Genomic DNA, 57671 nt, shown 5'->3' with positions numbered 1-57671 from the left:
CATAGTTTTTTATTTGGCATACGAAACTCCCTTTTATCAAGTTTTACTTAGAAGAAAGTAGGAACATCTAACACCTTTTATAAGGGTTTAGGCTTTCAACAATGTATGTCATTGTCTTAATTAGCTGCTTTCAACCATACTTCACGAAGTTTATCAAGGAATTGTTCTGGGGTCATTGAAGGATTAAGGAAAAATTCAGATGCTAGCGGTGCAAGATCATTAATGATAATTCCTTGTGGGAAGTAATTCAAAGCCCGAGGAATTGTATTCCCAGATTGTGCTGCTTCATAAACTTGCTGTGATAACGGATCTAAACCAGTTGGTTCAATCGTTGTAACCGCTGGAACAAACCCAAAATCATTAAGAATTGTATTTTTACCTGTCTCGCTAGTATACAACCACTCTAAGAAAGCATTAGCTGCTGTAATTTGCTCTTGAGATGCTTTATTATTGATAACCCAACCAGCTGGGATGCCTACTTCCAATTTATCGTTTCCAACGATCGGAACAGGAGCCATACTAATATTAATATCATCATAGTCAGCAAGCATACTGTAACTCCAGTTACCTTGGTGCACAATTGCAGTTTTACCTGTTGCCAGATCACCCATTTGTCTATCATAAGTTACTTCAAGTGGATTAACCGTATAAGCACGAATAGCTGCCATCAATTCGGAGAACTCCTGGAATTCTGGTATTTCTTTCAAATCAACTTCACCTTTGTTTACTTTCTTAATGAAAGCTACAGGATCTTCTTGCAATGCAAATGGCGCGTTAATAATATGTCCAATCAAGAAATACGCTGTTTGAGATAGACCCAAACCGTTGATACCATCAGCATTAAATTTTTCAAGAGCTTGTATTAATGACTTTGTGTCTTTAACAGTTGAAGGATCATATAAGTTTTTATTGTAAACGAGCCCAAACCCCTCTATTCCAATTGGAACACCTACAATCTTACCGTCAATTTCCAATTCCATATTTGGAACGATATACTTAGCATAAGATTCATTCGTCATGTCATAGAAATATGATGCAAATTTTTCAGCTTCAACACCTTGTTGCACAGAAAAAATGGTTGGACCTTCATTAGCAGCTAACTTTGTTTGTAACTGTGTAATGTAGGAATCACCTGCGGAACCCCAGACCTCAACTTCATTTCCTGTTTCTTTTTTATACTTAGATGCCAAGTTCTCAAGTGACTCAGCAATTTCAACTTTACTTTGGAATAAAGAAATTTTGGCAAGCTTCTCACCATTATTTCCGCCATCACCTGTTCCTTCATCCGTATTGTTACTACATGCTGTTAAAAAAATAAAAAGCATAGTAGTAAGTAATACAAGACCCCATCTTCTCTTCATTAATTCTTCCCCCTATCACGTATTTGGAATTTATTTCACAACACAAGCTTGATTATAACTATAAAAAATTACCGGTTACAGGTGTAATATTCGCCTAAATGAGTAAATTATGAATCTGAATTGCTTAATAAAAGTATTAATAATAAAACACATTCATTTCCAACAACTGCTGTCAATATTTTTGACAGCAGTACTCTGGAAACGAATGTGTTCTATGCTACATATTTAATTCTTTCGATAAGCGCTAGGTGTGATACCAGTATGTTTTTTAAATACTTTACTGAAATAATTTAAATTTTCAAAGCCACTTTCACTCGCAACTTCTTGAATAGATAACTCGGTATGATCTAGCAAGGAGTATGCTTTTTCTATTCTTAATTGAGTAAGATAGTTCATAATCGTTGTGCCATACTCTTCTTTAAACTTTTTCGCCAGATATTGCGGTGAAAAATGAAATATCTCTGCCAAACCCGATAATGTTACCTCTTCCTTCATATGATCATTAATGTAATTTCTTACCGTAGCGATAGACTGAACATGAGTTATTTCCAGCCTACTGTAGTTGATTGACTCTAGCATATCACTAAAAATTTGTTTGAGTTTTGAAGTCCATTCTTCCAGTTGTGATATCCAAAGCGGCATTGTCTCATGAAAGTTATCACTGTTAATTTGACTATAAATTCGCACGAGCAGAAGGTTGATTTCTACGGTATAGTGCTGAAGCTCTCTTATGCTTACAAACTCATACGAAGCCAACTCCATTTTAAAAGACTCAACCAATTCATGAAGATATTGCTTATTTTTTGCGAGAATTGCTTCTAAAATAACTCGTTCCTTATCTATAAAAAAGTTAATGACTGATGACTTTCGGCCACTCTTAATATGATCAAAAATATTGCAATTAAGAATCATCGATTTTTCCTCAAACAAAGCGAATTGAAGTCTACTAGCTGTCAGGCTCATTTTATAGAAACCAGAAAATGAAGATAGGCGCAAAGTTCTTTTCCATGCATCCTGTATTTTTTTCACTGATGCCTCTATATCTACAAGTAAATAATTTGAACTTATAAACACAATGATAAATTCTTCATGTTGAAGCACATACCAACTACCCAGCGATTCAACCAGCTCTTTAACAATATTTTTCATCGAATAATTAAACAGTTGCTCGTCTCGAGCAAAATGTTTCTTTACGATTGCATCTTTATTTCTGGGCAAAAAAGTAACAACATAAAAATAATCAGGGTTGATTCCAATGGTAGTAAGAAAGGTATTAAGCTCTTCTTTAGACACCTGTTCTTCCTCAATTAAGCGAGAAAACCGCTGCTCCATAACAAGATTATTTACTTCATTTAAACGAAAATTAGTGCTAAGTTCCTTTAGCCTTACTTCCTGCTCTTGTTTTATTTGATTGCATGCTTTTTGAATAGCTTTTTCCAGATCACGAATTTTAAATGGTTTTAGTAAGTAATCCACACCGTTAGCTAGCAGAGCTGCCCTAGTGTAATGGAACTTTTGATAACCACTTAGTACAATAACTTTGGAGCCCCAGCCTTCCTCCCGAAGCTTCTCTAAAAACTCTGTGCCATCCATAAGATACATGCTCATATCGCAAATTATTAACTCGGGAATATGCTTCCGTACAAGTTCCAATGCCTCTAATCCATTTTCGGCCATAAATATTTGATTGATTTTATAATGTTGCCAATCAATCGATAGCTCAACACCTTCACGTACATGCTCTTCATCATCTACGATTAATAACTTCATCTGCTTGTCCCTCTCTTGATGATTCAATTGGCAAGGATAATTCTACTATGGTTTTTTTATAGGGCTCACTAGAAATCGACCAAGTGAATTCGTTTCCATAATAAAGCATTAATCGCTTCAATACATTGGATAAGCCAATTCCACGCTTCTCCGATACAACAACAACTTGCTCAATGAAACCAGCTTTGACCTGTTCAATTTGCTGATCTGTAAAGCCTTTTCCGTTATCAATTACCTCTATCAACAATGAATGCTTAGTCAAAGCAATGTTTACCACAATATGAATTTGACCATTTCCTCGTTCTAGACCATGTATAATACTATTCTCAACAAGCGGCTGCAAAGTCATTTTGGGTACAAGAACACGACTCGCTTCATCTGAATATTCTAACTCAAATTGAAGCCTTTGCTTATAGCGACCTTGCTGAAGTACCATGTAATGCTGTATATGTTCGATTTCTTCTTCTAGTGAAACATCCTCGTTCTCAATATCCATAGAATAGCGAAACATAGCTGCAAAGTCAGCAAGTCGATCACTGACGTCATGAGCTTTAGATTTAATTGCTAAAGTTGCAATCGATTGCAACGTGTTATATAAGAAATGAGGATTGATTTGAGCTTGCAGCATTTTCAAGCGAGCTTGCGATAACTCAAGCTGATGACGATATTGCTTATTCCATAGCTCGTCTAACTCACCAGCCATTTCGTGCAATCTAATGTCCAACAAATCTAACTCATCCGGTATCTTCTGTACAGGCCTACTCTTTAGTTGAAAGTTACCCATTTGCAATTGCTTAATGTGCTGAAACATTATTTTAATCCTACGCAACATGTAATAAGAGATTAAAGTCGCCAAAATGGAAATAAAAATAATCGAAACTGCTTGAATTAACAAAGTTTTACCAAGTGCAGAATTACGTGCCTTATTAATAAGTGTGCGAGGTATAAACTTAACTATTGTCATGATTAAACCATTTTCATCTGTCTTGTTAAAATAGACATAACTGCCTTCAGTAGTTTGAATCTCCCCTTTATCTGTAGATAGTTGGGGTGCATGAAGCCTTTGATAAAGTTCTATCTGCCATGCTTCTCTAGTTTTTTGTGCAGTCTCCTGTTGCGTGGGTTGTTTAACTCCTTTTGAGAGTGATAGCTCGGTCGAATCCTTCTCATCTGCAGTTGTATAGAGTAGTTCGAGATTATTTCCGATAAATAAGTATACAGGTCCTTGCTCACTTGTTGTTAAGGAAGTAAGGAAATTTTTGATTTGTAATGGTTTTACATCAAAGGTAGTCAAACCGATTACTTCTCGAGTATAAATATCTATGAATGGCTTATTGACACGCAATCTTGGCTCTCTATTATTAAGTGTAACTTGAAACGGTTGCTTCAGCTCACTATGTGCATCTGACATCTCATGATCTTTAAAGTCAGGAATAATCACTATTTCATTATAATGATTTCGAATATTAAACTGCTTGTTTGTTAGCGCGCTCTTGTAAGAAACTGCACCAATCTCGCTATAATTCGCATATATTTTTTCAAGCCTATGCTCAATATAGACACTTTCAGCAGGATTTTGAGGTTTTTTTTCCGACAATAGTCTCACAAGCTCAGGATCAGAAAAGTACGTCAAGCCAAGTAGTGACAATTCATGAAAATAAGATTGCAATGCTGACATCGTAATTGACATCGAATTTTGATTCAGCTCAACTAACTGACGTTTGATTGAGTTGCCTGTAATCTGATACGACAAATAATTTGAAATAATGAATGGAACAGTTGTCGCTACGATCAAGCTAACAATAATTTTTGTTATAATACTCACTTTGACAAGCTTCATCTAGGCATCCTCCACTCATTCCCCCGTACATTGTAGCACAGCAATAAGGAAACTTGTAACATATCGGAGATCATCCCTCAGCACACCAAAGAAGCTTCTAAAGCGAAGAAACTGTTGTCTGGATTTTCTCGATAAGGCAGATTTACAGCTCATTTAGCTCTAGTAGTGCTACAATATAAATCTTTAATGCAGTGATCAGATTAGGAATAGACTGCACCTCATCTGGGCCGTGAATTTGACCATGACCAGGAGGCAAGTTAAGTGATGACACATCGGTCGGCAAACCAGGGCCAAAGCCTACCGCATTAGGCAGTTTTCTGGCATAAGTACCTCCACCCATTACAAATGGCTCCGCTTGCTCTCCTGTTACGCCCTGATATACTTGCATGAGACACTTAACCTCTGGCGTATCAGGATTATAATAACTCGGCTCACTGTCATGAACATTAGTCAGGGTAAAACCACTTTCCTGTAACTGCTGCAGCAGCATCTTGGATGAATGATGAATAGGGTAGCGAATATTTAACTCTATCTCAAGTCTTCCATTCCGTCCTTGTAATAAAGTTCCGACGCATGTTAAAGCTCCAGATAGCTTATCCTCACCATGTATCCCTAATGCCCGTCCATCATAATGCTTACAAATGTCATAAATTTTCTCAAGCTGGTAGTGTGTAGTCTCCTCAAACCATGTAGTCCGTAACAATGGCTCAAGAAGGATCGCTATCGCATTACTAGTGCCTTGAGGAAACGCGGCATGCCCGGACTTGCCAACTGCGAATAATTTAATCTCTTCATCCGTCTGACTATACTGAATATGAGATGGCAGGAGGCTTAATTTGGCAGCGGCTGCTTTATCACGTCGTATAATAAGCTCAGCATAACCAGGTACACTATTAGAAGCTACTCCCCCCTGTATGCGAAGGATTGATGAATCAGCAATATCACAGCATAAGGTAACAGAGAGCATTCCCTTCTCTCCATAACAGACCGGAAATCCGCTATCCGCCACAATATTAAAATCAGGGGCTTGATAATGCTTAAGATAATACGCAGCATCCAACATCCCTATTTCCTCACCACTACCGATAATATGCTGAAGCTGATAGTTTAGGGGGATACCCAGTTCCTGAATAAATCTAAGTGCATATAGAACAGCAATGACTGCACCTTTATTATCTTGTACTCCTCTGCCTATGAGAAAATCTCCCTTTTGTGTACAAAAAAAAGGTGGGTAGCTCCACCCCTCCCCTGCAGGAACAACATCGACATGCCCCCAAATTCCTATTGACCGCTTTGTCTCATCTCCCATACGAAATTCTGCACAATAATACTCCCGATTAAACGTCTGCAAACCATATCGTTGACCTAAATCCAATATATACTGAATAGCCTCTGCGCATTTCTCCCCAAAAGGATAAGGAGAGGATGGAGCGTAGCTTGCCACACTTGGAATACTTACTAATCCAGCAATGTCTTCTAATAGCTCTGTCTTATGCTTCTCCATCCATTGTTCAATCTGTTCTTCAATAACAAAACCTCTCATTTACTTCCCCCCGATCTTGGAGTATCTTGTTCCTTATCCTTTAATTGCACCTTCTGTTAACCCGGCGATTATGTACTTCTGGCCGGCTGCATAGACCACAATAATTGGCAACATCGCCATTAAATAAGAAGTGAAAGCCATTGTATAGTTAAAGGAATATTCAGTCTTGAAGTTGTATTGATATAAGGGCAGTGTCCAAAATTCCTTCGCTTTATTCAAAATTAGTAGTGGAAGCATAAAATCATTCCAGAACCATAATGAATCCATAATGACAAGCGTAACTAGCATCGGCATAATTAAACGTAAAGTAATAAGATAATAGATTTTAAAAGTGCTGCAGCCATCAATTCTTGCGGCCTCTTCAATTTCAGTTGGCATTCCTCCAATATAGTTGACGAGTAGGAATACTCCTCTTGTTAAGCTGAGCGCTCCATATAATAAAATGAGTCCAAAAGGATTTAATAGATTCATATTGGTCATAATTTTTGTTAAAGGAAGCATAATCACTTGAAATGGTACAAACAATCCTAACAGGATATAGAGATATAAAAATTTATAATATTTCTTATGTCGATTACGAGCAATAGCATAAGCTACGGTAGGATTAATAATAAGAACTATGATTACAGATCCAGTTGTAATCAAGGTCGTATTCCACACAACTCTCCAGTAATTCCCCTTAGAAAGTAGCTCTGCGTAATTAGAAAAATGAAGTGCTTTGGGAAAACTGAAAAAACCTTTGCTTGCCTCCTCTAATGTCTTAAAGGAATTAACTATGACAAGGTATAATGGCCCCATGATAATGATGACTCCAATAAGTAAAATGATATTTCGGAGAATACGCCAACCAAGCCCTTCTTTTCGTATCGCTAAATTCATACTTAATGGACACCACCTTTACGTGTTAATTTAATTTGGATAAAGGATAACACTGCAATGATAATAAACAATATAACTGATTCCGCATTAGCCATCGCAAACTTTAGATTCTGAAATGCATCATTGTATATCATGATCCCAATAACATTAGTAGATTTCACTGGACCTCCACCTGTCAGGGTATAGGCATAATCAAAGGAAGTGATGCCTGATTTAATCGCAAGCACCATATTTACGGTAATCGTAGGAATTAGAAATGGAAATGTGATATAACGAAAACGATTAAAAGTGGTGGCCCCATCGATTCTGCCCGCTTCATACAGCTCGGAGGGAACCGATTGTAAGCCTGCAATAAAGATAAGGGTTGGCAAGGCTACAGCCTGCCAAATGTTAACAAGCACAACTGCAATTAAAGCATACTTAGGATGGGCTAAAGGACTTTGATATAATTCCATAATATTCAAGCCCTGACCAATCGGAGGAATGACTCGAACAAACACCTGTTCCCAAATTAACGAAATGGTTACAGCACTAATGATGGCTGGTAGGAAATATATCGACTTTGTAAAGGTTTGAAGCTTCTTCAGAGAGTTTAAGCTTAAGGCTAAAATTAATGACAGACTCATTACTCCTGCTACAAGCATCACCGCATACTTTCCAGTAACTACTAATGATTGCCTAAAATTTGGGTTGTTCCATAGCTCCGTATAGTTGCTAAACCCTACATAATTATAGCTAGAACTAATCCCATTCCAATCTGTAAAGCTATATTGAATACCTACAATAACTGCATAAGCGAAAAATAGTGTATACAGAATGATAGCCGGAACCGTGAATAAGAAATAAGTTGAGCGTTCTAGAAATTTGCCTATCATACTGCACCTTCCTCATCTCAATGTAACGTAGAGCTAGTAAATAGGGAGCGACAATTTGAATTCTCAAATTGTCGCTCAGATCAAAGCTATTATATTTACTTAACAGCGTTAAGCTTAATTGTTTCATCAATGTTCTTCAGGTACTGCTCAGGCGTCTCGTTATTAATGAGATAACCTTGAGTTGTACTATATAGTTCCGTTACAATCGCACTTTCAAGCGTTGAAGACATCCAGTCATGAACTCTACCATTATCGATAAAATCAAGGATAGGCTGTAAATATTGATCGCCATAGGTTGTTCCCTTAATAATGGAAGGTTCGCCAGATAGATCAGACCACTTCTGAGCAACCTCTGGTCGAGCTATATATTTTAAGAAGGTAAGCGCAGCTTCTTTTTCCTCAGGCTTAGCTTTTGCAGAGATGGACAGAGAAGCATTGACACCTGATAAAGCTGTCGTGGTATCAACAGTATCATTCGGAAGTGGAAACGCACCGAATTTCAAATTAGGGTTAGCCACCTTAATATTCCCACGGCCGTATGAGCCAGAAATAATCATAGCGGCTTGACCATTAGCAAATGCTTCTTGCATCATTTGAGCGCTCACCCCAAAAGCATCCTTATTAGCATATTGCGTTAACTCTCTGAGCTTCTTGGCAAATTCCAAGAATTCTGGATTGCCTTCCACTTGACCTTCACCCTTAGCCACTTTAACCATTTCTTCAACACCACCAGGTGCAAAAGCAATGTTCGTAGCTTGGAAGATGTGACCTACATCCTTTAATGGAAGATAGAGCGGTGTAATACCTTTGCTTTGAAACAATTTGCATGCTTCGATAAATTCAGCATAGGTGGTTGGGATTTTCACGTTATTTTGTTCAAATAGATTGATATTATAATAGACTGCCATATAATTTCGAGCGTACGGCAAAGAGTAGTATCCACCGTCATCTGCTACAGTCATATCCAAATATTTTTCGTTAACATCTTTAATGAAGGGTTGAACGCTTAAGTTTTCGATATAACCATTTTTTACTTTTTCCTTAAATTGAAGCTGTGTAGGAAAATCAGTAAATAGGGGTGGAATATCATTTGTCGCAAACCGAGACGTTAATACTTTAACTGGGTCAGGCACGGTATTCATATTAATCTCAATATTCGGGTATTCCTTTGTAAAATCAGCAATAATTTCGTGATAGGCATTTTGAATGGCTTCCTCACCCTGCTGCTGGAAAAACTCGATTTTAACAACATCGCTCTTGCTTGAATTTCCGTTGTCTGCTACGTTTTCCTTCCCGCATGCCGTAAGAATTATGGACATTAATAACATAGCTGTAACAGATAGTTTTGCACTTCTTTTCATCTCTTTCTCTCCTAACTACTTCTTTTTAAGAGCTTATTTCCCTAATGCGCGATTAGCTAGATTCGTAATGACAACATCGTCCATTGGCGGATTATGAAGCCCTGCACGAACATCACGATACATTCGTTCAAGCGGGAAAGCCTTAGAAAGGCTTAAGCCGCCTACAATTCTCATCGCGTGATCAACAACACGTAGTGCTGCATTGGTAGCAAGATGCTTGGCAACACCTAGCTCAATCTTCAGTTTTTCGCGATTAGCCGTTTCCTTATCCCAACGATCTGCAGTATCATAAAGGAAGGTTCTTGCTGTAATTAAGTCAAGTTCAATTTCTCCAATTAGACGCTTAATATTAGGTAGCTCTGCAATTGGAACTTGTAATGAATTAGGCTGGTGCTTAGCAGCAAATGAAAGGGCGAAATCCCTGGCACCATGTGCAATTCCAAGATAACACGCAGGAATATGAAGCATGTTACCGTCTGTGGGGACAGGCTTGCTCAGCTGGTCACTTGCTTTACCACGGATGTGATATCGATCTGGAACAAATACATCATTCATGGCAACATCATGACTGCCTGTTGAACGCATTCCCATCGTATTCCATGTCTCCAGCACTTTGACGCCATCGCCAGCTTCTACGATAAATGATCCTACAGTATCGGTATCCGACATCGTAGCTGCAACAATAAACTTGTTAAGAATCGGACTTAACGTACAGTACGATTTCTGACCCGTTATCAGCCAGCCTCCCTCAACTTTGACTGCTTTCGTCTCAGGCCTTCCACCACGAGTCGGACTACCCATTGCTCGCTCACTTACCAGTTCATTCAATACTAGCCCATCCTGTACAATCTCAAGACATAGCTCACTAAAAAGTTCTTCTGGAATTGCTCCTGATAGATGAAGCTGCTTCAATAAACCAATATGCCACCCGATTGCTAGTGCAGTGGAGCCGTCTCCTCTTGCCAGTCGCTCTTGAGAAAGAACCAGTTCATAAATTGATGCTTCCTCTCCTCCATATTGCTTTGGTACGGTAAGAGCAAGGTATCCGCTACCTCTTAACTCATTAAAATTCTCAAAGGGAAATGTTCCTTCAAGATCATGCTTAGGAGCTCGCTCTGCAAAAATCCTTGCTAGCTGATCTGCTCTTGCTGCAATTTTCGCTTCCCGCTCATTTCGTATAAAACGATCTGAAGAATCAGAGTATGTCATCATTAACAACTGCCTTTCTAATAATCCTCATTGGTTTACTTTGTTTAATATTAATATTGTTCCCTTAAAAATTGAATATAAAAAATCCGAGTTTTTTATTGTAAAAAACCGTAATATTTAGTTGTCCTCCAAATACTGTTTACGATATTCATTAGGTGTAAACCCATAAAATTTCTTAAATACATTGGAAAAATACTGTGGATCTCGCTCAAACCCACACTGTTCAGCTACTTCATAAATTTTCATTGTAGGATGTGAAAGTAATAGTTCCTTCGCCTTTTTCATGCGAACAAAGGTCAAAAACTGGGTATACTTCTCTCCTGTGTCTTGTCGAAAGAGCTTACCTAAATATTCGGAGTTAAGAAATAAATAATGCTGAGCTAGCCATTGCAAAGAAAGCTGTCTATTCTGAATATGCTGGATGGTTAATTGCTTTATTTTTATAACCAGCATACCCTTCTTATCAATCTTACGATAATGAAAGCTTGTATACAGCTTGCCTAACTCCTTCTGGAACGCTTGTATATCATGACTCTCTAGAGCTGTAAGTGTTGTACTAATGCCGTATTCTGATTTCAACTGATTGCCGATATAGGATAGCACATGATTATTGTTTTCTTGAAGGGCATGTAATGATAACCCCTCACTTAATAATTGCTCGATCCATAGCCTAGATATCTTCATTAATCGGGATTCATCAGCCTCAACAATCGCCTGGAGCAAATCACTAGGTATAGAGGAAGAAATGTTACCTTGACTTGCAAGCGCATTTGAAACTTTGGACTGTGTATTTTCCGCAAAATTGCTGCGTATAGTATCTACCTCCTGCTTAGACCATTGAAGAGCTTCTGTAATCTCATGCTCATCACTTGGCTTTAATAGATACCGTCTTACACCAAAACGCATGGCCTGCGTAGCTAGCTCAAACTCTCCAAATCCTGATAGAACAATAAATACAATATGAGGCGAAATCTTCAACCCTTGTTCGATTAACTGAAGTCCATCAACGATTGGCATTTTAATATCCGTAATCACCACATCGGGCTGGAGCTCTTGAATTTTCTCCAATGCCTGCTGTCCGTTTACGGCTGTCCCTGCTAACACCATACCAAGCGTAGTCCACTCTATTGTTTCCGCAATACCTTCTCTCGCCATTCGTTCATCATCAACGATTATTACTCTATAGCTAGACATGACTATCTTCACCTTTCCATAAAGCAGGAATTCGAATTCGAATAATTGTCCCTTGATTTATACCTTCTAAAATTGCAATACCATATGGCTCTCCATATAACAATTGCAAGCGCTCATGAATGCTCCTTAGTCCAATCCCTCCTTCTGTGTTTTGCTCTAAATAATGTATATCCATCCCTGGACCTTGATCCGCAATCCAAATATCTAAATCCTCGCCAAAACATTCCCCGCTAATCGTAATTTGACATTCGCCTGTCAATTCATCGATACCATACTTAATTGCATTTTCAACAATAGGCTGTAGGATCATTGCAGGAATATAACTTTTGTTTAATTCATCCGGGATATTGATTTCACATTGCAGTCGTTCTTCAAATCGATATTTCTGAATGAGTAAATAGTTATTGACATGCTGAATTTCTTCCTGCAGCATGACCATTTCCTTTTTACTCGTTGTACTTCGCAACATATCACCCAACGCTTTGACCATGCAGGAGATGCGCTCTTGTCCCTGCCTGCGTGCTAGCCAATTAATCGAGTCTAACGTATTGTAGAGAAAATGAGGATTTAGCTTCGCTTTCAGCGCCTCATATTGAGACTCCTTTATATGAATTTGTTTTACGTAGTTATCCTTAATTAATCGATCTAACGAGGCTGTCATTTTGTCAAAGCTGATTGTTAACCATCCAATTTCATCCTTATTCTTCACCTGCTCTTCTCGGGACGTAGCAAAATCTCCTTGCTCTACCTTGCTCATCCTAAAGGCCAGTGTCTCCAAAGGACGTGTAATACTTCTTGCAAAAATTATGCCTATCCATACGAGAGATACAAGAATGAGAGTATATAAAAGGAATAGAGTTTTCTTCATCTGAATCGCTTTCTGAAACAATGATTCATAAGGTACAAGATTCACTAATGTCCAACCTGTAAAGTTCATTGTAGATAAGGTACTCAAGTACTTGTGATGATTTAACGTGATCATTTCATAGCGTTCACCTGATCGTTCATTCTGTATTAAAGAGCTTGGCATAGGCTTATCTTTCCATTCCTCATCATTCCAATAGATTGGGGTATGATCTTCATAGATGAGCAATTTATTATTGGAAGATGACTGATTAGAGCCAATAGATTCAATCAAATCATTCGCATTCACTCGAACAATTAACGTCCCTAATGATGGAAAATCCATACTATTCACTGCTCTTATTTCCCTTAGGGAAGTAAAAATCTTAGAATCTCTTTCCCCACCCTTCCACAGACTTCCTCCTTCTTTCTGAGCGGCCATTGCAATAAATTGCTTACTGTAAGCTGGTGCAGTCTCATCCTTGGTTGTGCCCAGCCAGTAATCCTTGCCCCAATAATCAATAATCGCTACAGAGCGAATCGGATAATTAAAGAAACGATAGGATAACAGCTTCTCTTCCATTTCACGAATCGCAAAATAGGTTTCGTGACTATTCTTGTTCTGCTTTATCTTCTCCAACCCATGTTGAATGTCCGTGTCACTTGCTATCGATTGTGTCATACGATCAATGGCTGCTAGCTTGTCCTCAATTCGCTCTGAATACAAATATAGCTTCTCACTAGTTTGTTCATAGACAAGCTGTTCATATAATTTATGCATATTCTGCACGTATAATAGGCTTATACTACTTGTCAAAAGAACACCGATCAATACAAACAACACTAGCTTATGTCTTATTCTTATTTTCACTCGAATTCTCCCCTTACCGCATAACTGCTCCAGCATATTAGAACCGATCCATAAAGAAGTAGTAATATAAACATTTAAGGTAATACCCTATTAAAAAATACTGTATATTCCCAAGTAAAACAATAAGAAAATAGGAATATAGCTGTTCTTTAGGTAGCTGAGTCCTAAAAAGATGACCTCATTGAAATCACATGTGGCTGCGAAGATTTGATTAACATGATCGTTGTATTTTTTTCAGAGCAGTAATTTCCGTGGAAAAGCGAAGCAGTATAGGGATTTAATTCGTGGTGTATTTATGGAGGAATTAAGCCATGTTGAACTGGTGCAACATACAATAAATCAATTGCTGACAGGAGCTGGAGCAGAGGGTGTAGGTAATGCTGGTATTGATGAGGCTCCGCTAGACGAAGCTATCAAACATGCCAATCCACATCATTACATTATGGGTGCTCAAAGTTCACTACCTGTAGATGCAGCCGATAATCCATGGCTCGGGAATTATGTGATGATCATGGCAACCTAGTAAGTAATCTACTCGATAATGTTGTACTGGAATCAACAGGTGTTCTACAAAAAACGAGAATCTATGAGATGAGTACATACAAATCATCCCGTGAAACTCTCGCATTTCTGATCGTTCGTGACAATGCTCACCAAAATGCATTTGCGAAGGCGCTCGAGACTTTAGGCGTAAACTGAGGCAATCTGTTTCCTGTTCCCAATTACGATATCAACAAATATCCAGAGTGTCAGAAATATGTTGACCTCGGCTTCCACAATGCACAATTTAACTTCCGTATGGACAACACACGCATTGCTGAAATATTCAGTGGCCAAACACCTAGTCGCCATGGTGGCGGGCTACAAGTCACGGAACCTTCACAGTGGTTCCCACTCCCGTTTATGCTGGAGCTTGCTAATGAGCACAGTCCAGGGTTGCATGATTTAAATACCTAAGATTTAAGTTACTAAGAAGTAAGGAAGCGTAACAAAAAGGAACCCTTGCTAAGGGTTCCTTTTTGTTACGCTGATTTGAACCACATCACGTAAATATAGTATTGTACGAAGCTTTCGAATAAGGAAACAAATATAGGAGATAGCCTACCTACAATGAAACGGTAGGCCTTAGGAAATGGGAGCCCCATAAGTTTATATCCAACACTCTGCTTTATATACCAGAGCAACACCATTGTCCTTCTTCTTCCTCTTGGCCTTAAGTAGCAGTAGTTTTAAGCCTCAACTGCTTCGGGTCTTTTCACTTGAAGAGGCGGTGGAATGAGCCAGCCTTTTTCTTTACTCATTTGAAGAATACGAACGCCTAAAGCAGTTTTCGTAACATGATATTTTGCAAATAAGGCACCAATATCCTCTCTGATCGATTGCCCCATAACTTGACTACAAGCAACCAATCCCATCGAAGTATCCGATGCAATTGATGCCGCTATCTCTGGATCCGTAAATCTCGCACCAACAGGAATATCCTCAAGTTTTACTGGAGGTCTTTCTGGTAAAGCTGGCGTTGGAGCAATTCCGTTATCCGTTAGCAGAGTATCACACTCTTTTATCTCAAGTTTTGCTTGATCAATCAGTGCTTCTAATGTTTTCTTTAAATCCTTATCTCCTGCATGATTTAGAAATGCTTGGTAGAAGGAAAGTGCTCCCTTCGCGACTGTTGAACATTGCCATACACTGAAGATTTCACCATAATGCATAGGTTCATTTTTGGGGTTTCCACTTAATATTCCGATCACAAACACTCCTTTAAATTTATTTTCCACCGGATATATAGTCCCAAATTCAATAACAACATATTCAACATAATCCTAAATTCATAATGGAATAATGAAATTATTTTGGGGGAAAATAATTTCATCACAATATCGAGGAGGCTAGCTTTTATGAAAAAACAATTAACTACAGCAGTGGTTTCAATATTCCTATTGGCTGCTTTAGCTGTTCCAGCATCAGCTCACGATGTAAATGAAGCTATGGTTGATGGACGAGACAACAACACTTACCATTACAACAGCACCAATAATAACCCAAACACTGTAAGAGCAAATTCAACAGCTAACGATAACCGTATGGACTGGGGATGGCTTGGCTTGCTTGGATTACTTGGTCTAGCTGGCATGCGTAAGAGAGTAACTGATCACTCTGATCGCTAATTTTAGATCTTCACATCAGTGGAAACTAAGAGCTCTGTCAGTGTGACAGAGCTCTTTTAAAGATGAAAAATTATTATATGTCGTGGGATAAGGTAGCCAAAAGTTCAAGGAGGATGGTTAATGAAACAAGAATTGAATTATGGAACAGATTATAAATTTATTCCCGTAACTTCAGTGGGAAGTGGCGTAGGGATTGAAATGCTGCCTGATCTATTTTGCCACACTATCCAAATTGTAAATATCAGTTTAGTTGGTTACCCTGACGACTTCGTTTTAATTGATGCTGGAATGCCAAAGTCAGCAAATGAAATAATCTCGGTCATCGAGGAGCGTTTTGGTCCGAACAGCCGACCCAAAGCGATCATTTTGACCCATGGACACTTTGATCATGTCGGCGGGTTAATAGAACTGGTCAAGCACTGGGAAGTTCCGGTTTATGCGCATCCATTGGAAATGCCATTCCTCACAGGGCAGAAATCATATCCGGAACCAGATCCTACGGTTGAAGGTGGTCTGGTAGCTAAAATGTCCACCTCCTTTCCAAATGAACCAATAAACCTTGGGAGCAGCGTACAAACGTTACCTTCTGATGGGACTGTCCCCCATATGCCAGGGTTTAGATGGATTCATACCCCAGGACATTCTCCTGGTCATGTTTCGTTATTTCGAGAAAGGGACGGAGCGTTAATCGCAGGCGATGCTTTTACTACTGTAAAACAAGAGTATATGTATAAAGTATTTACTCAGGAATTGGAAATAAGCGGACCCCCTCGCTATTTAACAACAGATTGGGAAGCTGCAAAGCAATCTGTTATTAAAATTGAGGCTTTAAAGCCCGAGTTTGCTGTAACGGGCCATGGATTGCCGATGTCCGGTGAGGTGCTAACAACAAGCCTGAAAAAACTTGTTAATGAATTTGACCAAATTGCCGTACCGGATTATGGAAAGTATGTTAACTAAATTTTCCTCTTGGTACATTGGTTTTGGACAACGGTACAAATTCCGTTGTCCACCATCTACTCTTGGCCATCCCACTCTATGTTCTATCCCCGATAATATAAGATCTCAAAACGACGAGAGATTCACAATTAAATACTAACCCCGACTTTTAACTGGTAATCCTTTGTATTTCACAACTCAAATACTCGATCTTAGTATCACCACAAATGTTACCCTATTAAGGTTAGGATAGACTTCATTTGTTCCTCTGAAGTCTCATCAATACTAATACCGTTTCTGTGATCGATGGCGAAATTTAACGGGACCATGTTCATGGCTATGGACATTTCTATCACTAATGGGTTCATTTACTCGTCTCTTGGCTATCACTTAATAAATTGCGATTATGTCAACCTCTTCACTGCCATGATTGGAGTTAGAACAATTTAAGCTCAAATTCAGTTTTTTAGGAATCATCTTCACGATGATCAAGGGAAAAAGCTTGATAGATGCGGTAAGTGTTCTTTTTAATGATTTCAATCTCAAAATTGAACGTAATTTAGAAAACTAAAAATTTCGGCATTCATTCTACTTGATGTAAAGTTTCAACATATTCAATAAATCTTTTTGCTGCTGGGGAAATATGATGATCTTCTCTCCACTTCAAACCGATTTCCCAGTACCAACCTTCATCAATGATTGGGATCCAGACCAATTCATCTAACATCAACCCCAACGTCTTAGGCAATACGGATACACCAAGACCCGACTTTATAAAACCGGCTACAGTGATCAGGTCCTCCGCTTCATAAGCAGAAGCAAGAACAAATCCGGTGTGTTGGAAACGGGACATAATCGTCGCCTTTAATCCGCAGTTGTTTTTCAATCCAATAAATGGTTCGCCAGACAGCTCTGCCAAACTCAGAGCGCTACAATCTGCATAACGATGTTGAGAGGGAACAACAATGTATAAAGGAACATTTTGAACAGTCATCCAATGATGATTATCCAAAGTGGATTCCCTCGATGTAATCATAATATCCGAAAATCCTTGCTCCAAGTGTTCATCAATATCCCCTAAGTTCCCTTGTGTCAATTCAAACCGCACTTTGGGATACTCCAATTGATAACTCCTTATTAGGCTAGGAATCAATTCAACACCGAGAATGTTTAGATAAGACAACGTAATCACACCAGTATCCGGATTAGACCACTCTTCGATTTCATTTAGGCCATTTTCAATATTTTGTAGGGCTCTACCAATCCATTTAGAGAACATGGTACCGTTTCGGTTCAGCTTTATATTTCGTCCATTTCGCTCAAATAAAGGAGCTCCTATTTCGTTTTCAAGCTTGGCAATTGCATGACTTAACGCTGGCTGAGTAATACCAAGTGTTTTGGAGGCTAAGGTCATATGTTCAAGCCGTGCAACGGTCATAAAGTATTCTAATTGTGTAAGTTCCATTAAATTACCTCTCATACATTAATATTATTCATCATTTTCATTATTATAATAAATTGGACGTTATAGAAGTGGCAAGTGTAGTATTAGTTTTAGCTCCTCTCGAACAACACATCAAGGCTAAGAAACAGAGCGCTTTTAAATTAATCATTGAATACCATTACTACTAGGAGGAATAGATATGCATAAAGAATTTGAGTTCTCTGCATCAGAATTTGAAGGCAAGAAGGTCCTTGTAACCGGAGGAACAAAGGGAATGGGACAAGCTGTTGTAAAAAGACTTACAAACGGAGGAGCTACAGTACTTACTACTGCCCGTTCCCGCTCTATTGACTTGCCGAATCCGGTCAAATTTGTACAAGCAGATGTTGCCACACCTGAAGGTATAGAGCAAGTAATTACAGCAGTAAAAGAGCAACTTGGAGGTATCGATATTATTGTCCATTGCGTAGGTGGATCAACCACACCACCAGGAGGAGCACTTGTATTGAGTGATGAGGATTGGCTTCATGCATTAAATTGGAATTTACTCGCAGCAGTTCGACTTGATCGCGGCTTAATTCCACTTATGTTAGAAAACAATTCAGGCGTTATCCTTCATTTCACTTCCATTCAAAGACGTTTGCCTTTATATGAAACTACACTGGCTTATGCATCGGCAAAAGCCGCTCTGGCTAATTATAGCAAGGGATTATCGAATGAATTTTCTCCTCAGGGAATTCGAATAAATACTTTGTCTCCCGGGTTTATTCAGACAGAAGCAGCTGACGCATTAATTGATCGGATCGCAACGGAAACAGGAAGTCGAGAAAGTGCACTCGAACAACTTATGGATTCACTCGGAGGTATTCCAATTGGCCGACCAGGGTTTCCAGAAGAAGTCGCTGAACTGGCTGCATTTTTGGTCTCAGACCGAGCAGCATCCATTACAGGTAGTGAATATGTCATAGATGGGGGAACTATTCCTACAGTCTAACTAACATTAATAAAAGGAGAGAACAATATGGATCTCAATCATTTACCGTCTGTAATTGGCAAATATATTACTGCATCTAATAAACCAGACCCAGCAGTATTTGTAGATTGTTTTTCCGAAAATGCCGTTGTGTTGGATGAAGGAAAAAAGCGAAATGGAAAACAGGCGATCAGAGAATGGAGTGATCAATACCATTTCGCGGCGAATGTAACGTTAGAGCCAACAACAGCAAAAAAAATGGGTGAAGAAATTGTGCTAACATGCAAGCTGGATGGTACCTACGACAAGACTGGTCTACCCGATCCACTATTACTGAATTATCATTTCGTTATTGTTGACGATCAGATCGTCAGCCTATCCATTTTTTAAAGAAACCTCAAAGGCCTTGGAAATTTCTAAGGCCACTATTTATAAATTCTAATTATAACGGGGGTAAATACTCATGATAATTAACCATTTACTTATAAGACTAAAAGACTCTTCTGATACAAAAATCGAGGAGACACAAGAAGTCCTCCTTAAAATGAAAGGAAATATTGCAACCTTACTCGATATGCAGGTCAAGGTGGACATACGTCGTGATTCATCTTCTTATGATCTCATGCTGATCACAAAATTTGCATCGATAACGGATATGGAAGCGTATCTGGTAGATCCTTTACACCAAGAAATAAGCATATTTATTGGTAGTGTATTAGACAGCTCAGCATCAGTTTGCTACGAAGCATAAAGTACTGCAACAAACAACGGGACGAATGCTATAATAATTACGCATAATAAAGTGACTGCGAATCTTTAAGTGGCAAGTCAACCAAGTGATCAGCCTTCTGTCATGTACCATGGTGTTTTTTGAGGTTTTGTCTATATTTACTTATTATTTAGATAATCATCTAATCGGTAATCAGACTATGTTCGTAACCATTTCAGCAATCGGGACAAGAACTTGTACCTGTAACATAAAAAAGCCGCTATAATAGCGACTTCAATGGACTATTTTCTTGTCCTGCGAAATTTGAATACATTTTATTGACTGCTGTTCTTGGATCATCATCTGTTAAATCATCGTTGTTAGCATTAGGATATCGGGTTGCAAATAAATGTGTTAGTCTACTTTTTTCATTCAGATGGAGCTCATAGGTCTGTTCGATATGACGTGAACCCCAGGCATGGTTTAATTATCACATGAGAAAAGCCACCATAATAAAGGTGGCAAAATTTTCATTATCTATGCGAACGATATTTACTATGCTAATTGTGTGATAACCAGATGTGCCGAAACGGGTCTTGTTCCTCCGGCGAGAGGAGTCATGGTTAGTGCAGTGGAATTACCGGCTGGATTTCGCACGGTCAGTATTGAATTAATGACAGTCGTTTGTACTAAAGCCATTCCTGGCATCTGACTTGTGCCTGTTGCTCGCCCCACTACTGAATTGGATAGGTCAGCACCATTGAGTGTTAACATAAGTTGCCCAGCTTCATTCATACTTCCCTGAAACATAACCAGATACGTCCCGATCGCAGCCAAATTAAATGTGCTTGGACCCGTACGAGTAATTGTAGTTCCGCTTGTAGGTCCATCTTGCGGAAAACTTACGTCCGTGCCCGGAGCAACCGTTGCAGCATTGTCTGGTGGCATCAACGCAAAAAAATCTGCAAATCCCAGAACACCTCCGGCTGCGCCTGTAGCCCCCGTCACTCCAGTAGCTCCTGCTGGGCCTGCCGCCCCCGCTGCACCTGTTGCTCCAGTAGTTCCCGCTGGACCTGCTGTACCTGCTGCTCCAGCCGTACCTGCTGTACCCGTTGCTCCAGTTGCTCCCGCTGGACCTGCTGGGCCTGCTGCTCCAGCCGTACCTGCTGTACCCGTTGCTCCAGTTGCTCCCGCTGGACCTGCTGGGCCTGCTGCTCCTGCTGTACCCGTTGCTCCAGTTGGTCCAACAAATCCTTGTGGTCCGATGGCTCCGGCTGGACCAGGTACACCTTGAGGGCCTTGTGGCCCCACAACGCCTTGTTCCCCTGGAACACCTTGTGCACCAATCGGACCCGCTGGACCTGCTTCACCTTGAGGACCTACTGCTCCCGCTGGACCAGGTTGCCCTTGCGGTCCTTGAGGACCTGGGGGCCCTCCAGCTGGCCCTTGTGGTCCGGGCAGTCCTTGTACGCCCTGATTTCCTTGGATCCCTTGGATCCCTTGTGTACCTTGGGGTCCTGTTGGGCCAACAACTTTAGGCGTAGTTACATTCACTTCAGGTGGAGGGCATGTTACCTGTACTATTTTTTTAATTACTTTTACTCTACGATTTTTTCTTTTTCCTTTTGGAGAATGTACAGTTGCAATTTTTTTATTACACCTTTTTTTCTCATCTGGACAACTCAATTAGGACACCTCCCTATATTCATAGCTCAGTGTACGTAGGTAGTTGGCTACAGGCATGGACTAACATCTATCTTCACCCGTGCTAAAACCTATTTTTCATAAAATAAAGGCTATTGACATATCGCTTTGGATGCTTCTCCAAGGTCGGAACCGAGACGTTGGTATCGCAGGTATCATGTACTTCACCACGACATATTTAACTCAACAAATGTACATCTTCACCTTTGTCGTCATTTTCTCCTTGCTTGCACAAGGCTTGTCCTCCATGGCAACTGTTTCAAGGCTGCTGTTCGTCAATCTTTCCGTCATCTGTCATTACATTATTTGCGAGAAAAAGCGCAGTGTGAAGGATTGGATTATAAGAATGTTTTCCCCCTTGTTAGGAACAAGAACTTGGTTTCTTGAACAAAACAAAAAGCCGCTATTTTAGCGGCTTTGAATGGTGTTTCAAAATTGTCTTATGAAGAGCGATTTCTTGGGATCCCTAAAACAACCTATTCCCACAACCCTGATTAGAGGCTTCACCTTCAATCAAGAATGACCCAAATTTGAGTAGTCAATGAGATTTGATGGATCTTCTGACTTGTGAAGTACTCTTGACCAGGGTCGTATCAACCTTCAACTTACCCTAACTGGCGTTTAAATGCTTTACTAGCGAAGAAGAAAGCGATGAACATGATGCCGACACACCAGGCAAGTGCAATCCAGATATCATTACCAATAGACCCTTCATACAAGATGGCACGAATCGCATTCACGATTGAAGTCACCGGTTGGTTCTCAGCGAACGCACGGACAATTTTAGGCATGGTTTCAGTGGGGACAAAGGCCGAACTGATAAACGGCAGGAAAATCAGCGGATATGAATAGGCTGTCGCCCCTTCCATAGACCCTGCTGTCAATCCGGGAATGACCGCCAGCCAAGTCAGGGCCAGCGTAAACAGCGCTAGTATCCCAGCTACCGCGAGCCAATCCAGAATACTAGCGCTGGAGCGGAAGCCCATCAAGAGCGCGACAAGGATAACTATCACCACAGTAAGTGTATTAGAAATAAGCGAGGTCAACACGTGAGCCCACAATACCGACGAGCGCTTGATTGGCATGGTGATGAAACGTGCCATCAATCCGCTCTTTACATCCGTAAACAGCCGCAAGGAAGTATAAGCGACGCCGGATGCAATAGCCATCAACAAGATTCCAGGCAATAAATAATTGACGTAATTGTCAGCGCCAGTCTCTATGGCGCCCCCAAATACGTAGACAAACAGAAGCATCATCATAATCGGCGTAAGCGCAACGGTGATAATTGTATCCGGACTACGCATGATGTTTCGCATTAAACGTTCTAGTAACACCCCTGTTATGTTTTTCATTTACATCTCCTCCTTTTTATTGATGATTGCGAGGAAAATTTCCTCCAATGTCGGCTGCTTCTTGATGTACTCCACTTTCGCTGGCGGGAACATCTCTTTGAGTTCAGTAAGGGTACCGGTAGTGATGATTATTCCGCCATGCAGGATAGCGATACGGTCGGCCAGTTGTTCTGCTTCCTCTAAGTACTGGGTTGTCAGCAAGATAGTCGTGCCGCCGCCGGCAAGCTCCTTGACAGTATTCCAGACTTCAATCCGCGCTTCGGGATCAAGCCCTGTCGTTGGTTCATCGAGAAAAATGACAGCTGGTGTCCCGATCAGACTCATGGCAATGTCAAGCCGGCGTTTCATCCCGCCGGAATATTTGTTTACCCGACGGTTGGCCGCATCGGTCAGGCTGAATCTTGCAAGTAGATTGTCGACGACTTGAGCTGGATTGGAGACACCCCGTATCTTGGCGATCATCATCAGGTTTTCACGTCCGGTGAGTATGCTATCTAAAGCTGCGAACTGCCCTGTCAAGCTAATGTTCTGGCGCACATGATCCGGTTGACGCTGGACGTCAAAGCCGCAAATCCCTACTTCCCCGCCATCGGGCTTTATTAGTGTAGAGAGGATGTTGACTGTCGTTGTCTTGCCGGCTCCATTGGCACCCAGAAGTGCGAAAATTTCGCCACGCCTCACTTCAAAATCCACTCCCTTTAATACTTCCTTGTCATTAAAGGATTTTTTTAACCCTTTTACAGATATCGCTGCATCACTCATGCTTCTTCCTCCTTATAAAATGCGCAGCAAGGATGCTTGAAAAACCAAAAATTATGGTCAAGCACCTTGCGGAGCTAGATTGACTACATTACTTCTTACGCTATTCAGTCTGACTGATATCATGTATGACTTAGTACCGGATAAAAATTTAACTGAATAGCGAGGCAGCAATTTACATTTGTAACCAGCTAATCAGTCAATATACTCTATTGAATTTATTTTTTTTCCAAACGGTTCTTGATACTCTGATTCAAATCTTCACGATACTTAGCCACATAAGTTTTAGCGTTTGCGACTAGTTCGTCGGCAAAAGACGCCACATCTTCCCCGGTTATTTCCAGCACTTGTCTGCCTTCCGCAGCACCAGCTTCGAACAACTCGATTAACTCATACTGAATGTGAAGCATATCCATCCCATTACCCGTCGCGAAATTCCACATGTAGTTTTGAATTTTCTTATATACGAACTGATAGTCCTCTGGCAGTGCTTCAACACGTGCCATCATCATTTTGTACTCTTTTTTATCACCAATCATTTTTTTGAATAATTCCATCATATTATTTTTCTCCTCCTTTTTATAAAGCTCAACAAGACACTCCAAAAATTATCGGTGCGGAATATCTTATGATGTCAGATTGACTTCAAGACGTTGATTTTTGATGTTACAAAACCCCATTTTTCCCAAAACAATTCAAGTTCTTGGCGGCCATCCTCATTAAGCGAGTAGAATTTGCGGGGCGGCCCCATATCTGAAGGTTTCTTCTCGATATTCACCAGTTTTTTCTTTTCTAATCGCACAAGGATGGTGTAGACTGTCCCTTCCACGACTTCGGTAAAACCTAGCTCGTTCAATCGGCGGGTAATCTCATAGCCATAGGTTTCATGGCGGCTGATAATTTCCATTACGCAACCTTCGAGCGAGCCCTTCAGCATTTCAGTTAAATTCTCCATGTTCAGATCCTCCTCTAATTTGCCCCTCCTCTAATCAGTATCACTTATATTCAGTAAAACATAGTACCGAGGGAAATTATTACTCAACCGAATTCTACTTAGTAATACTCATTACCTGTACATCGTATCACTGAGTACCAGAGAATGTCAACTACTTTTAATTTTTTTATCCCCCTCACTATTCATCTTTTCAAATACAAGTTACCATAGTTAATTATAATCATCCCTGTTCTTCCGTACTAATTATGAAAAGTTAATTATTGGAATAATTATCCAGCTTAATAAAATACGTCTTACATTTAAAGAGGAGCATCTTCTAAGAGAAAACTCCTCTATTTTTGATATAATGTTATTCTTCAATATTAAACCATGGACCTGAAGCTTGGATCACACTCCATAGTTTTTCCGGAAGCTCCAGCTCATGAACTTCGGAAGCCTTTATAGCAGTTTGAATTTCGGATTCTTTTCCATCTTGAACCTTTTCAACCCAGTCTGGATCTGTAATTAAGGCGTGTCCTATCGCAGCTAAATTAAGACCTTGCTCTAATCCTTTTGCAATATCCTCCGGCGTTACCATAGAACCCGCAGCCAAAACCGGAAGTCTGCTATTAACATGGTTAACGATCAATTCCAGATATGTTGTTTCATCTTGCCTATCCACTGGCTTTGAATAAAGAGCATCAGCTAGTGAAGCATGCATATAATCCACTCCCGCTTCAATCAGTCGGTCAATTAATACATAGGTATCCTTCATTCTTAAACCGCCTTCTTGATGTTCCTCAGGAGAGATTCGGTAACCCAAAATAAATGGTTTTGTAGCATGGTTTTCGATGACGTTTTTCATTTTATTAATTACGGCTAGTGGGAAACGAAGGCGGTTCTCCATTGATCCTCCCCATAGATCCTCACGTCTGTTGAAGAAAGGAGAGAAGAAGTTTTGAAGTAAAAATCCGTGCGCACCATGAATTTCAACTCCATCAAACCCTGCTTCAATGGCTCTTCTTGTTGTTTCTCCAAACGCATGAATCACTTCCAATATCTCATCGTGCGAAAGTTCTCTCGGCAAAATGGAAGGAGCAAATCCAGTTGCTTCCGTCTCTACAGCACTGGAACTAACCACTTCTCCATTTGGTGTAAGATTCGGGAGTGCTTTGTTACCTGCGTGGAAAATTTGTAGTACCGCAGCAGCTCCCCCGCTTTTTGCTGCATTCGCCAATTTTCGTAAACTTGGGATGAATGTATCGTCATAAGCTGCAAATTCATTTGTAAAACCTATTCCATTAGGTTGGACATGCGTACATCCTGTTATAACTAAACCTATGCCTTTCACTCTTCTTCTGTAATATTTCACTTCACCATCTGAGATCGTGTAATCGTCATTACTAGCCCAAGTAGTCATGGGTGACATTACAACCCGATTTCTAAGGGTAATTCCATTGTTAAATGTGAAGGATGCAAACAAGTTGTTATAATTTGTGTTCATTTTCTAACCTCTTTCTAATTTTTTTTAAACATTAGTCATTGTTGTTGGCTTAAGTTAAAGCGTATATTCGATTCCCAACCGAGTAAAAAAGCAATCTTCTGCTCCTTGTTGATAGCCGATTAATGATAAGCAGATTACCAGTTGATGAGCACAAACAACATTGGTAGAATGACATCATAAAGTATTCGAGTAACTCGAAGACAATAGCATGGAGGTGCGACATTTTGATTCAGACATTAAATGAACCAAAATATACGGTAAAAGATGTATCTGAAATAACTGGACTTACAAAACATACGATCCGTTATTATGATGACCAACAATTAATTCCTTTCGTTTCAAGAGACAGTAATAACAATCGCTTATTCTCAGACCATGATCTGGATTGGTTGCGAATGGTACACTCCTTTCGTATTTCAGGCTTGCCGATTTCAGAAGTTAAACATTATATTGCGATGTGTTTGCAAGGTGACGAGACGATTCCTGAAAGGGCTGAGCTTGTTACAAAGCAAGAAAAAGAACTTGAAACGAAGATCAATGAGTATAATCTTCAATTAATGCACATCAAGGAGAAGAAGGCTTACTATAAAAGTGTCTTGGCTGGTCAATTGAATGATACCTGGAACCCAGTTAACAATAACCCAGAATGCGGAGAAAAATATGATATACCTGAACATATCAAATCAGCATCAAAAGCTCATGTTTCACCTTAAAAGATAGTCTAGGGCTTCGTGTGCACACGAAGTCAATTTTTATTTAATTGTCCCTCCACACCTCTCAACTTCAGGGCGCAGATCCTCCAACGGCTTATCCAGCCACTTGTCTTCAGTGTACCGATAAAATAAAAAAGCCGCTAAAATAGCGACTTTGAATGGACAACTGCTACTACTGTACATTGACACAAAGGCTATGCTGCCCGTTAGTGAACAAAAGCAGCCGATCACATTGGTCAGCTGCTTTCTTAGTTGTATTGAGCTATCGTTACCCGCTAGCGTAATTGACTAAGTAAGGTTTAATTATCTTGAAAGTGTTTTGATCAGTCACACGTCATCGGGACACTGCTGTCTCTTCTTTAGTGAACGCTAGTTTGTTGGTTTGATGAGCCTCATTTAATCAAGTACGTTTTTCCGTGAGATACGTTCTGACAGGAGGAGCAGTATATAATGAAAATTGATTAAGTATCCCTGCCGGAGTTTGATCTATTAAGACCATATCCCGAACGTTCGGTTGCATGAAACGTTCTCGGTCCATAACATTAAACATGGATACAATGGGATCGAAGTACTGATTAACATTCAATAAACCACAAGGCTTTTGATGCAGACCAAGCTGGCCCCAAGTAAATATTTCAAAATATTCTTCTAATGTCCCCGGCCCCCCTGGGAGTGAGATAAAGCCATCTGCTAATTCAGCCATTTTGGCTTTACGTTCATGCATAGAATCGACCATAATAAGTTCAGTCAAACCTTTATGCGCAATCTCACGAGTCTGTAAAAAATGAGGAAGCACTCCAATTACATGGCCCCCTTTTTCCAACACTGCATCAGCAACTTCTCCCATGAGCCCAGTAATAGCGCCTCCGTAAATCAGGGTGATTTCGCGACTCGCTAGTTCATGACCCAGTTCTATTGCAGCTTCTTTGTATATTGCAGATTTTCCTTCTTTGGAACCACAGAATACAGCAATTGATTTCATAGATACATTTTCTCCATTTCTTTTGTTAAATGCTTCATACTTTCTATATATTACAGGTGAAACTATGACATCTTTATGTCATAATTAGATTAAAAATTTTGGGGGATCTCCGTGAAAATTGAAAGGATTTTATCGATAGTGTTACTTTTGTTAGAACGTAAAAAAGTGAGTTCCTCTGAATTCGCGAAAATGTTTGAGGTCACTCCTCGTACTATCTTTCGAGATATCGAAACCATTACCAAAGCCGGAATTCCAATCACCTCTTCCCCTGGTGTGAATGGTGGCTTCAGTATTATGGAGCGTTACAAATTTGAGAAGAAGATCTTTACGCAAGCGGAGATATTAGTTTTAATACTTGGATTAAACAGCATCCATTCAACTGTTTCTAGCGATGAAGTCCTGAATGCCATTGCTAAAGTGAAATCATTGATCTCGGAAGATGAAAATCGACTGGTAGATAAACTAATAACAATTGATCCTTCACCTTGGTTCGGAAGTACTCATGTCAAACCACCTGAATTGGGGCAAATTAGAACCGCAATTGAAGAGGACCGCTTAATTACATTTGAATATCTAGATCCTTTTGAAGGTATGACTCCTTTGGAACTTACCATTGAACCTTGCCGACTAGTATTGAAAAACTCAGTGTGGTATATGCAAGGATTTTGTACAGAGAAAGGGGGATTCCGAATGTTTAAGGTTTCCCGCATTTTTTCTCTTGTTACTCACCATGATACATTTAGGAAAAGACAAATCGAAGACGAGGTTTTAGATATAACGGAGAAAGAAATTATACATTTAACTCTGCTTTTTGACCAATCACTTATTCCTTATATGAGCGAATACTGTGGAGAGAACAATATTCGCTTCTATGAAGGTGTTAAGTGGATAGCAAAGTTCCCCTTCATTGCAAATGACCATGGATATACTCATTTACTTAGCTTTGGGGACAAATGCGAATGTCTCGAGCCTGAACATGTAAGAAGCGAGTTAACCAAACGAATTGAGGGTATTTACAAAATTTATTCCAATTAAAAAACGCATCGATTTCTTCCATCGGTACTTTTATTACATTCTTCAATATCCCCTGCCTCGTGTTAAATCGCTCTGTGAAAAAAGAAAGGCTCGCACAGGCAGGGTATTATTACTTCCCTGCCCCATACGAGCGTCTACGTCAGATTGCACTCAAACGATTGATCCGGATGTGTACTTTTAGTAATCGTTTCATTTCATGTAGCGATATTCTAGTAGATCCTTCAAATTTGAGATTTTCTGCAGCAGCTTCTCCCCGACATTGGTTTCCCTCACCAGCTTCCGCTCCAGTTCTTTGTCCACCAATCTTTTTACAGATAACACGTCCGTTCCGTTACATAACACATCTTCTTTTGAATTAAATTTCTGATGAGCGACGAGCTGCATGCCAAAGGAATTAAACAACAAGGTATATCCGGCAATGCCCGTTGTGGATTGATAGGCTTTGGAGAAACCGCCGTCAATCACGATCATTTTTCCGTTTGCTTTAACAGGGCTCTCTCCACGACTTTCTTTGACTGGCGTGTGGCCGTTAATGACATGTCCATGATCCGGATTCAAATCAAACTCCAACAAGATTTTTCGACAGATCTCTTCATTTTCACGTAAATGGTAGTAAGGATTCTTTCTCTCCTTATGTGCTTCTTTATCTTGGATAAAATAACGTTCAAAAGTGGTCATTTCTCTCTTTCCAAAGAGCGAGGAACATTCCCCTGTCCAGATGTACCATACCATATCCGTCGCCAGATCTTCTGTCTCTTCCGGATGCGCAAAGGCGTAACGCAAATAATCTTCAAAAACATCAAGCAATTGACTGCCCGCATATGTCTTGCCTTCAATCTTCATTTCTTCCATATTTCCTTCTTCATCCAAAGGAATACAGCCGTGGATTAACAAATTCCCGTTGTATTTTAAATAAAGGCTACCCTTTTTCATGAGAAAATTCATATGTCTGGCCATCTTTTCGGAATGCTGAACGGAGAACAACAGCTTTTCCATCACCAGGCGTTCTTCCTCCAGCAATTGTTCAGGCTTCTGCGGATTTACGGTTGCGAAACAGGTGTTTTCCAGCAGGTACGTTTTACCGCAGATTTTGATTTCATTTTTGTCGTAATCAATCTGCTCCAGCAAAAGTCTTTCAGACATATTAAAGTATGGGCGTCTCTTGATAATCGGGATTTCAAGTTTAAACTGGATCATAGCAATGGCTTGGTGAATTTTGGTGATCTGCAGAATTTCTTGCTCCGATACGTTATGGCCAGCCTGTATCTTAGGTCTGAAGGGCGAATTGTCTTCATAGTATTTCTCCGCCAAGTTTAGCAATGGGCGTAGATTGATTCCGTATACATCTTCAATGATGTCCAGATTGTCGTATCTGGCGCAGATCCGGATAATATTCGCAAGGCAGACCAGAGAACCCGCATAAGCACCGATCCAGAGGACATCATGGTTCCCCCACTGAATGTCTACAGAATGGTAGTTGATTAGCGTATCCATTATTTTATCGGGGTCAGGTCCCCGGTCATAGATATCTCCAACCACATGAAGATGGTCAACCACCAGGCGTTGGGTCGTATAAGCAAGGCCGATGATGAGCTTGTCCGCCTGGCCCAAGGATATAATTTGCCGATATATTTCCTCGTAATAAGGATCCTTATTGTTGGTCGAATCCGTCTTGTATAGAAGCTCTTCTACAATATATACATACTGCTCCGGCAGAGCTTTACGCAATTTCGAGCGCGTATACTTCGAAGAGGCATAAGAAATAAGCATAAGCATTTGTTCAATCGTTTGTCTATACCACTGGTTCAAAGCCTGTTTATTGCACAGTTCCCCTATAACCAGCTGTATTTTTTCTTCCGGATAATAAACCAACGCCGCAAAATCATTGATTTCTTGATCCGTCCAAACCTCCCGGAATAATTCTTTGATTTTCTCTTTGACGGTACCCGAACCGTTTCTTAGGACATGCTGAAAAGCCTGAAACTCCCCATGCAAATCACTGACAAAATGCTCGGTTCCCTTCGGGAGATTGGAGATCGCCTCAAGGTTGATGATCTCTGTTATGATTTTTTCTTCCGTATCATATTTCTCGGCCAATAAATCTAGAAACTGCTCATCCAAAACAGATGTCCCCCTTCAAGGAAGTATGGTGATGTATAGGTCATTAAGGCTCGAAGATATCGCTCCAAGGACAATCCTTTTGAACAATAGCTAAAAAGAAAAACATTAGTTTTTTGGTAACTCTTTACCTGTATGGTTAACAATAAAAATAAAATTATTTATATAGTGATTATCAGCACTGCCTTTCCCCATCATACTCCCGTTTCTCATATATGAACAAATTTTATTAAAAGGATGTATTTTGGAGTTGCTCATTTAAGCTCACTCACTCACGTAATATCCGACTGCTTAAAACTTTCGATCCCTAACTATAATAGTGATTATGAATGATACAACTGTTCTTCAGTTATTTTGAAAAACGGTAAAACTTAAATTAATTAAGAGCCATTCAATGGAAGTGTCATAAAAGTTTTACTCGACCTATAAGTGTTTCACATTTACCACATCTGGTTTGCTTGAATCCCAGCTCCGATATATACCGAAAAATAAAAAAAGCCGCCAAAATAGCGACTTGTACCCTGGATAGATGGTTTCAATGACAGCGCCGGTATGTGTGGTGCCGGTCTTTGCCTCGTATGTGGTTCCACTACCAGGACTAACGCATAAGGTTGAACTCCTCTTCCATTTTTGTAAACTTGTTCGTGAGAAGGTTGTTATCCAATCTTTGATGAGCGAACACATTAATGGACACGGTGTCTCCGAACGAAGCGCCTCTCCCTCTTCCCCGTTGCCCCGATTTGAGGATGAACATCCCGCCAGTGCCAAGCACGTACGATTGATCCTGTTTTTCTCAAATAGACCCATTGATGGCGGACAACCTAACCAATATTAATAGCTTAAAGACCCCTCATGGGGGTCTTTTTTAATTTCTTCACATTCATGGATCTTATGTTAAGACTCCGTTTTCAATGCAAGCCTGTCTTTTATGAAATATTGATTCACCAGAAACTTCATCATTTCATTTGGCTGTTTTTGAGAGAATTCAGCATGATCTGCAAAAAGCATTCCATACGGTGACTCTTGGGTATAGGGTACCCATTGGGCCATTTCCTCTCCAGTTGAATCCTGTCCATTTGGATCCCCTGTACGAATGAAGTTGGCCCAATAATTGCACATCTGGCGGGCCAAATCGTAATGTTTGCCGATAAATGGCCGCCAACATTTAGCTAGAGTTTCAAAGAAAAACCAGAGATCCACCGAGTGGAAGGTACCCGGATGGTCCCATCCTGGGATCTCGGCATCAAAATTGTAATAGTACAACGGGGAATCGGAACCGAGACCGGCGTTAGCTTGCGCGGCTATGCGAATGGCATATTCAATAGAACTTACCGAGGCCTTCTTCTTACTCTCTTCTATGTTGATCGACTGATTACAGCACAGCTCCAGAAATACATCGGCATCTTCACCGAACATGTCTGTGGCCAGCTTCTTAAGATCTTCGGATGTATTGGCATCTGGAACGCTGAAAAATTCGGAGGACGTGTGACCCATCATAATCGGCACCTTCCACCACTTGTTTTGAAGGAATAAATCAAACGGATTGCCTACACTGAATACCTGATCTACAACGGTCCCCCAAAATCCCTGGTACTTCACTGCCTTGTCACGTAGTTCGACCGCACCTATCTGCCTTGCTTCCGCAAGCGAAGATACGCCGAGATACTTAAAAAACTCCACGCCGTCCTGTTCGGCTTCAGTTAAATGACTCCGAAGCGCAGGCATGCGAGTTCCCGGGTAGAGAGCTGTAAAGATTCCACTTTGAACAATCGCCTTTTGAAAGAGCCCCTCATTCTGAGGAGAAGTAAGCTGGGTCATGACGCTGCCGCCGCCTGCGGACTGGCCGCCGATCGTGATATTATCCGGGTCTCCACCGAAAGCTGATATATTGCGTTTGACCCATTTTGTGGCTGCCTGTTGATCGAGATTACCGAAGTTGGCGGGTGCTTCTGGTGCTTCCGCTGTAATTTCGGGATGGCATAAAAAACCAAAAACATTGAGACGGTAATTGATCGTGACGACCACGATTCCTCTCCTAGCGATTCGTTCGCCATCGAATTCCATTTCAGCCGTATGACCGACCTGAAGTCCCCCGCCAAAATACCATACATATACAGGTAGTTTCTCATCGGTGTGTTTGGCCGGGGTCCATACGTTCAGGTAAAGGCAGTCCTCGTCCATAGCGATATTCGGCTCCACAGCCCACTCCCGGGTATAGATATTGTTATCATCGATCTCCTGCTTCACCTGCATCGAAATCGGCGCGAATTCGTGCACCTTAAGCACACCTGCCCAGTCCTTGGCTGGCTGTGGTGCACGCCACCTGTTCTCGCCCACTGGTGGCGCGGCAAACGGTATCCCCTTGAAACTTGTGATTCGTGGGTCGGCTGCCGGCAGTCCCTGAACCAATCCATTTTCAACTTTTACAGTTCGAAGCATTGTTTAACATCCCCTTCTATATATGAGCTCGTGGAAAACATCCTGATATATTCATAAACTTGGTTTTGAACGTATGAGATACTCTTTTCCCTGGGTCTGGTTATCGGCTGGATTCGATTATTTGAAAAGACGTTTCGAAAACAGATACAGATCGTTTTTCCACACAGGCCATTCATGTCCCCCGCTCTCCTCATACCAGATGTGTGGCACTGCCTGCTGCTCCAAATATTGCTGTACGCTGACACTAATTTGGATAAGATTGTCCTGATCACCGCAGGAAATCCACAACAGCGACAAAAGCGAAGAGGCTTCCGTAGGGTTAGGTATGAGTACTTCCGGAGCTTTGGTATTCGGAGCAGGGGAAAAGGCACCGACCCAAGCAAATTGTTGGAGATTAGTTAGCCCGATGTTTAAGGACTGGCCTCCCCCCATGGACAAGCCAGCTATGGCTCTGTTTTCCCGAGTGATGCCCGTTGGATAATTGGACTCTATATAAGGGATAAGGTCATGAATCAGGTCTGCTTCAAACCGTTCAAAAGCATTTATTTTCTCTGGATCAAAAAGGTCTCCCTCGGCTCGATCATTAGGCATCGCACGACCATTGGGAAAAACCACAATCATCGGTTCAAGCAGGTTGTCGTTGTATAGATTGTCGAGAATAATCTGCGGAGCACCAAGATGATGCCATTCCATCTCATCCCCACCGATTCCATGTAGCAAATAAAGCACAGGATAGGTTAGTTCGGAAGAAAATCCTGGTGGCGTATACACCATTGCTTTACGTGAATTTCCGACGGTTGTGGAGTCATATTCTATCATCTCACTTGCTCCGCATAGTATATTTTGGCGGTATTTGTCAAATCCAGCCGGTGCTGAAGATATCATGTACAGTACTCCCTTCACTAATTGTATTAAGCTTTTTAGCTGAATTTATAGCCATCGTTCGTTAACCGACATAGCCAAATCCAAGAATTGTGAACCGTTTATCCTTATGAGCTTCTGCCATTTCAATCTCGACCATGTGTTCTCTGACGTGCTTCTCATTAATCAGGAGCATGGCATGACAGCGTGTCCAGTTCACTTCATGCGGATCGGCTTGTTTGGTGAGGATGCCATTTACTTTAATATGGGCTGTTCCGAACTCCTCGCTCCCGGAGTCTTTGAAGATCAAAATTAGACGTCTGCACCGCAAATGCAGCCTGAAGCTCTTGGCTTCTTCCATTTCTCCGCGGGCGTACATCCAATTATTCGGGAAGAGCGGCGTAGTATAATTATGATCGTCCAGCTCGGCCATCTGCAGATCAGTATCCGTTTGACGGAAGCAACCTGTGTCAATTCGGGCGAGCAGCTCTGCGTTCTTCCGATCCAGTAACGTAACATTGACGAAATCATCTCCGATCAGAGGTGATCTACTCAGATCATGGTCTTCCTGATCCAGTTCGGAACGGTTCACTGCACCAAACAGGTGACCCAGTGCATCGGCCATAATTCGATGTCCCAAGTTGGTCGGATGATAAATATCATGAAAATATTGTTCTTTGGATACGATATTACCCTCGTCCTTTGTCTTGCGAAATTGCTCAACCAGAGCATCCTTCATGCTCACCATGGGCAAATCGTAATGCCAGCCTACCGGAGCCAGGCGGTCCTGTAGATTCCAGTCGTTCTCAAAAACACTGAATAGCAGGATGACCGCTGGCTTGTTATCTGCAGAAATCGCTTTCAAAACTAAGCTCTCGTAACAGTTTCCTCTGGTCTCATCGTCAGCGTCGTTTACCGCAAATTCGATGATGACGATATCTGGCTGAATCGTACCATCTCGGAGTACATCCCGTTCATAACGTACAACACCAAGTTCAGAAGGTGTTCCTCCTACACCCGATTTGACAAAATGTATGGAACTACCGTCTGAAGGGGCGAACATCGCCTTGAACCGCTCGTACGAGCGATAAGCGTAACTTCGAAGATGAATCGGTATAGCACCAGCCCCATGGGTAACAGAACCTCCGATGTAAGCCATAACGACAGGTTCACCTTGCTGAGCTTTCTCAATCGCTCGTTTTAATCTGACATTGTTTCCCTTGTTTAAAAGAGATCGGCCAATCATCTCGATATATCCTGGGGAGTTGTAATCAAACTCAGTCTCGTAAGTCGATTCAGCCACTCCCACGGGATCGCGCGGTGCAGACATACCCTGGTGTTTATCTTCTTCTTCCACATCTCCTGCATCGCCAAGCATGCTACATCACCACCATTCTTTTTTATCAGAATGCTCCTTCTTTCCGAGTATACCGCTTACCTAATTTCACAGTAACCGGATAAAGTATAGGATTTTCTCAAATATATCATTTCAAGTCGGGTATTTTAATGGATGACAAAGAAGACCTAAGATTTCTGGTGTAAACGCTTTAATTTGAATACTTCTGTCATGATATAATTTGATCGACGATTCAAATGAAGGAGGATTACGATGAATATTACGGGTCAAGGGGCTTATGATACAGGTACATATACCAATTTCTTCCACAAGTTAGGTTTTGAACAGCATGAGATAAACGCAAAACTGGAGCAAACATGGAATGAGCTATTCTACGGAAACGAGAATACGCGAATCTATTATCCGATGGGTGAGGACAAAGGGTATTTACTCGACACCGGTAATAACGATGTTCGCTCCGAAGGCATGTCTTATGGCATGATGATGGCTGTTCAGATGGACAAAAAAGAAGAATTTGATCGGCTCTGGAATTTTTCTCATACGTTCATGCAGCATGCTGAAGGTCGATACAAGGATTATTTTGCCTGGCACTGCAAACCCGATGGAACCCGCTTATCACAAGGTCCTGCACCTGATGGTGAGGAGTTTTTTGCATTGGCCTTGTTGTTTGCCTCCAACCGCTGGGGTGATGGCGCTGCCCCTTTTAACTATAAGGAACAAGCCCGAAAGATCCTCCGTGCATGCATTCATCAAGGTGAAGATAGCGAGGGGGATCCTATGTGGGACCCGGAAACCAAGCTGATCAAATTTGTACCGGAATCACCATTCAGCGATCCATCTTACCATCTGCCCCATTTCTATGAGTTGTTTGCATTATATGCGGATGATGATGATCAAGCCTTCTGGAGAGAAGCAGCGGCAGCAAGTCGTGCATATCTGCATACAGCATGTCATCCTGTAACCGGGCTTTCGCCTGAGTATGCGAACTATGACGGGTCGCCTGCCCCTGTTCAGCCGCATGGTGATTTTAGACACTTTTACAGCGATGCTTACCGGGTTGCCGCTAATATTGCTCTGGACTGGGAATGGTTCCGCAAAGATCCCTGGCAGGTGGAACAATCGAATCGAATTCAATCCTTCTTCAGCAGCATTGATGTTGCCGAATATTGTAGATATACCATTGAGGGTGAACCGTTTGATGAACCTTCCTTGCATCCTATCGGTCTGCTCGCTACCAACGCCATGGCCTCACTGGCTGCAGATGGTCTACATGTGGAACATTTCGTACGCCTCTTTTGGAACACCCCCCTGCGCCAGGGTGAGCGCCGTTATTATGATAACTGTCTGTATTTTTTCAGCTTGCTGGCTTTAAGCGGCAGATATCGGATATATTAATCACTCTACAGTTCATTTTCAACACAGCGCATCGCGCAGACTGAAATCTCAGCGTAAAGAGGACCTTTCCGGCGATAACAGCCGTAGAGGTCCTCTTGTGCGATAACGTTAATTGCTAAAAGCAATAAATTTCCATTGTTGATTCGTTGCACCCGTGTAAGTATTCTGCTGCAACTTGGCACCATCGGATGTGGAAGCGTTTTCCACTTCAATCGCTTTGTTGCTGTTTACGTTAATGATACTCCAATATCCATTGCCCAGATCGTTGACTTTGAAATGCTGTGCGGTCGTGTTCAGATTGCTCATGAGCTGCACCGCTTCACCGTTTGTGAGGGTACCGTTGCGAATATCAATCACTTTGTCCGGTGAGTTCACGCTGGTTAGTGTATAGCTGCCACCGCCGATGGAGGTCAGAACCCACTTCTGAGGATTGCCGCCCAGATCGCTCCATTGCTGAAGCTGAAGATTGTTTTGATTTTGCCCCCCAGGAACGTCAATGACCTTATTGGAATGTCTGGCCACAATTTTGTAGGTTGCACCTGACACAAGCCCGGTTGTCGGTCCACCACCATTTCCACCGCCTGGATACGATTGTGCACGTTCATGGTACCAGTTGAACAGGAATCGTCCCATGGCACTTCGGGATGCATCTCCATCCCATTTCAGTCCGGCTGTTGGATCGGCAAAAGAACTGCGTTGACCCGGCTCAAGAATGAAGCCGTTCATGTGAGCTGCGATGCTAACGTTACCTGCCGCGTTGAAGATGGTTTTGGTATTGGTGCCGAAACCTTCGTTGCTGCCATTAAACAAGTTCCAGTAAGCCGAATCACCAGGTTTGTTCTTAAACCAGGTTACTTCGGTGATGTTGATCGGATATTTGTCTGCGGCTGCCTTGACATTGGTATTCCATTGATCTTGCAAAATGGAGAAGTTATCATATGCGCCGTAGCCAGGATACCAGTGCACCGCATATCCATAATTGTTCTGCGGGTCCGTTAATGGATGGCTTGCTGTCAGACTGTAAAACTGGTTGTACCCCAGACCTGCAGCCCAGATTACGTTATCGGCACCCTGGTTACGAATCGTGGAGATGATGGAGTTCTGGAAATTACGCAGATCATTCCAGTGATCCACAAAATCGTTTTCCCCGTTGTATCCGCCCCAATGTCCATTCGCATACGATTTCACTGGCTCGTTAATTAGCTCGAAGTGAACGTTGTCTGCACTTTTAATCTCCGGACGAGACGCAAGATATCCCCAGATTTGATTGAATTTCTGCAGGTTGGAAGCGGTGGTTGCCTGGTCATCCTTCAACGTAAAGTCGAGTCCCAGTACCACATAAACACCCTTGGTTTTGGCATATTGAATGTACGGGATAATGACGTTCTGCGTAACGGTCTGCACACCGGCAAAATTATATGTACCCGCCGCCACATCACCCATGTCCTGACGATCTATGAACAGACGTACCTGATTCATGTTCCAGCCATGATTGCTGCCGTATTTCGGGCTTGTGTCCGCAAACGTATCCGTAATGTCTTTCAGGTAGGCCAGTGTAGCCGCATGACGATTGTTGCCGTGCAGATTAAGATAATAATTGCTGTCCTGATACGTCCAGTAAGCACCTGAAGGTTGATGCCATCCGTTCAAAAGCACAGGCTGATTGTTGCTATTCACCAGATTCTTGCCACTTACGTGAAGCTTGCCCATAGGCATGCCAACCCACGCCTCAGCGCGGCTCCCTCCCCATGGTGCAATCGTAATCAGCAAAGCCAAAACGAGTAAAAGTTTACAAGACAAAGACATCCACATCTTTTTCACTTTATATCCTCCTGTCATGATCGATTGCTTTTCCTCAATGCAATATCCGATGAATTGCAGCAAAGTCTAAGTAGACTAAGCTTCGGTTGGCGCACGCTTCCGCAACCCGTTCCATACGTTCAGTCGCAAGACTTCTCCCCCCTTTAGATCGTATCGATCTGTCTCGGATCTTTCTTCACTATTAAAGCTAACGTTTTAGCCAACGATACCTGTACGTTCTACACTCTCCACGAAATAACGCTGTACGAAGAGATAGATGACAATCAAAGGCAGAATGGCGAGTAATATTCCCGTATCCTGAATCATGCTCAGATAGAAAGGATCAGCCTTAGAGGCGCCATCACTCACTTGCTGGGCCAGATTATACGGAAGCGATGACAGTTGAGTCGACATGACCTTGCTCGAAGTCAGATACGTGGTCGTGTAGAAGCTATCATTCCACTGCCATACAAAGGAAAACAACATCACGGTCACCATGGATGGAATCGCATTCGGCAGCATGATTCGGGCAAAGGTTCGCCCAATGCCTGCCCCATCCACGTAAGCCGCCTCTTCCACTTCCTTCGGGATGCCGCGGAAGAACTGACGAAAGATGAAAATATACAATCCGGCTTTAAGCGAATTGGCCGTAATGGCGGTCAGAATGAACGGCCAGTAGGTATTCAGCAGGTTCACCGGTTTACCGGCAATCAGTGTCATCAAGCCCATCAGGTCGAAGCTTTTCAGATTGAGATACACCGGAATCAAAATGGTCGTGGGCGGGACAAGAATCGTGAGAATCACACCTGCAAACAGCAAATTGCTCCCCTTGAACTTCAACCGGGCGAAACCATACCCTGCAAGGGCACAGGACGCTGTAGTTAACAGTGTTGTTGTCGCTGACAAAAGGAAGGTATTCAACAGTGTCGCCCAGTAATCCATAACCCGAATAGCCTGCTGAAAGTTATTAATCGAGAAATTCTGGGGAATCCATACCACCACAGCGGAATACAGATCACCCTTGTCTTTGATGGACGTTGAGATTTTCTGAAATATTGGAAAGAGGATAACAAAGGAAAGTCCGGTAATCAGTACGAACCGAATCACAGACCAGAGCCAGCCTTTCCAGTGTTCCAGCGATAATAATCGAGAAGTCGTCACACTGAACGTCCTCCTTTCTAATCTTGATAGAAGACTCGTTTCGAGAAAATCATGGATACAATGACAAGAATGATGGCAATCGCCAGAAAATACACCCATGCCATCGCCGAGCTGAGACCAAAGTCAAATTTCACGAATCCGGTATCCCGGATCAGTTCAGTCATGGCGTTATTGGCAAACGAGTCGATAATGGTGTAGATCGCATTGACAAAGATCAGCGGACTGACCATCGGAAATGTAATCTTCCAGAATGCTTCGTACCCAGTAGCACCCTCCATTTTGGATGCCTCATAGAGCTGAGGCGAAATGGTCTGAATGCCAGCCAAAAAGATCAAAATCTGCACGCCCGACTGGCTGACAATCTGATAGATCCGATCAACGGCATTACTCAAATACGTTACGATCCATTCGCTCACCCCGGCATCCAACATCAGATTTTCGAGTTCAAATGTACCTAGTGCGCTTCCTCCAGTACTGTTCTGGTTAACCGCATCAATCAAGCTGGTGCTCTCCAGCGACATGATGACACCGGAAGCCAAAATAACGGGCAAGAAGAAAATGGAGCGTGCTATGGCTCTGCCTCTGAACTTCTGGTTCAGGATGACGGCGAGAAACAGGCTGAATATGACGATAAGAGGCACATTGACGAGCACATCGGTAATCGACTCGATCAATGCACGGTTAAAACTTGTATTAACGGTAAGCGCCTGAATATAGTTAGCAACACCAGTGAATTGAATGGCAATGCCTTCCGCATTGGCCTGAATCGTGCTCATGCTATTACGCAGCGAAGCCAGCAACGGGATGAAGAAAAACAATACAAATCCGATCAACCACGGAAGCACGTAGATAACGCCCCACATGGCTTTCTGCTGAGCATACGTACGACTTCCCCATTTCCATTTCAGGAGTGTCTTCAGAGCTGCTCACCACCAGTCACATAACCTTGGGCTTTCACGGTTTGGCCCTCAACCTCTATAGGAAAATCATTATAATTCACAATCACGAAGCCACCACCGTCATAGGTTGTTCGATACACACCTTCCGCCAATGATTCATGCGATTTCATGGAACGCCCGGCAAATGGAAGATTGGTCTGATTCACCTCGTTGTACATCTCGGCAGCCAGATCCACCCACTGCTCGTAGTTTGCCGCGTACAGATCATCATAATCGGTCTGTTTGACCACGTGGTTGGGTGCATTGAACCAGGCGAAGTAAGGACTTGCTCCATATTCAATCAGTTTTAGAACATACTGGCTCGGGTTCGTATAGGTCGAGAGATTGTATGGAGAGCCGGTGTAACTGATATTCCCATGAACGACTAATTGGAAAAACGGAACCTCTTCATCCTCCAGTTTGAACTGGCTGCTGCTCATCGGCGCGTCCGTCAGCCCAGTAACATAAGGCAGTGCATAGCCATTGCCACCCTCGGCCACAACGGAACCTGCCTGTTGTTTGATCTGTTCCAGCGCTTTAATGACAACGTCCAGCGCTTCCGTTCGATCCAGAAGCTTCTTCGGATTCATGTCGCTGTTCAGCTGTTCAGCCAGATCTTTCAGGCTCAGCGACTGAGACTGTTCCTCTTTTAGAATAGACTTCATCTCAACTAGCATCTCTTTCGTCACCTGATTCAGCTTGTTGGGCGAAAGCACATAGGATGGAGACCGTTCCCGGTCCCGTCGCTGCAAAGCCTGATTCATCGGATATACCACAGCCGGTTCTTGGGTTAACGTTCGAGAAGCCGCTCTGGAAGGTTTGAATCCTTTCTTGGATTGCACATTCAGCAAAGCTACATCCGGATAAAAGCCAATGCCTAATTCCTTTGTATAATCGCTAAAATTGCGCAATCCCTTTTGGCCACCAATGGCTCCATCCACCGATATGGAATCCGGCAGGCGGTGATGCAGTCCATCATTGAACCATCCGGCGTAGCGAACCTGAATGTTGGATACATTTTTCTCCGTCAATGTAGACAGAATCTGCTTGGCTTCCTCAAAGGTCGTAAGCGCCTCTGTCGAATCATAAGGGATACCCAGCATATGTTGCCGTGTTGTCATCCCGCCGAACAATTTCAGATAAAATGGAATACCCGCCTGTTCTTTACCCGCTTGCTGCTCGGGAAGTCCGCCGGTCTGTAACAGATAATTCCGGTAGAGTTCGGCCAACCCTGAGTAGGAAGCCTTCTCCCCACCGACAAAAGCGTATCTTACAACAAAGTCTGACGCTGTCGGTTTTTTCTGGAATTTGGGTAGTGTTCGCACCATGTCACTTGCTTGAAGTGTTACATCGCTCTTATTCATGACATAGAAGCTTGGATATACGTTGTTGTAGCTGTTCAGCTTGCCGCTGATATCCGCATTCACCACTGCCACAGCGTCCCCTTCCTCGATAATGCCAAGGAAAGCACCCTCTTTCCGGATCAGTCCAAAAACAGGCAATCGGGCTTTGGCTTCCGCCGAGCCAGCTTCCCGCAGCTTCATCGTCAAGTCCGGGCCGTAAATATCTTGTTGATAACCGGGATACTGAAGCTTGCCATTGTTAAAATGGATCAGTGCTCCGGAGCCGTCCGGTACAAAAATCGAACCCTCTTCCTTCGTCCCTCCGGCTCCGAAATATTCCAGCACGGATATGGTGTTGATCGGATACTCTTCTGGAAAATGAATGCCGGATGCAGGAACACGAACCAGCAGATTCTCTCCATCCAATTCATATTCCAAAGTCATCATGAAGAGCCGCGGTCCACTGCGCTCCTGATCAATCCCGTGTTCGGCATGATCCTGTGCCAGGTCTTCTTCCGTATAACCAGCCGTGTCAAATGCCTTCAGGGCACGGGACAACTGGAGTCCCTGCAGGGCCTTGTCAATTCGAACATAGACACCCTCATCTTTATCTTCGGTATACCCGATCTTCAAGGCGCGTTCTCCTGCCTTGTCGAGCTGTGCTAACAACTTTTGCTCAAATCGTTCCTTGCTGATTTTGACCGGCAAATCTTCAATGGAGCGCTCGGCGCTTCCGAACTGATAGTGAACCCGGACCCCGCTTGGCATGGTCTCATAGCTAACCTGCTTGTGACCGATGCTATCCGTATAAGAGTTCACCGTACTGCTCTGACCCTGGTTGTTGAAAAAGCTAAGTCTGGCTTGGGATGACAGAAGATCTTTGTTAATGCCGGCTGCAATCCCGTCCTGCTCTCGATCTGCTGGATTGCTGCGCCAGATTTGTCCGCTCTCTCTATGCAGGACAGCAATCTCTGCCGTCTCTTCATCGATAAACAACTGCAAGGCTTCGTTCCTAGCAATACCAATCATGCCTTGTAATCGAGGTTCGCTGAAAGAAGATTTCAGTTGTTCTCCGGGAGGCAGGGAGGGAAGATCGGCCTGATCTACAGCTGCTGCTGCCTCACGAGCTTGCGGTGATGGCGGGAACTGGCAACCACTTAGAAGCAGACTGCCAATGAGCAGTATTCCGGTTATTTTTTTTGCTATAGCATATTTCACTGGATGTCCTCCTTCCTTAGCCCCGAAGCACGATTTCCTGATAGATGGTTACGACAAACGATACGATCTGCTGTACAAGACTGAAGAAAAGCAGGCACAGAAAGGCTATAAAAGCCATGGCTACCAGGGTAAGCAGCATTGTAAGTACCGTCTTAGCCGGTGTGTACTGATGAACGGTCATGTTGCCCACGAATAACAGATATACCGTCCAAGCAACAGCAAGTGCATTGGAGAAATAATAGAAGGCTGTTTCCTGCGCGGAAATGACGAGACTCAGCCAGATCCACGGGAAATGAATCAGGAGCAGCGGCACCAATGCAAAACACGTCGACATGAAAATCTCCGAAAACTTGCCTTCTCCGTCCATCAGGGTCGTTAACGACCAGTTGGCCACACACCAGAATAGTACTGGGATAATGACATACAACACTTCAAGCAGGCTGTTCAGATACTTGGGATTGTTAAAATTAATGAGAAAGCCACTGTACTGAGCATGCAAAATTTTGGAAATCATTAGCATCAGCATAATCATGCATGCAATCAGCAATGTTGTTCGTTGATTGCGTTCATATTTCAGTTCCCAATATCCGTCGAATGGGTGAAAGATGAGATGTAGCGGATACTGGTAAAATTGTTTACTTGGCCCTTGCATTTGTTGCCCTCCTTTTCTGCCTGCGAACGATAGTGACGGATACAAACGCAGCTACAGTCAGGAATACACCGGACATTATCCACGAGAAATGCTCGCGCATCAGTTCTTTGCGGAACAGAAGAAAAGCTTTCGAATAACCCTGACGCTCCATGCTCCGTTTAAAATATTGCGCAGATTCGGCATAGTCCTTCTGACGAAGCAGCGATTTTCCAATACCCGCATAAGCATACTCCAGATTAGCGTTCATCTCGGCGGCCTTGGCGAACAACATCGCGGATTTATCCTCGTCGCCGTTATAATAACTGCTCACTGCTTCGTGCACAGTGCGTCCGTACTCCGTTGTCTGGAAAATCGTAATTTCACCCAGCGCTTTATCCAACACAAGCATCCGGTCTCCCACACGTTCCAGCGCGACTGGTGTATTAAACTGGCCCAACCGATTGCCAATACCGCCAAAGATATGTAGAAGATATCCGTCGCCGTTATAGGTGAAAATTCGCCCTCTGCTGGAGTCGAGTACGGAATACATGTCGCTGTCTCCTACATCTACATCAATCAGGCGTGAAGGCCCAGCTTCATTCGTATACATCAGATCGCCTTGGGGGTAATGATAACCTTGTCTGCGTAAAATATCGGAGCCCTGGGCATTCAATTTCTTGATTGGATCTTTGCCGCCATCACTACTCGTGGCGTAAATGAACCCTTCTTCATCTATATCCAGGTTGGTGAATTCCGTCGGCGTGAACATAACCATCTGACTGCGCTGCTCGCGCGTGGCAAATTGTTTCCACAAATACTCCACCGGATCAACCTGAACCCTGTTCGCTCCGATAAAGGAGGAGAATGTGCCGTCGACACTGAACTCCATGAATCCGTCAAACACACCCTCCGCCATGACGTAAATCCGTTCTCCCTTATCCATGACAACCCGCACAGGCTTGAATTGAAAGTCCGTTTGTAACAGATCTGATTTCGGTTCAGCCACTACCTTGACCAAGCGGCCTTGATCATCCAGATGAACGACCCTGTGATTGTCGGTATCTGCAACGAGCATATCCCCCTTTTCGCTGACATAGAGCCCTTGCGGATTTTTGAATTGCTCCTTCTTGCCCTCGCGTTCAAAGGAATCAAACGTCCGTACAAGCTTGAAATTGCGATCCAACTCCACGATGCGACCATTGCCGGAATCCAATACGAACACCCGCTGATCGGCTGTGACATGCATGTCACTCGGTTCTTTGAACGCAGTGGTGTTCAGTTTCCTGCCCGTGATAATGGACGTCGCCTCGTACGCCGCCGGAGCCGGAACGGAATCGCCCCAGTAGGAATATTGGTAAGCATCCTGCTTGCCATCTGCACTTGCGGGTGCTGCCTCTTGGCCGAACCACAGGAGGCAGACCATGCCCAAGATGATCCAGACCTGCTTGTTCCATGTGCTTTTCCGCACCTCGCTGCCTCCTTTCTACTCTTTCATGCCCGAAGTAGCCATTGTCTGCATGACACTGCTCTGGGAGATGATAAACAAGGTTATCGGCACGATCATCAGCAGCAGTGCAACCGCTGCACCAACTCCTGCTCTCGCGATCCCCCCTTGAACAATCTGACTTAGCGCGTAATGCAGCGTTTTGAGATTTTCACTATAAATAAAACTTCCACCGTCTGTTCCCCAGAGGGCCGGAAACTGCAAAATCATCAGAGTAAGCCAAGCGGGCTTTACATTAGGCATCACAATACTCCAGAAAATACGGTATTCATTCGCGCCATCAATCTTCGCTGCCTCCAGCAGTGCATCCGGGATCTGTTCCATGAACTGTTTCATCAGGAACAGTCCCAAAGAGAACGCTAGGGATGGCACAATAATCGAAGCATGACTGTTAATCCAGCCGAGCCAAGACATAACCATGTAGTTCGGGATGGCAGTGACATGCGGCGAGAACATCAAGGACAGGATCACAATCGTGAACAATACTTTTGAGCCGGGAAAACGATATTTGGCCAGCGGATAAGCGGCTGCCGAGGCCAAAAGAATATGTCCCGCCGTTCCTAATATCGTAATAAGTAACGTATTGGCAATATAGCGGGATAACGGGACCCACGAATTGCCCATCAGATTGATCAGATCCGCAAAATTTTCCGTAGTCGGGTTGTTCACCCAGAAGCGTGGCGGAAAAATAAACAGTTCATCCAGTGGTTTAAATGCGTTGTTAACGGCATATATGAGCGGGAGCACCATAAATGATCCAAACACGGCCAGCAGGGCAAACAGCATGAGGCTGACGGTAAATGACCGATTCAGTCTTTTGGGCATGCCGAACACGGCACGTACTTTGCTGGTCATTGTCATTCACCTATCTTTCTCAGCATTTTTTGCGTCAGGACGTTCGTACCAAGCATTAGAACGAACAGAACCGTTGCTATGGCAGAGGCATATCCCATCTCGAAGCGAATGGTGCCGAAGTCCATCAAGTGGGTAACGACCGTATGCGCTGCATAGTTAACACTTGGGAAACCGGCCAGGGCAATCGAAATTTCTGCTACAGCAAATGAAGCCGTAATCTGCATGACCGCACCAAACATGAGCTGGGGCCTCATCGATGGCAAGGTAATATACCAGAGCTCCTGCCAACGATTTTTGATCCCATCCACTGTACCGGCTTCCACCAGCGAGCGGTCAATCGTCTGCAAACCTGCGATAAAGGCCAGGAAGCTGGTTCCGAGACTGAGCCATAGTTGAACTATGATGACGATGGCCAGCACGTATTTCTCATCTGCGAGCCATTGGATCGGTTCCAGAATGACGCCCAGGCGCATCAGGAAGCCATTCATGTACCCGTAGCTGTCACCGGAGAAGATGATCAGCCAGATGAAGAACACGTTACCTGATATGGACGGCGCGTAGAAAACCAGCGTCATGACCGCCCGGACTTTGGGAGACAGCTCATTAATGATCCATGCAAACAAAAAACAGGCAATGTAACTGACAGGCCCAGTAATAACAGCGAATAACAACGTATTTTTCATGGCAATCAAAAAGACGTCGTCACCTAGAAACAGGCGTGAATAGTTCTGCCAACCGATAAAACGCGGCAGCTCCAGCATATTGAAGTGGAAAAAGCTGAGGCCCAGCGAAATGCCCACCGGAATGACAGTAAACATGAAAAAGATCAACATAAACGGTGCCATCAATACGTAATAGTGTCTGCTGAGATACAGATCCCGCTTCAAAAGGGACCACCAGCCCACCGGACGCGTATGGACGGCAGGAGCGGCTGCTGTCTTGGTTGTTTTTACTTGCAACCGTTACCCTCCCTTCTTTCTACTTCAGATTGAATTCCTTGCGCTTTAACTCGATTTCATCATCGATATACAGGACATAATCCGCCAGGGCCTCACGGGGGTTTTCGCTCGCGTTAACGACCTTGCGGAACGCATTATCCAGATGTCGTCCTGTAAAATAACCTCCCGGTAGCTGCGGGATACCTTGTACCCACTCCCATTGTTTCTCCAAATTCTGATAATCTTTCACGGGCCAAGGCAGCTGCTGCAGCGCCTTGATGTTGGCCGTTGGGTAACGGGCAGCTGCTCCCATGAGACCTTCCATTTCTCTTCCGTATTCAATCTGCGTCTGCTCATCGGTCCACCATTTCATGAATTCCCAGGCGGCTTCCTTGTTGGCTGCATTTTCGAACATCATCACGGCGCTAGTCGCACTGGCTACCTCATGCCTTATGGAACCGTCCGGAAGCTCAGTACCCGGAACAATGGTAAAATCCCAGAGGTTGCGAATTTCCGGTGCCATGACGGTCAGCATGTTGTACGTGGTATAATCGGCGATGCCAATCGGCATTTCCCCAGTACGGAATCGGTTTGGAAAGTCGGCCTTGAGCGGAAATTTGTAATTGGTATAGAACTGGGTCCAGCGTTTAAAAGCATCCATTGAAATCTCCGAATCCAGTGCACTCTTCTTCTGATCTTCCGTATAGAAGGTGCCATCATTTTGATACAACAGCATGGCAAAAGTGGAGTTCGGTACAAGGTTTGCATTGTTCAGCGTATCCTCGATGGGCAGATAGAACTCCATGTTGTGTTTTTGCAGCACTGCGATGGCGTTATAGACATCCTGCCATGTCTTCGGCGGTTCAAGGCCCAGCTCATTCAGGATATCTTTACGGTAAAAAAGCATCGGGAAGTGCTGCTGCTCCGGCAGCGCGTAGACCCCGTCATTGTAACGGTAAGGCGTCAGTCCGCTTTCACGGAAACGTCCGGAAATCTCTTCGAAGTCCGGGAACTTGCTCAGATCCGCTGCTGCATTTCTCATCGCATAGTTCACGGGAATGTCCTCGCCCATCTGCATGGCCACGTCCGGTCCTTCCCCCGAAAGCGTTGCTGGCAGCAGAATGTTGGGCGGAACAAGACGCAATTGTACCGAGACATCGGTATCCGGGGTAAACGAATCGTCGATCAAACCCTTGAGCACCTGGGCCTGATCTCGTCCAGTCGTAATCCATACGGTAATTGCGTCTTTCTTTTGCTCCACGTTGCCGATACTGTCGTAATCTTCCGTATAGGAAGCCACATAGGCACCCAGTTCATGTTTTGCTTGCTGAATGGCTGTTGCCTCTGCTTTAGGCAATGACTCGCCTGGCGGGCTTACAACAAGATAATCCATCGTAATAGGCTGCTCCCGCACGGTCAGAATCCAGGTACCGAGACCACCCACGTTAATCTTAAACGTGTCCAGCCGTTTCGGTACCGTCTCCGGTCTGGCAGTCATATCCTTAAGCTGGACCACCATAGCATTTAGAATCGCGACTTTATCGCTCTGCTCACCTGTGGCTTGCTCCAGGTACGCCGCTACAGAGCTGAGCGTTACCGCCTGCCGTTCAAACACCTCCGTCATCTCCGGAATACGCCGTTCAAGCTGGTAATCCCTCAGCGGATCGGGTTGATTCGAGGTGATCATCAATATTTTGCGATACATCTCGTTCAGTTCCAACACGCTGGATTCCACCGTTCGAAGTAGCGGAGCGATGTCACCCAGCGTGACCGTCATCCGTATGCGGTGTTTCCCTTTTTCGAGATGGAACTGGTAAGGCCGATCTTCTCCAGCTCCCAATACCTCTGTTTGCCAGGAGGGACTATAGTTAAAACGAATGCGTTTCATTTCCTTGAACGGCACTTTCCCGTCAATGGTCAGACTGCGGGTCGCATAGATGCCACGAAGTTGATCCTGTTTCACCTTCAACGCAATTTGATACAATCCATCTTCAGGCACGTCGATCTCCCACTCAATCCATTCACCGGGCAGCTTCCAGTTGATGCCGCCGATGGCGTTGATGCGAATTTTGGATACGTCATACGGCTCCAGCGAAGGGCTGGAGCGATCCGAGATCGGTGCCAGCGTTGGTGAAGATTTGCTTACCGCATGTTCTGCCTGCACCTTCAGCATGACAGGACCGGCCGGTTTCAAGCTACGCGTTTCATAACTCGCCCGCAAATCTGCATAGGACGGAACATCCTCCTCCTGATACAGCTCGATATAATCGATCGCCATGCTCTCCCTTAGCGAGCTGAGCGATAACTGCTGTGTACCCTTTTCAAAATAAAACTGGAACGGTTCCTCAAAGTAACCTGCGCTGTCCCTGAAGGAAGCGTACTGCCATTCCGGCTGTTCAACTTGCCTCGGCCTAAGATCATTCCCTCGATCGTCCCGGCGAACGTCTTCTTCGCGATTGCCCCATACCCTGTCAAACAGCAAGACGTCAGCACCCCTGAACGGAACCTGCCCGTTTAGCTCCAGCCTGCGTTCGATACCGGAACTTTTGCCCTCAACGGGATAATAGTGAATCCGTGCATGGTACAAACCACTCACTTTAATGGGAACATCCCAGCGAATGGTACCGGTTTCCGGTGTAATGACTGCACTGCCGTCCAATCCGGCATATCCCTGTACTACCTCGAACGTTCCACCCTCTGCCTGAACATAAGACTCACCTTCAATCCGTACGATATTGTCCGGTTTGGCGCTGCTCGTATGAACTTTCAGATAATGTTCATAGCTGCTTTCGTCGTCGGTATTGGCGACCGCTTCAAAATCTTCAAGTGCATGTACCGTTTCTGGGCTTTTATCCCGTGACGGAAAGATCGTCCAGATCGAGAACACCAAGGCCAGGACAAGTACCAGGATCAGTCCCTTTTTCTTACTTGACCGCATGTTCGAATGTATCCCCTTTCCTGTAAGCGTAGCGACCATTAAACGGTTGTCTAACCCGGACAGATCACACCGTCACTGGTGTGCTCTGCCCGCGTACAGTGATACTTATTTTTTGTAGACCTCATCAATCGCTGCCTGGAAAGGAGACTTGTATTTCTCAATCAGCGTAGATACGGATATACCTTCTTTGAGCTCCGCATCAAAATCCCAGAAAGGTAAGGAAGGAAAGGTGTTATGGTCGAGTACCAGCATGCCCTCTGCAACCTCTCTGGCATTATTGATGTCCGCTTCATCTGTCAGATGTGTCTCCAGCGTGGATTGGCCGGGATACTCGTAGATCGAATCGATCTCATTGATTTTCTCCCAGATGTACATGAGCTGTTCTGGATTCTCAACCGCTTTAGGGATTGTGATCGCTTGATAGCGAGATTCACCGGAGTGGTACGCTGATGCACTTGGCCCTTTGGGAAACGGTACAAATCCAATATCATAATCCTTCATATCTGTCATAATACCTTCGACTTCATACATGGCACCTGCATACATCAAGGTATTGCCTTGACGGAAGAAGGTAGATGGTTCTGTCCAATCGCCACCTTCTGTTGCTCTGCCGACCTTCTCCGTTGCCAGTTTGGACAAGAAATTCAGCGCTTCTTTGGTCTTTGGATCTTCCAGGTTCTGCTTATCCTCTTTGGTCAGAGAAGCTTCGTTGGAATACAGAACCGGTTCGAGCAGCCCCGTTTGAGCCAGTCCCCACGTGTCCAATTTGCCATCGTTGTTTCGATCCTTGTTCGCTTGCTTCGCCACGCTCAGGAACGTATCCCAGTTCCATTCATCAGCATCCACATATTCCTGCAGCGGCTTCAGACCAAGTTCCTGCATGAGCGTCCGGTTGTAGAAAATCCCGTTGATAAAAGAAGACTGATCCTCCGTAAACCCGTAACCTTTGCCTTCATATTGCATGTATTCCTTGGTCGTTTTCTGATTGAACACATTGTCGTTCTTGATATAATCATCCACTGGCCATAACAAATCCTGTTTGGTCAATGCTGGAATGGCGTAGTCTTTGCCCAGTCTCACAAAATCGCCAAGCGGTTCTCCTGCCATCAGTGAAGCCACCACTTTCTCCTGATACTCACCAAAATCGATGGAAACATATTCGATATTAAAGTTGTGTTTTTTCTTCAGTGCTTCTAGATTTTCGAGGCGCTGAATATTGTCCGGATTGTTGTCCTGAATCTCCATATCCCACCATGCGACCACTTTAATGGTTCGGCCACCCATATCGAAATCCATCTCTGGCGTGGAGTTTTCATTCTCGGGCTCAGTCTCCACAGGTTTTTGTTCCTCCTGAGATGCCGGTTTCTCCGGTTCAGGTTGTGCGGTCGGCGTAGAACTGCATGCAGCAATGACCAGCATGACCACAAATACCAGGTTCAGTAGCATAAACTTGTTTTTTCTCATCGTCTTCCCCCCTGAATGTGTCGTTTGCTCCCACAGTGTATCTCTCATATGAAAGCGCAAACAACCCGCTAAAATACAGATATTTACCCCGACTGATTATAGATTGACGTGCTTTTCAGTGAACATGGGAATATTCCCTTTCAATTGGTAAAGAAATGAACTTTCTGCAAGAAATGCACATTGTATGCGCTTTCTTTTATTCCCATAATGGAATTAATCCTTATTTTAAAATGACTTTGGATTGAAGAGTTCATGAGAAGGTGAGGTCATGTTTCGTGTACAATATGTTGCTTGTGGATTATAGCCGCCGGTTGTGCAGAGAGTTTCGACACCTGCTGAGCCATAACAAATCGGAATATGTCATTGGGGATTGTGTTTTCTCTTCCTCCGCGGCCTTGACCGCGTTATCCGAACAACATTTTTCAGTCGTTGTTGTACATACGGAGCAGTGTGATACGGCAGGGCTATGGCTGTGTCATTACATTCGAAAAAAAAGTAATGTTCCGATCCTACTGCTCGGCGGAAGAGATCACTTCAGACTTGTGCGGAAGGCATTAACGTATCAAGTGAATGATTATTTGCCATGTCCGGTCAGTTCCTCGGCTTTGCTTCACAGTTTGCATAGACTCAGGACTTGTCTGGAACCCGAACCTGTAAAAAAAAGCCCGCCCGTCAAACCGCCCATTCATCTCAACGGCAAAGCGCTGGAGTCAAACCATGTGATCCGTATTATCAAAGCTTATGTACGTGATCATCTTGGCGACGAAATTACACTCAAGAAAATCTCAGATATGCTCCATTTTAATTGTGCATACCTCGGACAAAAGTTTAGATTGGAAGAAAAAATGTCTTTTACTGATTACATGCTGCAACAGCGAATGGAAAAGGCCAAGCAGCTTCTGTCATCTACCAATCTGCGAATATACGAAATAGCCGTAGAGGTTGGTTACAAAGATATTGATTGGTTTTACAAAAAATTCAAATCGTATACCGGATCGAGCCCCAATGCATATCGAAGACAGAAAACTCATACCGCTTAGTCCGTGAGGATTTCCTCTCCTGTGCACCAAACCATTCAAATCTCCCATTAAAAAGCGCAAAAAACGCAGGAGCTGTTGCCTGCGTTTTTTTGTGTCCGCTTCCTTTGAAATGTAATGAAGGCTATTATGCCAAGCGGTTACTTACCTGACTTATTAAACTGGAGGAAAGTCTGACGGGTCTAACTCACTAGTGTGGATTCACGGTATTCTTGAGGTGTCATGCCCGTCAGCTTCTTAAATAGTCGGGTAAACGAATGAGCTGCCTCATAACCGACTTGCAGTGCTACCTCACGCACCATAAGATCCGTATTGCCTAGCAGTTCCTTGGCTCTCCGAATTCGGCAATCGTCAATAAACTCGGACAAGTTGATTCCGGTTTCCTGCTTAAAGAAACGGGATAGATAGGACGGGTTGAAATGATTCAATTCAGCCAGTCGGACCAGGGATAGATCCTTTTCAAGGTTATTCTTAATATAGCTGCATATCGTCTGGGTCACCAGGTTAGCTCGTTCCTCTTCGTTCGATTGCTTAAAGTGCACCAGCTCATCTGCTGCGCGATACAGGTGATACACGGCATCCTTCATACTGCGATAATCTCCGAGATGAAGCAGGCTTCGCCGATCAGGGATTTGGTGCCCCCAACGATTGAATGTCGAATACAGCATCAGTGCCAGATGATAGTACGTTTCCATCGCACGTTCCATAATCACGTCCTGTTGCAGCAGTTCATTTGCCAGCTCTTCAAAAACATCATAAAAAGACTGGAATCTTCCGGTTTCCAAATAACCGGACATCAACTCAATCCGATTTGAAATGCGCACGGACTCCTTGGAAGTACCCATAGCAGGTTCTTCTGTTTTATCCGTTAACACCATGGATACCCCGTCTCCAATCTTCATCCACTGTAGTAACCGCAGACGTTCATATTGGCTTGGAATTTGGGACCATTGATAGCCCTGTCCACTTAAAGTAAAAGCAATGGATAAGCCTAACGAAGACTGGCAAGCTTCCTGAACAAGTTCCAATGTGCCCTCGACATATGTGACAAAGTGATCGTCTGGGCTAGCATTTTCCCTCTTGGGTTGAAGCAGCCAGACTGCATCACCATAATGATCCGTTACACTTGTATTTACCGCATGTTCACGAATAAAAGAAGATCCGATAACTCGTACCGATGCTTGAACGTGTTCCAGATCAGCATGCTCTCCGGGCGGCTTGTTGAATCGACCAAGCACCAGATACACCGGGGATTCTACTTGTAATCCGATGTTTCTTCGGGTGAGTTCAGCTTGTATCTCATGCAAGGAATCGGTCGGTGTACATTTCTGAAGAAGCTTACGCACATATTCCTCCTGTTGCAACGCTGCCAATCTTGAGGTAATCTCAAGCGATTGTTCCAGTACTTCATTCATGCTGTAACTTTGCCGAATCTCTTCCATCACCTGATCGACGACAGTCATTACTTTGTCATAGCCCTCTGTTTTGAGTAAATAACGCACATTGGTCATTTGAAAAGCCTTGTACGCATACTCAAAATCGCTGTGTCCTGTCAGAAAAATAACACGACAATGTGGCCATCGGGTCTGAATTTCCTCAGTTAGTTCCAGTCCGCTTATTCCCGGCATGCGAATGTCTGTCAGCACAATGTCAATCCTCGAGCGTCGCATCCAGGTCAATGCCTCCGCAGCAGAGTAGGCTTTACACACGTCAAGTTTGTCAGGCATATGTCTGGCGAACGTCTCATACAGACTATCCGTTATAATCTCCTCGTCATCCACGATCAGAAGTCTATACATTCGTTATCTGATCCCCTTCCTTCTGATGAATTCGTACCGCGACTTTCAATCCCTGCAGCTCACTCCGGGAGAGAAAAAGGCCACTTCCTTCCCCGTAGGTCAATATGAGACGTCTGTGAATATTCATTAATCCTGTCATTTCATCTGTGCCTGTTTCATTGTGCAGGCGTTCTTTGAGACGCTCAATGTCTTCCATCTGCAGATCCATACCGTTGTCTTCCACGATGAATTCGACATAGTTTGCTTCCATGCGGAATTGTACGCGCAAGAAACCCATACTCGTGTTTTTTTCAAGACTATGCTCATAAGCATTCTCGATAATCGGCTGAATAATAAGCCTGGGCACCTGAATCTGATCCATTCCAGGGGGGACTTGCCCAAAGTCCACCTTGATTCGTCTGGAGAATCTTAATTGCTGAATTTCCGTATAGATTCGTGAATGTTCCACTTCCTCCTTCAAAGTCACTTGATCTGTTTCGTTTCTGGTGATGAAGCGAAAATATACGCCAAGCATATTTGTGAATTGTTCAATTCGCTCCGTGTCTCCTGTTCTGGCGAGCGAGTTCAGAATGAAGAAGCTATTGTACAGAAAATGCGGATTAATCTGGGATTGAAGCTGTCTCAATTCGGCCCGCTGCATCATCATTGTCTTTTTGAAATCACGGTCAATCAACTGCTGAAGATTTTCAATCATATGATTGAAACGACTGTAGAGAAAACCGAATTCGTCTTTACGATGATGGTTGATCGGAATATCCAACACGCCTCCCTCCATTTTCTTGAATCTTTTGACAAGCAGCAGCAGCGGAATATGGATCAGCTTGTAACTGGAATACAGATACGCTGCAATGGCGATGAATGAAGTGATAGCAAAGATCCAGGCCCACTGAACAAATTTACTAAGGGGTTTGGTTACGATTTTCTCCGGCAAATAAGTGGCTACGGACAAGCCCAAGTTATTCATATGAAGCTGATTCACATGATACAAGGTTCCCTCCACGTTCACCTGAAAATTGTCATGCTGATTTGTAAGACTATATTTACGGTGACTGGACAGAATGACATCACGCTGCTGCTGATCTGAGATGGCATGCCCTGTTTGATTCTCGATCAGCAATGTTGCACTCTCGGGATACAGATTAAGTTGTGACAATTCATTTTGAAATTTGGCGGTATCCAGTTCCACTTGGACAACAAACAGGGGGGCATCTCCTCGCTTGCCTGGTAGCCGAACAGCGCTAAGGTTCAGATTGTCACTTTTTACAGTAAAGCGAACGCCTTTCCCTTCAAGATTTGAGCTAAAGTAACTAAAGGAATCATGATCGAAGTCATCCATGCCTTGCACTGCCGATATGCTCTTGTTGACTGCAGGGATATGTACGTAAACGTTCTTGATGTAAGCACTGCTGTTCTTGAATGAGGCCAGTCGCTCAGATAAATAATTCAACGTTTCACGTCTTTCCACTTGGTCCATCATGTTCCAGAGGATGGCAATCCGGTTCAGTTTGCGGTCCTCAGCGATATCAAACTGCTGAAGCTCCAACCATTCAATCTCCCTGTTCAGCTCCATGGCAAATTGGTTCAGGCGCCGATCCGTCGACAGGGATATTTCCTCGCTTGCCGTATCGTAACTCCAATGATACAAATAAACTCCCAGAAGGATCAGAGGAATCACAAAAACCAGATAGGTCATGATTAATCTTGCAAATATGCTGTTAAACCACGATTGGGCAGGAATTCTCAACAATCCGTTCACCTCCTATGCACCTGGCTGAAATAGGATCCCGGGTTAATTCTAGGAGGCAGATGCTGGATGATTCCTTGCAACATTGACTCTGAACCACGCATTCACCTCCGATGTAATTTCTTCCCCCCCCAGCTTGTACCAATCGTTCACGAACTGATCGAATTCTTCGATGGGTGAACCAAGAATGATATTCATGTATGCTTCAAGTTGAAGGTCTCGAAGAATAAGTTGTCGATCAACCATAGTTTCGGTTATTCCGCCGGTATACTCGTCATATAGAAGTTGTCCATTCCGGTCATAGGCATCGGCAATACTAAAGGCTCCCAAGGATCCATAGGTCTGTTTCCAACCCCATCCACTTTTTAAGCCCTCTGATTCATAAGCAACAATTCGTTTGTGGATCGCAAGGGCTTCGTTCTCCAGGCTTGAGAAATCCCCTCTCTTTCTGGCATCACGAATATCTCTGTAAGCATCCATGTTTTTCATTCCTGGAAAAGGGGTTACCGGCGAAAGCATCCACACGGCGCGTGAATCGTCATTGTAGTACGTTTCATACTCGGCTTGCTCACCCCAGTTTTTATCCAAATGCAGATTCATGAGCTTTACGACGACCTCAGGATGTGCAAATCCTTTCTTTACCGCGAAGTATTGTCCTGTATTGGAACGGAGCGGGACCAATATGCCTCTTCCAGACTCAGCCACAAGAGGATAAGCTTGCCATTCCGCATTCTGGTCCGTGTCGCGCGTGGTCTGAAGCATGAAGGGGGTCCACTGTTCACCATAGAGCATGCCTATTTTACCGTCCTGAATCAGGCGATACTCCTTACTTCCGTTTTTGTAAGCAAATTCGGGATCAAGCTGGCCTTCAAGGTATAAGGTCTGCAGCACCTTCAGTGCTTTTCTTACCTCCGGTTGTATGCCACCGTAAGCCAGATTGCCCTCCTTATCCTTGATCCATATATTCGGGTGAGCTCCGTAGCCGGCCATGAATCCAGATACACCCATAACGGGGTCCCACAAATAACTCGTCATTGCAAGTCCATAGGTGTCCTGCTCCCCATTTCCATCGGGGTCTCCTTCTGTAAACGCTTTAGATATCTGCAAAACATCTTCCATCGTTTCAGGTGGCAGCAGGTCCATTTTTTCCAGCCAATCACTTCTGA

At 43.4% G+C, this 57671-nt stretch carries 47 protein-coding genes and 1 pseudogene (2 of these 48 cut by a window edge); 11 read left to right on the top strand and 37 right to left on the bottom strand.

Translation table 11 applies throughout. From position 1 onward, the window contains the following. The 11 genes from MHB84_RS27360 to MHB84_RS27310 all read right to left on the bottom strand — a co-directional run. Window positions 1-20, bottom strand: the 5' end (the start) of a protein-coding gene (locus MHB84_RS27360) for a carbohydrate ABC transporter permease (RefSeq protein ID WP_076288812.1). The gene continues 850 nt to the left of window position 1, outside the view; only the first 20 of its 870 coding nucleotides appear in the window; the start codon lies at window positions 18-20; its stop codon lies off the left edge, out of view. 96 nt (window positions 21-116) lie between these two features. Further along, a complete protein-coding gene (locus tag MHB84_RS27355; RefSeq protein ID WP_076288813.1) occupies window positions 117-1361 on the bottom strand; it encodes a sugar ABC transporter substrate-binding protein in 1245 nt (414 codons plus the stop codon). A 225-nt stretch (window positions 1362-1586) separates the two neighbouring features. Beyond that, complete coding sequence (locus tag MHB84_RS27350) at window positions 1587-3131, bottom strand: helix-turn-helix domain-containing protein (RefSeq protein ID WP_076288814.1); 1545 nt, start codon at window positions 3129-3131, stop codon at window positions 1587-1589. Next, window positions 3109-4971, bottom strand: a complete 1863-nt coding sequence (locus tag MHB84_RS27345) for a sensor histidine kinase (protein WP_076288815.1) — start codon at window positions 4969-4971, stop codon at window positions 3109-3111. The genes MHB84_RS27350 and MHB84_RS27345 overlap by 23 nt, the downstream gene beginning before the upstream one ends. Window positions 4972-5113: 142 nt before the next feature. Further along, window positions 5114-6514: a Sapep family Mn(2+)-dependent dipeptidase gene (locus MHB84_RS27340; protein WP_076288816.1), complete on the bottom strand. Its 1401-nt coding sequence runs from the start codon at window positions 6512-6514 to the stop codon at window positions 5114-5116. A gap of 33 nt (window positions 6515-6547) precedes the next feature. Then, the gene (locus MHB84_RS27335; protein ID WP_076288817.1) at window positions 6548-7393 is read right to left on the bottom strand and encodes a carbohydrate ABC transporter permease; all 846 of its coding nucleotides are present in this window, start codon (window positions 7391-7393) and stop codon (window positions 6548-6550) included. Between the two features lie 2 nt (window positions 7394-7395). Next, window positions 7396-8268: a carbohydrate ABC transporter permease gene (locus MHB84_RS27330; RefSeq protein WP_076288818.1), complete on the bottom strand. Its 873-nt coding sequence runs from the start codon at window positions 8266-8268 to the stop codon at window positions 7396-7398. A 95-nt stretch (window positions 8269-8363) separates the two neighbouring features. Further along, the gene (locus tag MHB84_RS27325) at window positions 8364-9629 is read right to left on the bottom strand and encodes an ABC transporter substrate-binding protein (protein WP_076288819.1); all 1266 of its coding nucleotides are present in this window, start codon (window positions 9627-9629) and stop codon (window positions 8364-8366) included. A 33-nt stretch (window positions 9630-9662) separates the two neighbouring features. Next, the gene (locus MHB84_RS27320) at window positions 9663-10838 is read right to left on the bottom strand and encodes an acyl-CoA dehydrogenase family protein (protein WP_076288910.1); all 1176 of its coding nucleotides are present in this window, start codon (window positions 10836-10838) and stop codon (window positions 9663-9665) included. A gap of 117 nt (window positions 10839-10955) precedes the next feature. Beyond that, window positions 10956-12032 (bottom strand): response regulator transcription factor, encoded by a 1077-nt coding sequence (locus MHB84_RS27315; RefSeq protein ID WP_076288820.1) that lies wholly within the window; start codon window positions 12030-12032, stop codon window positions 10956-10958. Next, window positions 12025-13656, bottom strand: a complete 1632-nt coding sequence (locus MHB84_RS27310; protein WP_341143083.1) for a cache domain-containing sensor histidine kinase — start codon at window positions 13654-13656, stop codon at window positions 12025-12027. Before MHB84_RS27310 ends, MHB84_RS27315 begins: the two co-directional genes overlap by 8 nt. Before the next feature lie 316 nt (window positions 13657-13972). On the opposite strand from MHB84_RS27310, the pseudogene MHB84_RS27305 reads away from it, so the two are divergent. Then, window positions 13973-14703, top strand: a pseudogene (locus MHB84_RS27305) (manganese catalase family protein); the annotation flags it as partial. Window positions 14704-14975: 272 nt separating this feature from the next. Here the strand turns inward: MHB84_RS27305 and MHB84_RS27300 are convergent. Beyond that, window positions 14976-15494: a DUF3231 family protein gene (locus MHB84_RS27300; protein WP_076288911.1), complete on the bottom strand. Its 519-nt coding sequence runs from the start codon at window positions 15492-15494 to the stop codon at window positions 14976-14978. Between the two features lie 150 nt (window positions 15495-15644). On the opposite strand from MHB84_RS27300, the gene MHB84_RS27295 reads away from it, so the two are divergent. Both MHB84_RS27295 and MHB84_RS27290 read left to right on the top strand, forming a co-directional pair. Beyond that, entirely contained in the window at window positions 15645-15914 is a 270-nt protein-coding gene (locus MHB84_RS27295; RefSeq protein WP_076288822.1) for a WGxxGxxG family protein, read from the top strand. Window positions 15915-16034: 120 nt separating this feature from the next. Continuing rightward, the gene (locus MHB84_RS27290) at window positions 16035-16874 is read left to right on the top strand and encodes an MBL fold metallo-hydrolase (protein WP_076288823.1); all 840 of its coding nucleotides are present in this window, start codon (window positions 16035-16037) and stop codon (window positions 16872-16874) included. A 562-nt stretch (window positions 16875-17436) separates the two neighbouring features. On the opposite strand, the gene MHB84_RS27285 is transcribed toward MHB84_RS27290, so the two are convergent. Next, window positions 17437-18318, bottom strand: coding sequence for a LysR family transcriptional regulator (locus tag MHB84_RS27285; protein WP_076288824.1), 882 nt, complete (start codon window positions 18316-18318; stop codon window positions 17437-17439). Between the two features lie 178 nt (window positions 18319-18496). Here MHB84_RS27285 and MHB84_RS27280 point away from each other — a divergent pair, with 178 nt between their 5' ends. The 3 genes from MHB84_RS27280 to MHB84_RS27270 all read left to right on the top strand — a co-directional run bounded on the left by MHB84_RS27280 (window position 18497) and on the right by MHB84_RS27270 (window position 20021). Beyond that, window positions 18497-19291, top strand: coding sequence for an SDR family oxidoreductase (locus tag MHB84_RS27280; RefSeq protein ID WP_076288825.1), 795 nt, complete (start codon window positions 18497-18499; stop codon window positions 19289-19291). Between the two features lie 27 nt (window positions 19292-19318). Further along, the gene (locus MHB84_RS27275) at window positions 19319-19660 is read left to right on the top strand and encodes a nuclear transport factor 2 family protein (RefSeq protein ID WP_076288826.1); all 342 of its coding nucleotides are present in this window, start codon (window positions 19319-19321) and stop codon (window positions 19658-19660) included. A gap of 73 nt (window positions 19661-19733) precedes the next feature. Next, a complete protein-coding gene (locus MHB84_RS27270; RefSeq protein WP_076288827.1) occupies window positions 19734-20021 on the top strand; it encodes a Dabb family protein in 288 nt (95 codons plus the stop codon). A 513-nt stretch (window positions 20022-20534) separates the two neighbouring features. On the opposite strand, the gene MHB84_RS27265 is transcribed toward MHB84_RS27270, so the two are convergent. Beyond that, window positions 20535-21533 carry a collagen-like protein gene (locus MHB84_RS27265; protein ID WP_341143082.1) on the bottom strand — a complete coding sequence of 333 codons (999 nt, stop codon included), beginning with the start codon at window positions 21531-21533 and terminating at the stop codon, window positions 20535-20537. A gap of 211 nt (window positions 21534-21744) precedes the next feature. On the opposite strand from MHB84_RS27265, the gene MHB84_RS27260 reads away from it, so the two are divergent. Beyond that, window positions 21745-22095, top strand: a complete 351-nt coding sequence (locus MHB84_RS27260; RefSeq protein ID WP_341143081.1) for a hypothetical protein — start codon at window positions 21745-21747, stop codon at window positions 22093-22095. Between the two features lie 193 nt (window positions 22096-22288). Here the strand turns inward: MHB84_RS27260 and MHB84_RS27255 are convergent, their stop codons facing one another. The 5 genes from MHB84_RS27255 to MHB84_RS27235 all read right to left on the bottom strand — a co-directional run bounded on the left by MHB84_RS27255 (window position 22289) and on the right by MHB84_RS27235 (window position 26235). Continuing rightward, window positions 22289-23038, bottom strand: a complete 750-nt coding sequence (locus MHB84_RS27255; RefSeq protein WP_076288829.1) for an ABC transporter permease — start codon at window positions 23036-23038, stop codon at window positions 22289-22291. After that, window positions 23039-23800, bottom strand: coding sequence for an ABC transporter ATP-binding protein (locus MHB84_RS27250; RefSeq protein ID WP_076288830.1), 762 nt, complete (start codon window positions 23798-23800; stop codon window positions 23039-23041). A 215-nt stretch (window positions 23801-24015) separates the two neighbouring features. Beyond that, on the bottom strand, window positions 24016-24357 hold the full coding sequence (locus tag MHB84_RS27245; RefSeq protein WP_076288831.1) for a DUF1048 domain-containing protein: 342 nt from the start codon (window positions 24355-24357) through the stop codon (window positions 24016-24018). 74 nt (window positions 24358-24431) lie between these two features. Then, the gene (locus MHB84_RS27240) at window positions 24432-24752 is read right to left on the bottom strand and encodes a PadR family transcriptional regulator (protein WP_076288832.1); all 321 of its coding nucleotides are present in this window, start codon (window positions 24750-24752) and stop codon (window positions 24432-24434) included. Between the two features lie 349 nt (window positions 24753-25101). Continuing rightward, entirely contained in the window at window positions 25102-26235 is a 1134-nt protein-coding gene (locus tag MHB84_RS27235; RefSeq protein ID WP_076288833.1) for an NADH-dependent flavin oxidoreductase, read from the bottom strand. A gap of 224 nt (window positions 26236-26459) precedes the next feature. Between MHB84_RS27235 and MHB84_RS27230 the strand changes: the two genes are divergently transcribed. Beyond that, a complete protein-coding gene (locus tag MHB84_RS27230; RefSeq protein WP_076288834.1) occupies window positions 26460-26948 on the top strand; it encodes a MerR family transcriptional regulator in 489 nt (162 codons plus the stop codon). Between the two features lie 400 nt (window positions 26949-27348). Here MHB84_RS27230 and MHB84_RS27225 read toward each other — a convergent pair whose 3' ends face one another. Beyond that, window positions 27349-27930 (bottom strand): LOG family protein, encoded by a 582-nt coding sequence (locus MHB84_RS27225; protein ID WP_076288835.1) that lies wholly within the window; start codon window positions 27928-27930, stop codon window positions 27349-27351. 111 nt (window positions 27931-28041) lie between these two features. Here MHB84_RS27225 and MHB84_RS27220 point away from each other — a divergent pair, with 111 nt between their 5' ends. Beyond that, window positions 28042-28965 (top strand): helix-turn-helix transcriptional regulator, encoded by a 924-nt coding sequence (locus MHB84_RS27220; protein WP_076288836.1) that lies wholly within the window; start codon window positions 28042-28044, stop codon window positions 28963-28965. 189 nt (window positions 28966-29154) lie between these two features. Here the strand turns inward: MHB84_RS27220 and MHB84_RS27215 are convergent, their stop codons facing one another. The 4 genes from MHB84_RS27215 to MHB84_RS27200 all read right to left on the bottom strand — a co-directional run bounded on the left by MHB84_RS27215 (window position 29155) and on the right by MHB84_RS27200 (window position 35761). Beyond that, window positions 29155-31086: a fructose-1,6-bisphosphatase gene (locus MHB84_RS27215; protein ID WP_076288837.1), complete on the bottom strand. Its 1932-nt coding sequence runs from the start codon at window positions 31084-31086 to the stop codon at window positions 29155-29157. Window positions 31087-31977: 891 nt separating this feature from the next. Beyond that, on the bottom strand, window positions 31978-33522 hold the full coding sequence (locus MHB84_RS27210; RefSeq protein ID WP_076288838.1) for a carboxylesterase/lipase family protein: 1545 nt from the start codon (window positions 33520-33522) through the stop codon (window positions 31978-31980). 117 nt (window positions 33523-33639) lie between these two features. After that, window positions 33640-34407 carry an alpha/beta hydrolase gene (locus tag MHB84_RS27205; protein ID WP_076288839.1) on the bottom strand — a complete coding sequence of 256 codons (768 nt, stop codon included), beginning with the start codon at window positions 34405-34407 and terminating at the stop codon, window positions 33640-33642. Between the two features lie 61 nt (window positions 34408-34468). After that, complete coding sequence (locus MHB84_RS27200) at window positions 34469-35761, bottom strand: SGNH/GDSL hydrolase family protein (protein ID WP_076288840.1); 1293 nt, start codon at window positions 35759-35761, stop codon at window positions 34469-34471. 231 nt (window positions 35762-35992) lie between these two features. On the opposite strand from MHB84_RS27200, the gene MHB84_RS27195 reads away from it, so the two are divergent. Then, entirely contained in the window at window positions 35993-37135 is a 1143-nt protein-coding gene (locus tag MHB84_RS27195; RefSeq protein ID WP_076288841.1) for a glycosyl hydrolase family 8, read from the top strand. Window positions 37136-37243: 108 nt separating this feature from the next. Here MHB84_RS27195 and MHB84_RS27190 read toward each other — a convergent pair whose 3' ends face one another. From MHB84_RS27190 to MHB84_RS27145, 10 genes are all read right to left on the bottom strand, one after another. Next, complete coding sequence (locus tag MHB84_RS27190; RefSeq protein WP_256716793.1) at window positions 37244-38947, bottom strand: RICIN domain-containing protein; 1704 nt, start codon at window positions 38945-38947, stop codon at window positions 37244-37246. 204 nt (window positions 38948-39151) lie between these two features. Then, the gene (locus MHB84_RS27185; protein WP_076288843.1) at window positions 39152-40096 is read right to left on the bottom strand and encodes a carbohydrate ABC transporter permease; all 945 of its coding nucleotides are present in this window, start codon (window positions 40094-40096) and stop codon (window positions 39152-39154) included. A 17-nt stretch (window positions 40097-40113) separates the two neighbouring features. Beyond that, complete coding sequence (locus MHB84_RS27180; protein ID WP_083678862.1) at window positions 40114-40959, bottom strand: ABC transporter permease subunit; 846 nt, start codon at window positions 40957-40959, stop codon at window positions 40114-40116. A gap of 53 nt (window positions 40960-41012) precedes the next feature. Then, window positions 41013-43595, bottom strand: coding sequence for a DUF5696 domain-containing protein (locus MHB84_RS27175; RefSeq protein WP_076288845.1), 2583 nt, complete (start codon window positions 43593-43595; stop codon window positions 41013-41015). A 16-nt stretch (window positions 43596-43611) separates the two neighbouring features. Next, window positions 43612-44247 carry a Yip1 family protein gene (locus MHB84_RS27170; RefSeq protein ID WP_076288846.1) on the bottom strand — a complete coding sequence of 212 codons (636 nt, stop codon included), beginning with the start codon at window positions 44245-44247 and terminating at the stop codon, window positions 43612-43614. Further along, window positions 44231-45694, bottom strand: coding sequence for a hypothetical protein (locus MHB84_RS27165; protein ID WP_256716789.1), 1464 nt, complete (start codon window positions 45692-45694; stop codon window positions 44231-44233). The genes MHB84_RS27170 and MHB84_RS27165 overlap by 17 nt, the downstream gene beginning before the upstream one ends. 15 nt (window positions 45695-45709) lie before the next feature. Further along, window positions 45710-46585 carry a carbohydrate ABC transporter permease gene (locus MHB84_RS27160; RefSeq protein WP_076288847.1) on the bottom strand — a complete coding sequence of 292 codons (876 nt, stop codon included), beginning with the start codon at window positions 46583-46585 and terminating at the stop codon, window positions 45710-45712. 2 nt (window positions 46586-46587) lie between these two features. Further along, complete coding sequence (locus MHB84_RS27155; protein WP_256716794.1) at window positions 46588-47490, bottom strand: carbohydrate ABC transporter permease; 903 nt, start codon at window positions 47488-47490, stop codon at window positions 46588-46590. A 73-nt stretch (window positions 47491-47563) separates the two neighbouring features. Beyond that, entirely contained in the window at window positions 47564-50461 is a 2898-nt protein-coding gene (locus tag MHB84_RS27150) for an extracellular solute-binding protein (protein ID WP_076288849.1), read from the bottom strand. Between the two features lie 105 nt (window positions 50462-50566). Further along, the gene (locus MHB84_RS27145) at window positions 50567-51925 is read right to left on the bottom strand and encodes an extracellular solute-binding protein (RefSeq protein ID WP_076288850.1); all 1359 of its coding nucleotides are present in this window, start codon (window positions 51923-51925) and stop codon (window positions 50567-50569) included. A gap of 284 nt (window positions 51926-52209) precedes the next feature. Here MHB84_RS27145 and MHB84_RS27140 point away from each other — a divergent pair, with 284 nt between their 5' ends. Beyond that, window positions 52210-52965, top strand: a complete 756-nt coding sequence (locus MHB84_RS27140; RefSeq protein ID WP_125477352.1) for a helix-turn-helix domain-containing protein — start codon at window positions 52210-52212, stop codon at window positions 52963-52965. Between the two features lie 179 nt (window positions 52966-53144). Here MHB84_RS27140 and MHB84_RS27135 read toward each other — a convergent pair whose 3' ends face one another. The 3 genes in view from MHB84_RS27135 to MHB84_RS27125 are tightly spaced (at most 39 nt apart) and all read right to left on the bottom strand, a layout consistent with a single transcriptional unit that may run on beyond the window. After that, window positions 53145-54761: a response regulator gene (locus tag MHB84_RS27135; protein WP_076288852.1), complete on the bottom strand. Its 1617-nt coding sequence runs from the start codon at window positions 54759-54761 to the stop codon at window positions 53145-53147. Then, window positions 54754-56517 (bottom strand): sensor histidine kinase, encoded by a 1764-nt coding sequence (locus MHB84_RS27130; protein ID WP_318261424.1) that lies wholly within the window; start codon window positions 56515-56517, stop codon window positions 54754-54756. The genes MHB84_RS27135 and MHB84_RS27130 overlap by 8 nt, the downstream gene beginning before the upstream one ends. 39 nt (window positions 56518-56556) lie before the next feature. Next, window positions 56557-57671, bottom strand: the 3' portion of a protein-coding gene (locus tag MHB84_RS27125; protein WP_256716790.1) for an extracellular solute-binding protein. It continues 580 nt past the right edge of the window; 1115 of the gene's 1695 nt are visible here — the last part of the coding sequence; its start codon lies beyond the right edge, outside the window; its stop codon occupies window positions 56557-56559.

Origin of the sequence: Paenibacillus sp. FSL F4-0087 (assembly GCF_038020215.1) — a bacterium.
Lineage (GTDB): Bacteria > Bacillota > Bacilli > Paenibacillales > Paenibacillaceae > Paenibacillus > Paenibacillus taichungensis.
Note: the sequence above shows the minus strand (reverse complement) of the source record. Positions and strands in the feature narration are given on the sequence as shown.

Coding starts and splice junctions, on each gene's coding strand:
- MHB84_RS27280 (WP_076288825.1), top strand. CDS start 18,497: ATGCATAAAGAATTTGAGTTCTCTGCATCAGAATTTGAAGGCAAGAAG.
- MHB84_RS27240 (WP_076288832.1), bottom strand. CDS start 24,752: ATGGAGAATTTAACTGAAATGCTGAAGGGCTCGCTCGAAGGTTGCGTA.
- MHB84_RS27210 (WP_076288838.1), bottom strand. CDS start 33,522: ATGCTTCGAACTGTAAAAGTTGAAAATGGATTGGTTCAGGGACTGCCG.
- MHB84_RS27315 (WP_076288820.1), bottom strand. CDS start 12,032: ATGTCTAGCTATAGAGTAATAATCGTTGATGATGAACGAATGGCGAGA.
- MHB84_RS27285 (WP_076288824.1), bottom strand. CDS start 18,318: ATGGAACTTACACAATTAGAATACTTTATGACCGTTGCACGGCTTGAA.
- MHB84_RS27245 (WP_076288831.1), bottom strand. CDS start 24,357: ATGATGGAATTATTCAAAAAAATGATTGGTGATAAAAAAGAGTACAAA.
- MHB84_RS27250 (WP_076288830.1), bottom strand. CDS start 23,800: ATGAGTGATGCAGCGATATCTGTAAAAGGGTTAAAAAAATCCTTTAAT.
- MHB84_RS27340 (WP_076288816.1), bottom strand. CDS start 6,514: ATGAGAGGTTTTGTTATTGAAGAACAGATTGAACAATGGATGGAGAAG.
- MHB84_RS27350 (WP_076288814.1), bottom strand. CDS start 3,131: ATGAAGTTATTAATCGTAGATGATGAAGAGCATGTACGTGAAGGTGTT.
- MHB84_RS27160 (WP_076288847.1), bottom strand. CDS start 46,585: ATGACCAGCAAAGTACGTGCCGTGTTCGGCATGCCCAAAAGACTGAAT.
- MHB84_RS27270 (WP_076288827.1), top strand. CDS start 19,734: ATGATAATTAACCATTTACTTATAAGACTAAAAGACTCTTCTGATACA.
- MHB84_RS27290 (WP_076288823.1), top strand. CDS start 16,035: ATGAAACAAGAATTGAATTATGGAACAGATTATAAATTTATTCCCGTA.
- MHB84_RS27330 (WP_076288818.1), bottom strand. CDS start 8,268: ATGATAGGCAAATTTCTAGAACGCTCAACTTATTTCTTATTCACGGTT.
- MHB84_RS27345 (WP_076288815.1), bottom strand. CDS start 4,971: ATGAAGCTTGTCAAAGTGAGTATTATAACAAAAATTATTGTTAGCTTG.
- MHB84_RS27320 (WP_076288910.1), bottom strand. CDS start 10,838: ATGACATACTCTGATTCTTCAGATCGTTTTATACGAAATGAGCGGGAA.
- MHB84_RS27335 (WP_076288817.1), bottom strand. CDS start 7,393: ATGAATTTAGCGATACGAAAAGAAGGGCTTGGTTGGCGTATTCTCCGA.
- MHB84_RS27325 (WP_076288819.1), bottom strand. CDS start 9,629: ATGAAAAGAAGTGCAAAACTATCTGTTACAGCTATGTTATTAATGTCC.
- MHB84_RS27295 (WP_076288822.1), top strand. CDS start 15,645: ATGAAAAAACAATTAACTACAGCAGTGGTTTCAATATTCCTATTGGCT.
- MHB84_RS27170 (WP_076288846.1), bottom strand. CDS start 44,247: ATGCAAGGGCCAAGTAAACAATTTTACCAGTATCCGCTACATCTCATC.
- MHB84_RS27275 (WP_076288826.1), top strand. CDS start 19,319: ATGGATCTCAATCATTTACCGTCTGTAATTGGCAAATATATTACTGCA.
- MHB84_RS27235 (WP_076288833.1), bottom strand. CDS start 26,235: ATGAACACAAATTATAACAACTTGTTTGCATCCTTCACATTTAACAAT.
- MHB84_RS27310 (WP_341143083.1), bottom strand. CDS start 13,656: ATGCATAAATTATATGAACAGCTTGTCTATGAACAAACTAGTGAGAAG.
- MHB84_RS27200 (WP_076288840.1), bottom strand. CDS start 35,761: ATGCTTGGCGATGCAGGAGATGTGGAAGAAGAAGATAAACACCAGGGT.
- MHB84_RS27205 (WP_076288839.1), bottom strand. CDS start 34,407: ATGATATCTTCAGCACCGGCTGGATTTGACAAATACCGCCAAAATATA.
- MHB84_RS27140 (WP_125477352.1), top strand. CDS start 52,210: ATGTTGCTTGTGGATTATAGCCGCCGGTTGTGCAGAGAGTTTCGACAC.
- MHB84_RS27150 (WP_076288849.1), bottom strand. CDS start 50,461: ATGCGGTCAAGTAAGAAAAAGGGACTGATCCTGGTACTTGTCCTGGCC.
- MHB84_RS27190 (WP_256716793.1), bottom strand. CDS start 38,947: ATGTGGATGTCTTTGTCTTGTAAACTTTTACTCGTTTTGGCTTTGCTG.
- MHB84_RS27355 (WP_076288813.1), bottom strand. CDS start 1,361: ATGAAGAGAAGATGGGGTCTTGTATTACTTACTACTATGCTTTTTATT.
- MHB84_RS27225 (WP_076288835.1), bottom strand. CDS start 27,930: ATGAAATCAATTGCTGTATTCTGTGGTTCCAAAGAAGGAAAATCTGCA.
- MHB84_RS27195 (WP_076288841.1), top strand. CDS start 35,993: ATGAATATTACGGGTCAAGGGGCTTATGATACAGGTACATATACCAAT.
- MHB84_RS27180 (WP_083678862.1), bottom strand. CDS start 40,959: ATGTGGGGCGTTATCTACGTGCTTCCGTGGTTGATCGGATTTGTATTG.
- MHB84_RS27255 (WP_076288829.1), bottom strand. CDS start 23,038: ATGAAAAACATAACAGGGGTGTTACTAGAACGTTTAATGCGAAACATC.
- MHB84_RS27135 (WP_076288852.1), bottom strand. CDS start 54,761: ATGTATAGACTTCTGATCGTGGATGACGAGGAGATTATAACGGATAGT.
- MHB84_RS27145 (WP_076288850.1), bottom strand. CDS start 51,925: ATGAGAAAAAACAAGTTTATGCTACTGAACCTGGTATTTGTGGTCATG.